Source organism: Methanosarcina sp. UBA289 (assembly GCA_002496565.1).
In the GTDB taxonomy this organism is placed as follows: Archaea; Halobacteriota; Methanosarcinia; order Methanosarcinales; family Methanosarcinaceae; genus Methanosarcina.
Genome location: DAKJ01000017.1, coordinates 194,210 through 251,880 on the forward strand (window position 1 = coordinate 194,210; position 57,671 = coordinate 251,880).

The window sequence follows — 57,671 nt, forward strand, 5'->3', positions numbered from 1 at the left end:
TCTGTGAAACCTTCATCTGTGAAGCCAACCACATCATCAGCACCTTTTGATTCTTCTGTGATTATTTGGTCAAGCCCAGATCCTAGTCATTGGCACTTACCAATAAAAGGAAGAAGAAGTGTGATCAGGCTACCCAGTGCCTCTAAAGGAACAACAAAGGGAAAGAAGGGCTTTAGCAGGATGAAATTCCACAGAAATATACGAAACACCCTTGGAGGTATGTCTTCCATGTTTGAAGACAGAAGTTCTTCTTCGAGTGCAGCTAAGAAAAAACCCGTATCAAAAGTAACTACTAAAGGACTTCCCACAAAAACGAAAATTAAATTGGGAACTCCACAGAGTACGCCAGCGAGAAGAAACTCTTTCAAACCTCCGGTGCCTTCAAACTACTCTCGGAATTCCAGAAAACTTAATCCTCCCCTTTCAAAACCCTCAAACTCAAAAAGGTATGAAAAAGAGGAAATGTTTCCTTCAACCTCGAAAATCAAAGAAGGCACTACTACAGTATCAAAAACGATTAACTCAAAGCCTCCCACTCCTTCAAAGCTAATTCCCCTGGGAGTAATTAACTTTGGAAGTGGGCGAAAGAGTCGTGGCTTGAGTGACGTTTTCAACTTTATTGAGAGCACAAGGCGTACTGAAAATGCGAAGCGAAAAAAGCTCAAAAAAGCCGATAACGGGAAGAAAAAGAACCTGAAGCGTGAAAAGTTTCACAGAAATATCAAAAATACATTAGGGAGTTTGCAGACCTTCTTCTAAGAAGGTCATTTTAAATTTTTCTGTGGTGGAGCAAGAACTATTACTCTCTCTTTTTAAAACATCTTCTTATTTTTTAACAAAAACCTTTATAACCCTGTAGGTCATTTTACTAATAGGAGGCGCGCATAGCGGATGCTATCAAACAGCGAAACTTTTTTATAGAAGCATAACCATATTATAATGTAAGGAGGGTGAAAAAACGTCGAATATGAACGAACTTTTAGGGCTCACGATCGGATTGATGGTGATAACGATCGTAGCTTATTTAGGGCCTGGAATCGGTGAAAAAGTGAGTACTGCTATGCCAATCAACAAGACCGGCGACTTTGCCAGCACCACCACTGGAGCAGATATTTGGAATAGTGGAATGGGAATAATTGGAATCGTTGTCACAGTCATAATGGTAGCGGTTGCAATTAAGGCACTGAAGGGCATCCAGGTCGGAAACAACGATTAAGCGCATTGAGAAAGCGTATTTCTCTCAAAAATGGCTCAATTTCAGAAAACGGGACTAAAAAACGACTTTTTCTGAAAAACAGCATCATATACCACTCTTTTCTTATGGTAGGAAGGCAGAAAGCCCTATCCCTTTAGGGTTGGGATGAATGCCGTCAACTTTTCAAACCATCCCTTTTTTAAATAACTGCCAATTTTGTATATACCATAATCAATATATAGGTTAAACGCATATACTATTATGGTTAAATGGAAATACAGAATAAAAATAAAAAATACAAAAGCAGTAAACATTTGGTATTTAGCTGTCAGTACCATGTTATCTTTTGTCCGAAATACAGAAGAAAAGTCCTGACAGGTAAGATAGCTGAAAGGTTAAAGGAACTTATTCTTGAAAAGCAAGAAGAATTCCAATATGAAATTCTCGATATGGAGGTAATGCCGGATCACGTACACCTATTAATTGATGTAGACCCCAAAATCGGAGTCTATTCAGTGGTATCAAAAATTAAAGGATATACTTCAAAACAATTGAGAGAGGAATTCCCTGGACTGAAAAAGAAACTTCCTACGTTATGGACTCTTTCAAAATTCATATCTTCAGTAGGTTCTGTGACTCTTGATGTTGTAAAGAAGTATATCGAGGAGCAGAAAAACAAATGATTCTAACTTATAAAATTAAACACAATAGAGATTTCTCAGAGGAACTACAAAAAGCAAGAAAGGTAGCGGAGTTTGGCATTAAACACAGAACATTATCATCAAAAGATGTTGCTCATATTGGCTTGAAATCCATGATCTCTAATCAGATTTTAAGAAAATATGCAAGAAATAAAAAGGTTAAGTCTGTCAAGAACATCAAATTAACTATCCCTAATCAGGGAATAAAAATAGATGCTGATAAGCACATAATCAGAATTCCATGTGTTAAGCTGGCTCTTGAATATCAGTTTCCAGAATTTGAAAAGATCAACCAAATCGAATTAGGGAAAACGTTTGCTTATGTTTCTGTAACTATTCCTGAAAATGATATACAAAATCCTACTAATTATGTTGGAGTCGACAGGAATACTACAGGTCATATAGCTACTGTTGCCAATCCCGAAACTGGAAAAGTCTGGAAACTTGGTAAGAAAGGATTGCATATCCACACAAAGTATAAAAATATCAGGAAATCCCTGCAAAAGAAAGGTAAGTACAGAAAAGTAAAGCAAATTAAAGATCGAGAAAGCAGAATTGTAAAAGACCTTAATCATAAGATCAGTAAGAAGATCGTGGAAATTGCAGTACAGAATAACAGTGGAATTAAGCTTGAAGATCTAACCGGAATAAGGCAGACTGCAAAACAGAGAAAATCATTCAGATACTCTTTGAACAGTTGGTCATTCTATCAATTGCAACAATTCATAGAATATAAGGCTAAGCTGCAAGGAGTAGAGGTCGTCTATATTGATCCACATTATACAAGTAAAAGTTGTAGTCGGTGTGGACTTATTGGCAACCGAAACGGAAAACATTTTAAGTGTCCGTCATGCGGTCACGTTGACCACGCCGACATAAATGCTGCATTCAACATAGCAGTAAAAGATGTTAACGTAGATCAATCTATCGAAGAAAGAGATTCGATAGAAGGGAACACTGATATCCCTAAAGAGGCTCTTGGTTCAGCCGATGGTTCAATACTATTGTCTTAACCGAACCTTAGAACCCCCACTGCTTTAGCGTTGGGGAGTATGTCAGGAGAATCAAACTGTTTAGCCTCAACTCTAAACGGTATGTTGTGCTTTGTGCAAATTGCGTACACATGCTGTATATACGAATTTTTTACTATATTAGCTTTTTTACTTTTCTTTTTATTTGATATTTTAAAATATTTTTATACTCTCATTTTATATTATTTAGTTTTTTCGAAAAGCTTAAATACTTTAAAAACGTATATATTGTCAAGGAGTGGTTACTTTTGTTAAAAAAGGTTTTGAAGTTGAATACTGAAGGTAGTCTAGCCGTTGGCATTCCAAAGAAATTTGCCAAAGAACTGCAGTTGACTGAAAACGATGCTTTAAACGTCGTAAAAATAGGGGATACCCTACACATTACAAAAATTGTAATTGATTAAAAGTGAGGTCATAAAATGTTAGACAACAACACTGCATCTGAAAAATTAATTGAAGAGTGCTTAATTGATATGCTTAAAATTGCTGCTGATGCAAAAAAAGAAGCAGCAACAGGAATAATAACAGATGATTGTTTTGCTTGCTTTACAAGTGCATTCACACCTGTTTCCATTCTAATGGATTTAAACCCAAGTGTAATAGAAATTGTAGCACCACAAGAGATTAAAGAAGAAGAAAAGGAAATTGAAGAATTTGAAGAAGGGAAATTTGAAGAAGGGAAAGAAGAAGACAAAATACCTGTCTCTGCTAATACTTTCAAATTCCTAAATATAATGAACAAAAATCCTGAAAACATTTCACAGGAAGACAAAAGAGAAGCGTTCGAACTGTTCCCTGAAGCTTTTCAATTCATTCGAGTAGGTACGATGTGATGCAGCATGGAAGCTTCTGAAACTATTGAAAGTCCTCAAACAGTTTTAATTCAAGAGATCCACATTCAATACTGGATTCTTGCTGACATGGCTGCAAAAATGGAGGCACGAAAATACACAGGGGGAGAGATTAGCCGATTAGTAAAGTTTCGAGAGCCTTTAATTAAACTTGTATCACTAGCATCCTTCAACTTGCGTTTTGCTGAAATCATTAACGGGTTTTATCCCAGGTATCAACAAAAAATGCAAAAAACAAGGATTAACAATGGAAACTATTTAAAATTAACAAATGAAACATTAATGATTTGGCGAAATGTTTCTAGGGCTTTAAGAGATTCAAAAATAATTCAGTTAAAAGGGGAATAAAATAATGTCTGAGAAAAACGTAGGGGGTAACGCCTTTTCTCTTCAAACGCCAGCAGCAGTGCTGGCACCTAAACAGCAGTATCTGAACTTAATGATGAATACGATTTTTAAATTTTCAGAGATCTGTGCAGAAAATGAGATTACAAGGGCACGACAAGAGCGCGTAAGCATGTTGACCCGTATGCTGATTTCATACCTTCCTAATCCTGCAGAGAGAAAACGATTGACAGCCCTAAGAAATGATAAGATTAAGGAAGCCGAAAGAATTAAAGACATTGATTTAAAGCGTGAAGAAGTTTTCAATATTGACTGCATGATTGTTGGGGAAATCATGGAGCTTTTAGATGAAATTCTCGCGATTGTTGAGCGTCAATCAATTTTAAGAACAACTTCTGGACCAAGTGATCTTGAAAGATTTTACTACCCTGATGGGGCGGTGCCAGTTATGGAAGAGACTGAAATAGAGGGGTGGGAAGATGGGGCTTAAAAAAGAGTCACCGGAGGAAAATATCACACTTTCGGAAATAATTGCAAATAAAATATGCGGTGGGCATAATCAGCACTGCATTATATTTTTTGAAGGTAAAACAGGTGCAGGTAAGTCGTATGCAAGCTTAAGGCTTGCATTTGATGTTTCCCTGCAGTTTGCTAAAAGGCTTGGAGGAAGACCTGAAAAATATTTTAATATTGATCATGTAGGGATACTCACGGGCGAAGAAACAATTCGAATTGCTAAAAATATTGAGCAGTATGGAATCTATATTTTAGATGATGCAGGGGCTGAAGGGCTTTCGGCTAGAAACTGGCAGAGTGATCAAAATGAAGTCATGACAAAGCTGCTTCAGACATTCAGAACTAATAATAATCTTTTAATCATGTCTAGCCCAGACAAAAGTTTTGTCGATAAAATTGCGCGTACCTTGCTGCACTACAAGGTAACAATGACGCAAGCATATTACAACCAGGGGATCACGTTAGGAAAGCTTTCCACTGTGAAAAAAATCTCCACAAAAGACAACAACACGAATTTATACCCTTTCCTGCGAGCAAAGGGTGTCATTTTCAACTATGTTCAGTTCACTATGCCTCCTGAATGGATTACAAAAGAGTATGATCTCAGACGAAAGAGAATTGAACGTGAAATGAACTTGAAAGCTATTGAAGAGTTTGAGGGTACAAGAGATAAAGCAAAATTAAAAGAGCAACATAAACTTGAAGCAGGCATAAATAAAGCCTCTGAAGATGAAAAGAGAAAAAATAATGCGCGACTTTATAAATCTTTCATTAAGGAGGGTATGAAAGCTTCTGAAGCTTTAGAAAAGGCATGTGGTGTCACAGGTGCAAAAGTATCTCAAAGAACAGTTGTCAGAGATTATGAAAAGTTTTTTGGTGGCGAAGGCAAAGCCACAATTTAGACATTTTTTGGCGAAAAACACTAGCTCTATTAAGTTATATAGTTAGTGCTTTGCGAGAACCTTGGCGGCGGCGACGAAATTGGTCTATATGTTATTAGAAATTTAACACCAAAAGTTATTTATAGAAGCACAAACATATATAATAATTGAGTGAAAACACCTTTTTTAAACTTTAATATCAAGGGGGCGGGTCACCCCCTATACCACCTCTAAATCAAGCTAAAGGCGGTGTATCTTCCCTCCGCCAACTCAAAAATCACCTCCGCTGCTGGTTTCGTCCGTTCCCTGCAGCGGGTCACATCACAATTTTCACTCTCTTTTTTAAATTCTAAACCATGTGCGGGAGTCCACCTTTTGCAAAAGAAGTCGGGTTTAACTATTTTCTATCATATAGGGGTCTCCCTGAATAAGGATTAGCTAAAGTGAATGTGGATCAGTGCAGGTTCTATCCTGCAGCTGTTCGAAAGTATTAGTGATGAGTTTCGACCAGTAGTAAATCCTGATAAGTAATTAATTCCTACCGGTAGACTTTTGAAAACTTTACTACCAGCCTGCCTATATATTAAACTTCAAATAAGTATTTAACGAACACAATATCCGTATTCGGGAAAGTACATCTTTGCCCATCCTCAAGTAAACGGATCTTCCGCACGTCAATCAATTTATTCAGTAATTGCTGTACTTGATTTAAGCTTTGTTATAATGCAAACCTATCCAAAGAAGTTTGATCACAAGCCTTTTCAAAAAAGGCTTGACCGAAAACCTTGGCAACATTTGATTTGATAATCTAATCCCCAAACCCTATAGGCGTGATCACACCCCTTTTGAAAAAAGGCTTGACCGAAAAATCTTGCTAAATCTAAAACCCCGAACAACAGCGTGATCAACCGGCGCAACGGTTGTGGTTGAGCGAAAAATTTGACAACAACAAGTTAATTTTACAAAATTATAGCTTTCTATGCCTTTTTCCACGTAGTTAGAGATTTGAGTTAAAATAGAGAAAGGTTTGGGTTAGAAACTGGTTTGAACCCAGTAAAGAATCAATAATTTAATTTTGCGGATGAAATGAATTAATAAATCAAAAAGAGTAAGAACAGGTTAATGAGAGAAAAAAGGGAGATTTATTCCCTAATTTGAAAACTTAACTTCCAAGCAACAGGTACAAAAAGAGTCTGGACCTGAGCCTCGATGAAGTAATTTGTTACCTTCTCAGTGTTCTCCACATTGCAGCGATTTTCTCAATATCGATATGTGTATACCCTTCTTCTTTTATAGTCCATTTAAGGCTGAGGACTCCGTCATTACACTCGGCGGCAATTCCTCTGTATGTGGTATTTCCTCCAATATCAATTTCAACTTCTTTGCCCAGATAATACTTTTCAATGAACTCCTGCTTCATCATCTCAACTCCCAGTTCGTACTTTTCCGGATGAATCCCGGATAGACAATTTACAGGATATAGTTAGTTCCATGCAGTATATTAGAGTTAAAAAAACAGGGTTTCTGAACACAGTTTCTATATCGGGGAAAAATAGATACCCGCTGTTAAATTTAGTTTGAAGGTGACTATAGTATTCGAAAATCGGACAGAATAATAGTTCAGAACTCTGAGTTCTTTCCATCTGGAAAAAGCAAGCCAGAGCCCTGAACTTTCCCTTTTTGTTCAGAAAATTAGCTCAGTATCTCAAACTCTTCTCCCAATATCTCAAACACTCCTTTTAGCTCAGAAACTCAGTTCCATATCCTGAAGAAACTCAGTTCAATGTCTGAACTTTCATTCTTTTTATCAGAGATTCGGCTCAGGCTCATCAACTCCGGTTTCAGGCCTCTGCGCAGGAATATCAAAGAAAGGAATTTCTGCATCTTTAAACCAGGCTTCAAGGAAACTTAACAGGTGGTATTTCAGGAAAACGGCAAGTGGCACATTAAGGAAAAACACCGTTCCCAGGATCAAAATCAGTTCAATAACGATAACGGGAATGAGGAGTATCCAGAGAAAGAATTCCGATACCAGGGACGAAAAGAGGAAGTACAGAATCCCATCAAGAATAACGAAAATCAGCCCTAAAGCCAGGGCTGTCAATCCAAAAAGGAATATTGCAAGAATGGCTATTCCTATCCCAAGCACGAACCTGATAAGCCAATAAACCAGAACTTCCTGCCAGCTTTTCTTGAACTTTGTGAAAATAAGTCCAAAAGCAGAAACGATTCCTTTATCCTGGTAGATTGAAAGTGGAATTGCAAGACTTAATAGGGAATTTATTGCAACTGCGAGCAGAATTAGCACAATAATTACACAGGCAATCCAGAAAAATCCTCCAAGCAGGACAGGCCACGCAAAGTCCGCAGGACTTTCGACAATCCTTGGAGCAAAAGGAAGAGCAGCTATTCCGAGGAGCGCTAGAAGTGTCAGCCCGATAGCTAAACGCACCAGCAGGAGATTGAATCCTTTTTTCAGAAACCTTCGCGAATAGGCCCAGAATTTCACTTCATTTCTTATAAGCGATTCTACAAAAACAAATTCCATAACACTGGAAACGTACGAAAAAATCAAGGCCAGGAGAAGAATTAAAACTATTACCACAACTAAAGTTGCCAGTTGTGGTTCCGGATAAATATAACTGAAAGCAGTATCATGTGTGCCAAAAGGAAGATCAGGCATCTGGCCAGGTTCAATAATAGGAAAATTATTTTTAAAGTCTTCTGAACCTACATTGTAGTTGCTCGAACTTCCGAAACTTGAAACTCCGCCTAACAGAAAAATGATAATTGCAATTTTTGCCCATTTCCAGAAATTAAAAGGTTCAAAAAGAGCTTTTTTTGTCCTTGAGAGAGCTCTATCTACTGCATCTATCCCGTACCAGCTCATAGTGTATAATTTTAGTCAGAAGATAAATAATTATCTATACAGTTAGATTTAAAATTTCCCAGACAAACTCCAAGATATCTCAGGAAAACTTGAAATTATTCAGACTTAAGAACCTTTTAATTCAAAAACTATTCTCGAAATTTCACAATCATCTTCCCTTAATTTGTAAGTTTCTTCCCGGGTGAGCTATTAAAAAAAGATTATTTTTAAAAAACTTATTTTTCGGATCCATCATTTTGTCTTGACCATTGCCCGATTTATTTTGCGGATTCATTTTGCTTTTTCACCGGTGAGGGCTGCGAGATCTGGACAGAGATTCAAAGCCAGAGACAACTTCAAACAGTTCCTCATCAATACCACTCTGGCGCACACGGTAATATTCTCCATTGAGATTATCAAGCAATTCATCAATGTTTTTATCGGCTCGCTGCATCGCTGCCAATCGACTAGAGTTTTCACTTGCAAGGGACTCCGCGCATGCCCTAAAAAGCGAAACAAAAAGGTATTCGCTGATGAGTGCTCGTAAGGTCTCTGTGATATCGCCCATTACCTCAGGCAGCAAGTTTTTGGTTGGCCAGGAAAGTTTGGTCAGGTCATCTCGCCAGGTTTCATCAAATGGCAGCAATCGCTGGCTAACTGGCTCGTAGGTAACTCTGGTTTTATGGCGGTTGTAATAGAGATGAAGTTCAGCATCTTCATCCTGACTGCGTAGTTTCTCATTTTCCACAAGAATTTGCGCTATAAGTGGAGTAATGGCCTTAACCGAATTTGGCACATTATAAAGTCCAATAGGCGGCAAGCCCTCATCCAGCAGGCGTGAATAAACGCGCTCTCCGACAGCCCAGACCTGAGCTTTACCTGGCAAAGCTTCCAGTTCCTTGACTGCATAATCGGTTATTATATCATTAAACTGACCCACAAGCCCCTGATCTGAACCGAAAACGACAGCCCCGATAAGGCGTTCATTCTTTTGCCCTTTTCCTTCTTCCGGAGCTGGCGTGAGTGCAATTTTCCGGAAACATAAACCCAAACCCAGTTCCACTGTATGATAATAGTCAGATAACGCACTCACTGATTTTTCGTATTGCCCTATGTTCGAGGCTGCTAAGGCTTTCATCGTGCGGACGACAGACTGAAGATCTTTTGCTCTATCGATCTTTGTGCGCAGACTTTCTGTTGTTTCGGTCATGATTTCTCCTTAGCTTCAGGCTCGGACTTGCCTTTAATTTGAGTCTCTGATTTTTCCACTTTTTCTTCAGTTTTTGCTTCTGGCTTGGGTTTACCCTTAGCTTGGGCTTCTGACTCAGATTTTTCCTCAGTTTTAGCTTCTGGCTTAGATTCTGATTCAGATTTTGGCTGGTAAGGCTCCAGTGCTTTGCGGGAGATATCAAGGATAGTTTCACGATCCTTGTCGCTCAATTTTTTATCGCCTTTGAACCGATCGCGCACATCTGCAGGAATATCTGAAACTACCTTGCGGAGGGAGCTTTCAGCTTCTCCCATTCTGTCAAGTGGCACATTGTCGAAGAGTTTTGCGTTCAATGCAACAAGGATAACAATCTGATCTGGCACGGGTACAGGAGAATTTTGAGGCTGCTTCAGTAGGGCACGGATCCGCCTCCCATGCTCAATGACTTTTCGTGTATTTTCATCTAGCCTTGCGCCGAACCGGGTAAACGCTTCGAGTTCTTCAAATTGTGAATAGGCAAGCTTGAGGTCTCCGGCTACTGCTCTATAGGCAGCAAGCTGTGCTTTACCACCTACACGAGAGACGGATTTGCCAACGTCAACTGCAGGCAGCACACCCAACTCAAAAAGTGAAGGTGAGAGGTAAAGCTGCCCATCAGTGATTGAAATAAGATTAGTTGGAATATAGGCGGAAATATTCTGCGCCTCGGTTTCGATAATGGGAAGGGCAGTAAGTGAGCCGCCACCAAGTTCTTTGAGCAGGTGTGTAGACCTCTCCAGCAGTCGTGAATGAATATAGAATATATCACCTGGGTATGCTTCTCGTCCTGGAGGGCGGCGAAGTAAAAGAGAAAGTTCTCTATATGCACGCGCATGATTGGTTAGATCGTCGTAAACAATCAGCACGTCTCGACCTGCTTCCATAAAATACTCTGCAATGCTGGTCGCAGCATAAGGAGCAATATAGATTAGCCCGGATGGGTCATTACCTTCAGTTACAACAACAATCGTGTAATCCATTGCACCCCTTTCCTGTAAGTTTGCCACTGCTCTGGCAACTGCGGATGCACGCTGACCAATGGCACAATAAACACACAGGACATTAAAATCACGCTGGTTGAGAATAGTATCGATCGCAATTGCAGTTTTGCCAGTCTGGCGGTCTCCTAAAATCAATTCTCTCTGACCGCGTCCTATTGGGATTAACGCATCAATAACTTTGATACCGGTCTGAAGTGGCTCAGTAACAGGAGACCGATCCATAATTGCCGGACTGGGCCGTTCTATAGGCAAACGCTTACTGGAAACTATTGGCCCTTTGTTATCAAGTGGACGACCTAGAGGGTCAATAACTCGTCCAAGCAATTCTTCGCCTACAGCAACATCCATAACCCGTTGAGTGCGTTCAACTTGATCTCCAGCATGCAAATGTGAGTATTCGCCCAGTAGAACGGTACCTATTTCTTTTTCATCAACATTAAACGCGATCCCAAACAAGTCCCCTGGAAACTTTATAAGTTCATCGAAACCTATAGTAGGAAGGCCGGAAACATTTGCAATCCCTGTAGAAACTGTCAAAATTCTGCCCACTTCCTTAGGAGTGAGCGTCGGGGTTACTGATTCTCTGACCTGATGTATTTCGGTGAAAACTTTATCGAAAACATCCTTAAGACTTTTAGGTTCCATATTCACTGGCTCTTTATGTTTGCTCTGTTTTGGAATTTGTCTTCTGCTTGGCCACAGATTCGGACTTAGTTCCAGATTGCTGTTTAGCAGATTCTCGCTCTGCTGCAGGTTTTTGTTCTGCATCAGGTTCCTGTTCAGCCTCTAGCTCTTTTCTCGATTTGGGCTTATTATAGTCAGTTTCAGGTTTGGTTTCGACTTCTGAATCAGTTTTCGATTTGGATTTATTAGTCTCAGCTTCAGGCTTTTGTTCAGTCTCTGGTTCATTTTCCGACCTGGGTTTGTTATTTTTGGTTTGAGGTTCGGTTTTGACTTCACTCATAGACTGCTCTTTCAGAAGATCATCGATACTTTTTTGCAGCGATGTAAGATAATCTGCAATACTCCACGCCACTTTTTGCCCGTCTGCGATTAATTCAATACCACTGACAAGGTCTGGTGCAGTCTCAAACCTGGATTGAGTTTCTATACCAAGAGTTTCTTTAATCGCCTTTTGAATCGAATCACGCTGTGCTTGTGGAAGATCAAACGCAGTACGAATGAGCGCCTGACTTGATGATGCACTAAGCGCTGAGGCTAACTGCTTCTTTTCGTTATCCTTCAGATTGTGCAGATTTTGAGCAAATACGTCAACTGCGCGTTCTTCCAAACTGGTTCCAGCCAGATCGGTTAGTACTTTTTGCGCTATGTTGAAAACTTCCTGCTGGGTTCGGCGACCTATTTCCTGACTTAAAAGCTGTTCTTCGTTCCTTAATGCCTCCTGTTGTTTTGATCTTAAATCGGAGGCTTCATTCCTTACCTGTTCAAAAAGCCGTTGACGTTCAGCTTTCGCGTCTTCCTTTGCCTTATTCAAGAGGTCATTGCGCTGCTGGTCGAATTCCTCGTTCTTATGCTTGAACTCATCTTTCTCTTTTTGTGCTTCTGCTTCTTTTGCATCCGCATTCTTAAGTTCATCTGCTACCTTCTTCTCGCGTGCATCGACTGCATTGAGTATCGGCTTGTAAAGAAAACGCTTCAACAACCACACCAGGATGAGGAAGTTGATCACCTGCGCAATGACAGTGAACCAATCGATCAGCGGCATGCTTATTTTCCTCTCTATTTCAGGTAAGTGCACGGTTCCAGAACGGATTGGCGAAAATGAGAATCATGGAAACCACAAAACAGTAGATTGCCAAAGACTCTATCATAGCCAATCCCACAAATAAAGTCCTGGTTATTGTTGCGGAAGCATCGGGTTGCTGTGCCATTGAACTCAATGCTGTTGCGATTGAACGCCCTTCACCAATTGCAGGCGCGATAACTCCAATAGCTATCGTGATGCCAGAGGTAGCAATTGATGCCACCGCAATTGTAGTCGTATAAGTGTCCAAAGCCATAGTGTTTCCTCCTGTTGCTATTATTGTTGCTTCATTCACCTACTCCCTGATCAGCCTTCTTTTGCTCCTGTTTCGGCCTGTGCTTGTGCTCACGTGTAGCAGCTGCGATGTAAACTGTGGCTAGAACGCTGAAGATATAGGCCTGCACCGTACCAACGAGCAGGCCAAGAACAGTCATGACAATTGGAAAGATGAACGGAGTAATAGTCAGCAGAATGGCGACAATCATCGACCCGCTCATTATATTACCAAACAAACGAATTGCAAGAGCCAGAGTGCGAGATAATTCGCTGATAATATTAAACGGCAGCATAATGATCGTCGGCTCTGTGTACGTCTTAAGGTAGTTACCAACTCCTTGCTCTTCTATGCCGAAAAGTGGCACTGCTACAAACACACATAATGCGAGCGCAGCCGTAGTTGAAAGAGATCCGGTTGGTGGTTCATATCCTGGAATAATAATGCAAAGATTAGCCATGCCAATAAACAGAAAAAGCGTGCCTAAAAAGCCTAGATACTTCTTCGGCTGATCCAGACCAATGTCTTCGATTTGTTCTAATATGCTTGTAACAATAATTTCCAAAATACTTTGCCAGCGAGAACGTTCCAGACCTGTGGAGAGTTTGCTTGTAATTATTTTTGAACCAACAACCATTACCAGCATCAGACCCCATGTGTATACAATCGTGGCATTGAGTTTGATAAAGCCATACTGCCAGAAAACCAGTTCATCAGGACTAAGTCGCATTACTGGCCTCCTTTGTCAGTTGATTCGGATCTTCATCCGGCAGTCTGGTGAGTCTAACTACTACCTGACGCATTACAAAAAACCCAAACATGCATATTAGCAGCCTCTCCCAATGGCCGTCAGAAGCAAAGTAGAATCCAGATATGGCGATGATGGTCCGTATTAATAGGCTGCCAAGGAACCAGAATGCAGGCCTTCTGGATGAAAGTCCCTTCTGAACTGTCCACCAGAGCCCGCCGAAGAAAGCAGCTCCAAGCAGAAAACCAGCTACCAGAGCCAGGAGAAGATTCAATATTTCATTCATTGTAATCCTCCTGTTCTTCTTGCATTTCCCTACGCTCCTTAGTCACCCAATGCCATGCATTCAAGCAGCCGATAAACAGGCCGATGATCAGCATTGTGAGTGTCCAGGAAAAACTTGCTGGATAGTGCTTATCTAACCAGAGCCCAAGTGCAGCACCAACTAGTGTTGGAACTGCTACAGACCAGCCTATGAGCCCCATCATGCCTAGACCAAGCCAGACAGTTCGGTTAACATGACGTTGTGCCCTGAGTTTGCGTTCAGCTTTTGTCCCAACCTGACGGGCCAGAGGAGACTCGTCCTTCAAAGGTTTCTCTGAGGGTCTGTCAGACATTCTGAAACTCCGCTAAGCGACGTATAAGCCCTATTTCCAATTTTGCCATTACTGAGCGAATTTTTTGCTCAGTCTCATCTAAGGTCAAAAACTCTTTTTCTACTGCCTCGTGCAGTTGGCTTAAGTCTGTTCCGAAAATAGCGTCACGTGCCGAGACAAGCACATCCTGACCAATCTTGATAAGTACGCCTTCATCGACTGCCACATAAACCTCGCCCTCTGATTCGGTTTCGTAGGTTAGAATTCCAGGTTCCAAAGCCGCAACGCAATCAAGTCGGTGTGGTAAGAGTCCAAATGAGCCTTCGCGTCCCTCTGCAACTATACGTGATACGCCTTTCTTTTCGGCAAAGACCTGGAAAGGCAGAAGAATTGTAAGATTCATGAGTGCTGAATTCATGATTTGTCCCGGCTTGATTTTTTGGCTATTGCTTCGTCAATCGTTCCAATCATATAGAGGTCGCCTTCTGGGTAGTCTTTGAATTCGTCACGCAAGATACGTTCGCAGCCGTCGAGCGCATCTGAAAGACTTACGGATTTGCCTTTAATGCCTGTGAACTGTTCGGTAGTGAAAAATGGCTGCGTCAGGAAACGTTCGAGGCGGCGGGCGCGGGCAACTACATTGCGATCCTCCGGCGATAATTGCTCTAGGCCAAGCATTGAGATAATATCCTTGAGTTCTGAGTATTGAGCAAGCGTCTGCCGAATTTCCTGGGCAAGGCGATAATGCTTTTCGCCAATAATACCAGGTGTTGCCATTTTCGAGTTTGACTGCAAAGGATCAATGGCCGGATAAAGCCCTTCACTTGCTCTTTTGCGAGAGAGAACAATTGATGCTGAGAGATGTGAGAATGTGTGCACTGCCGAAGGGTCAGTGAAATCGTCAGCAGGCACATACACTGCTTGAATTGACATTATGGCTCCAGCATCGGTAGTAGATATGCGCTCTTCCAGCTCAGATAATTCAGTACCTAATGTCGGCTGATATCCCAGGCGTGAAGGCATCTGCCCCATCAAGCCGGAAACTTCTGAGCCAGCCTGAATAAACCGGAAAATATTATCTATAAGCAGTAGTACATCGCGGCGCTCATCATCCCTGAAGTACTCTGCCATTGTCAGTGCTGTATGACCTACACGAAAACGGGCTCCAGGTGGCTCGTTCATCTGGCCGAACACCATAACCGTATTCGGAAGCACACCCGCATCTTTCATATCACGATAAAGCTCTTCCCCTTCTCGGCAACGCTCGCCTATTCCGCAAAATATGCTCACTCCCTGGTGTTGTTTGACTACGTTGTGAATCATCTCGGTTAGCAACACTGTCTTGCCAACGCCTGCTCCTCCGAATAGACCCGCTTTACCTCCGCGCTCAAGCGGTACCAGTACATCTATAGCTTTGATACCAGTCTCGAATATTTCAGAAGTAGTGGACCGACGAATCAGCGGCGGCGGAGCTTGATGGATTGAACGCCACTGGACATTAGATGGAGGCTTACTGCGGTCTATGGTATCTCCAAACACATCGAACATTCGCGAAAGGATTTCCCTACCAACAGGAGCTTTCAAAGGTCCGCCTGTATCTTCCACTGCCATGCCTCGCGCAAGACCTTCGGTGGGGGTCAGAGCAATTCCACGAACGCGATGTGTGTCAAGCTGGGCCAAAACCTCTATGGCAATTTGACTTTCTTTTCCTGCACGTAGCAGTGTATATACAGCTGGCAAGTGTCTCTCGAACAATACGTCTACGATGCTGCCACGCACCGAGATGACTGTACCGAGATTTAAGGGACTATTTTTATCTTCCATATTGCCTTAACAGCTCCCCCATGCTTGCATCATATTCTGTTTTAGAGTTTCCTTTTGATGAGGCCTGGTTCTTAAGAACTAAGAATGTAGTGAAAAACTCCTATCTACCCACGCCACAAAACCCATATTGACCAGGAAACGCTAAAGAAAAACTACAACGGCATCGAGTTTCAAAGAATAACTTCGTAAAGCAGTTTTTATGTTGGTTTATAAATCTTGTCTTACGAGTGAATCATTCTTCACTTGATTTCCCCTTCCCATAAAGAAATATATCATTTCCATATATTAATATGACTTTAATATATTTCTAATTTTATTACAAAATCTAATCTCAGGTCTTAAATTAGCTCTTAATATTAGGTTTTGAAATCAGAATTTAAAATAGGATTTTATGTTTGATATAATTTTGAAAATTTATTATTAATTCCTGAGATTTTCCAGATTCCGTACGAGAAATCTTTTTTGTAATCATTCGGCCTGTTATCCTTCGGAAAAATCCCCATATGGAAAGTATCCAGTACATTTCTACTCTAAATAGGTACTCTAAAGGAGTAGTCTGGAAAAAATACACTGCTTTCGCAGAACAAAATAGATAGGTAAAAATAGTAAACGGGCCCGCCGCGATTCGAACACGAGTCAATGGGTGTCTTCGTAAGTATCTTACTTCGAAGCCCATTAGGATATCCTGGCTACCCTACGAGCCCTCGGTGCAGCACTATTGATAGAAGCTATCCATATTAAACCTTTCTCTCAAAATTAAGGCAGCAGGAAATACAGGCCGATAGAAATAGGCTAGGAAGAAGATAGAAGGTAAAGAAAAGTAGTTAGAGGAAACAGACGATAAAAGAAAGCAGCATAGAAACCAGAAAATAAAGAAAAGAGCCAGACGAGACTAAAAAAGTTGAAAAGAGGTTAAGAGAGGCAGAAACGAGTAAAAAAAGTAGAGAAGTACAACAAAAGGAAGAAATGAGTAAAAAAGACTAGAATTTGTAGAAAGTAAGCCTGAAAAAATCTGTAATGGCAGAAAAAGCTAAGAAAAGTACAGAAAGTAAAAATTTGAAACTTAATTACGTGACTTCGGAAAAGATCATCTGGAAATTCAGTACAAAAAGTTCAAATTGAATAGGATAACAAAAGAGTGAATAAAAATATATAGTAAGTGGGACAGAATTAGCAGTGCAAACTGGAATAATAAACTATAACAGATAAGCTTTCGTAAAGATTACTGTAAATCTAACGAAATATAATAGACGTTTCTTTAATTATAAACAGCTTCTAAATTTCAGGGTCATTTAGAGACTGTTCTAAGCCTTCAAATTAACATATATAGATTCATAGTGTGGGAATCTATAAGGGGAAAATACCGAAAGAGTGAGGATTTGAAAAAATGGAGAGGGTTTCAACAGGCATAGAGGAGCTGGACAGGAAGCTGAGTGGGGGTTATCCTGTAAATAAAGTTACACTTATTACCGGTATAGCAGGAAGTGGGAAAACAATCTTCGGAATTCATTTCATTCATAAAAACTGTTTTGAAGGCAGGAAATGTATGATTATCGCAACCGAGGAAACTCCTGAAGACATTATCTACCAGGCAAGCCTGCTAGGGCACGACCTTGCACCGTACTATGAGAGCGGACAGCTTATCATAGAAAATATCTTCGAGAGCCGTTCGGAAATAATAGGAAAGACAAGATACGGGTTCAAGCCTGAAAGCCTGGATCTCGAGATTCCAAGTCTTATAGAATTAATACGTGAAGGAACGGAATGCCTTGTTATAGATAATATAGGAACCTTTGTTCTCAGGATTTCCATAAAAAAGCTTAGAGACCAGTTTGACGCACTTAACTACCTAGTAAGGAAAAAAGGATGTACTGCTCTTTTAATCATGGACGAGTCCGCACACAATATGACTTACCAACTTGCTGAATACTCAGTATACGGGTCCATCCGCCTGCTGGTAAGGGAAAATTCATATCTCGGAAAAATGGAGCGCTACCTGAGTATACCCAAAATGCGTAGTACCCCAATTTCTCCTGAAATGTCTGTTTTTGAAATCACATCCAAAGGAATCGTAATTCGTGAATCTGGGGGATGAAGCCTTGCAGATTGAAAAGGGCAAACCTAAAATCCTGATCGTCGATGATATTCCTGAGAATGTAGAGCTTATAGAAGCTTACCTTTCAGTAGAGCCATATGATGTTATTACCGCCAGCAGCGGAAAGGAAGTTATTCAGAAATTAAAGGAAGAAAAGCTTGACCTGATCTTGCTTGATGTCATGATGCCTGAAATAAGCGGTTATGAAGTCTGTAAAATTGTCAAAAGCGACCCTGAAACTCAGTTCATCCCGATTTTGATGCTCACGGCTCTTTCTGAAATTGAAGACAGAATAAAGGGGATTGAAGCCGGGGCTGATGATTTCCTTACAAAACCGATAAACAGGCTTGAGCTAAAGACAAGAGTTAAATCTTTGCTCAGGGTGAAATGTCTGCATGATCGGCTGGTGGCTGACCGTAATAGTCTTGAAATAAAAAATCGGGTACAGAGTATCCTTACTGCAATCATCCCAACTCTACTTCGGTGTGTTTCCAATGAGGAAAAGAAGGTCATAATTAACCAAATGACAAGCATGGTCGAAAAAACGCTGCTTGACATATACCACCTTGAGAATAGAGAATTGGACTTCGCTTATGCAGGCAATGTTTGTGCTGAGATAATGAACCAGCTGGGCGGAAACTTTTCCTCTGAAAAGGGTGAAAAAGAAAATTTTTGGATAATTAGGGGAACAAAATGCCCATGGAAAGGAGAAGAAGCGCGGAAAAACCCTATTTTGTGTACATTGACCCGGAAAATTTTTTCAGATATAATTTTAAAAGTGGATTCTGATTTCAGTGTAGAGGCGCTGAAGACTATAGGGAACAGGAATAATTGCTGTGAATTCCTAATAAAAGCAGAGTAAAATTCCTTTTTTGCCTAAAGGCCTGAAAGAGGTTTCTTCCGCAAATGTTGGGTTCAGGAAATAGCCAGAACCCTAAAGTGGTTTGTTTAACATTTTAGGTAGTTGATTCATACTGCTGTAGATCATTCATGCCTGTAATAATTCTCATTCCTTTAGGAGTAATATCGAACCGGGAATACTTGACCGGAACAGCCTTATCTCGCATTTTCTCGATGTAAAGATATTTTTTTGTCTTTCCGGAGTTGAAATTCTCCTGCGAGGTGAGCCGGATAAGCCCGAAAACCATATAGCCGGTAAGCCTGTGGGTAAGCTCGTAAGAATCCTCATCCATGACAAAAAGGCTTGTGCACCCATTTTTTAAAAGTATAATGCTGATTGAACTGAATTCATCGGCAAACTCTCTTATGTCATGATTTATGGCCATTACTCCTATGTTGTCGATAACTATGACATCAACTTCCGAAGATATGGAACTCAGATACTCAATTATGTCCGTGTCCACAGCGCAGAGCCCTTTCCCGAATTTGGAAGCACTTTTGATTTTGTTCATTTTGTCTTCAAAAATATTCTTAATACTTAGTTTTCCACTCTCCACAAAAGGCTTGAGGTCAAGGTTAAGGCTTCGGGATTGGCTGAGGATATCTTCCGTAAGCTCTCTTGTAAGAATCAATATGCATTTCTTACCTTCCTTGCAGCTCCTGTGCAGAAAGTGAATCCCGAGAATAGTTTTTCCGGCTCCAGGAGGACCCGTAACAAGAATACTTTTTCCTTTAGGGAAGCCGCCATCCATCAGCGTATCCAGCCCTTCGATCCCTGTAGACAAACTCTCCATACAATCACACCTTAAACGCAGATATATTTCGTAATTATTGTAATATGTCTTAAGTGATATACTCTTCATCAGGAAAATAAATAAGTTTCGAAAAAAGTTAACTTGGTTTTAAGCAAAGAGTTGAAGTTTCAGTATTTGCTCCAAAGTTTTTATTTTCGATAGTATTTGAGAGCAATACCTATTTTGTAGAAACTCGTTTGAAATAGGTCAAACATTTATAAAATATTAAAAACTTGTAAAATAAGTTAAAATGATAGTTGATCTCAAAACCAGCTTTATTTTTAATTGTTAAGAGTTTCAGAACTACTTATCACGATCAAAAACTTGGTTGATTATTCTGAAGATGAACCTTGGAAAAAGTAAGGTGGACTGAATTGAGGTGGACTGAATTGAGGTGGACTGTTTACTGCTGTAATTACATGCAACTAAAGAAACGGATTTTCCCGTCTCGAGGCAAAACTCAGGCGAGATGCAACTCGGGGCGGAGAAATCCTCTTATTTCTAGTTATCTTGCTTAAATTTTCGATTTAATTACTACTTAATTACAGTTTAATTACCATTTACCATTTAATTACTCTTTTTAATGGTATTCCTCTGCTGATCTCAGTAAACGCGACTTTCAATTGTGCTTTTCCTGAGGTCGGACTGCAGGGAAGTCAGAAGCATTCTTTTAAGGTTTCAGCTCGATTGTTTTTTCTGAATTCCCGATCTTTACAGTATACTTGCCTGCTGGCAATCCAGAAGTGGGGTAATTGAAATTAAATTTCCCTTTTTGATTAGTTTTCAGGGTCTGAGATGCCGTAACTTTAAGTTTTACGGAAGAGTGTTTACCTGGGGTACTCAGAGCATCACCACTAATAATAATTTTATATTTTAAGGGGGGGACATGTCCTTGAGAAATAGTTGCAGTTCCACCGGATGCGTCAGAAGACAAGTCTATCCAGATTAATTTCTTTACGCTTACGTTTAGGTTCTCTACTCCCTCACCTGTGACAGTAAAGAGGTTATCTTTACCTCTCGGGATCTTTATTTTTTCAAGCGAATACTGGTACCTACCCCCGGTAACAGGTAGATCCTTTACAAAAGAAACTTCGGCTATGAGCTCCTCTCCCGGAGAAGCAGTGCCTTTTACTTTTAGAGTATCTCCCACACTCGGATTAGAAGGAGAAATCTTCCAGTCAGTCTTAGCTGCTGCCGGAGAAATAAAGAGACCAAGCAAAAAAAACGCAGACAGCAACCCGAGAACAAGTTTTGTTCTTTTTGATTTTATATGTTTTGTATTATTTATACAGTTTTTAGTTTTCACAAGAAATTCCTCTTTTTAAACCTAACGGTTTCCAATTAAACTAAAATATTAAGTTTTTAGGAAATTAAATTAATATTAATATTAAACTTAGACAAGAAATTATTATCCTTATCTAAATTTTATATAATATATTCTTTTCATACGGATTAACATTTATTATTAATAATCTTTTTGTTTTTTAGAAACAATTACTTAAATTAAAGAAATTATTTATATTTTTGGTCTGGTTTATAACAATAAAATATTATTAGACTTTAAATATTAAAGTATATAAATATACATTCTTATCCGCCATTTACTTGATTATATAACCAGCTTTCTAGAGATTTACAATATAAATGAAAATTGCAGACGTGAAATAATAAGTAAACGTTGATAAAAATGCAAATGATACCATTGAAAGCAAGAAGTAGTAAAATCCTTAATTCGAAGCCGTAGACACTACAAAGAAAATTTTGAAAACAGATTTGAGAGACTGATTCATTTTCAGAAATTGAGACGTCTTTGAGAAGGAAAAAGGTAAACTTATTCGTCAGAATTGAGTAGTTGAAAATTTCTAAATCCTAAATAGCTCCATATCACTATTTGCAAATAGGACTTATCCCAAAATGAGTTTTAACCTCAAATCAATAAAAATATTAGAATATTTTCCGTGATCAAAAACTTATCAATTATCCAAGTTAGAGCTTCAGAAATATATTTTTATAGACATTTTTTACCTTTAACGAATTTTCGTCAGTTTCGTAAAAATTTCAATTAAATGAGTTTTTAAGTCCATTAAATAAGTTTTAAGCCCTTTAAATAAGTTTTAAATTTCTTAAATAAGCTCTGAGTCATTTAGCCAATATACCTTTCCTTAAACTCTGAAATCTGTTTGCTGCTTCCTACGACTGCAATAGTATCTCCTGCTCTTATTATTGTCTGCCTTTCAATAATGGTTATGACGAGTTTTCCACGTTTAATGCCTACTATGGTACACCCGATTTTTTCTTCGAGATCAAGCTCTTCTATTGACCTATTTTCAAGGAGAGAGCCCCTTTCAACATGGTGTTTTTCGATTTCTATTCCCTCGTAAAGCATTATGTCCTCATCTATACTACAGATTTTTCCCATGCAGTTTGCAGTCATTTTTGCAAGCATCTGGCCAGCCACTATGGAAAGAGAACCTACGTAGTTAGCTCCTGCCTTGTAGATCTTGTCAATGGATTTTACGGAATTTGCCCTTGCCACAATGGTAAGTTCCGGGTTCATATTCCTGGAAATAAGAGTTGAGAAAATAACATTGGTATCATCATTAAGAGCTACAAATTCAATAGAAGCGGTTTTTACTCCGGCTGCAAGCAGTACGTCTTCATCCGTCCCGTTCCCGACCAGGTGCTCGAAATCAACATTCTCAAAAACCTTTTCATTAGAATCCACAACTACAAAGCGAAAAGGGCCTTCAGAGAGTATCTCAATTATGCTCTTTCCGACATCTCCATATCCAAGTACAATAAGATGTCCTTTTGGCTCCATTTTTGATCACAGACCTGTAAATTACACTCGCCAAGTTCAGCTTCGAGTTTTTATATTTAGATCTCGCCTTTTTACCAGTCTATACAGATAAATTTGTTATTATATCAGATAATCTGATAATTTCACCAATTTATTTCATGTTTAAATATTAAATTGGTATGTCAATTTTTTCAGCTTAGAAAGTTCCTCACGGCTTCCTATAGCCAGCAAAACGGAATTCTCCCGAACAATATCCTCTTCTTTGGGATCAAAGGTCAGAGTACCGCTAGTCCAAGTTCCTACAATCTTTGCACCGGTGAGTTGCTGACTGGAAATTTCCTTAAGCGTCTTGCCTATAAGAGGGCTTTTTGTGTAAACAGGAAACTCGACAATATTAATGCCTTCAAAAATTTCAGTCGCCTCCGTAATCCGACTCACAAGCCTGTCCAATGCCTTTTTTCCAATGAACTGCCCGAACATTGATTTGGGAGATACAACCGTATCGGCTCCTGCGTATTTTAGATATCTTGATTTAGATAAGTCCTCAACGATGGCAATGATGTTGATATACTGAAATTCCCTTGCAGTTAAAACGATATTCGCATTTCTTTTATCCGATTTATTTGCAATAAGAAGTTTGGCTCTCTCTATACCTGCGCCCATAAGGGTCTGCTTATCACTCGGAGACCCGAAAATCCAGGAAATGTTTTTATAAACAAGTTCCTTGATGAGCTCATCTTCATCCTCTACTACTACGAAGAGAATATCCTGCTCGGTCAATTCGTCTATCAAGGTTTCAACCAGTTGATTGTATCCGCAGATAATTATGTGGTCTTTCATGCTGGAGGGGACCTTTCTTGGAAGCCTGAACTTGATAAACCTGTCCATCCAGGGAGTAACAACATAGGTTACAAGAAAATCCGAAATCAGTATTATGCCTAAAACTTGCACGATTATAGTAAAAAGCCTTCCTTCCATGGAAGTAAAAACGACATCGCCATAACCCACCGTTGCAACGGTGGTTGTAGTCCAGTAGATAGCAGTAATAAGGTTTGCATTTTTAGGCTGGTTCTCAAAAATCATAAGAAACTCGAAAATCAGAATATATATGACAAACAGAAACACAGCCGCTGTTTTGTATGCAAAATAAGGATGCTTTTGGAGCACCTTCTGAAATCCTGTTCTGAAACCGACTTTCTTTATCCAGAAAGTGAACATTTTTGAAGTCCTGCCTGAATTTTCCTGATTAGATTAAGCTGAAGCGTCTTATAGTTGTTATTAATGAAAAATCTACGGTTATTACTGATAGATCCGTATACTCAGTTTTATAGAAAAGACTATGCAAAAGAATTTTATGAAATATAAATTTTTGAAGAATAGTTTTCGGGATTAAACATGAGAAATGGACTTAAAAGCTAAAAAGAAAAGGTAATTGAACTCTCCATTTGAACAAAAGATAGAAAAATGGAAGTAAACCCTAACCTTTATGATTTTCGCGATGGTCAGGGTTCAGTCTGAAGCTTCGATGTCAATCAAATCCATTGCCCTACAAAAGGCCCGAATATCATGAAGACAAACGAGAACAGAATCAACATCGAAAAGCTTGCTGTAATAGAGTTTGAGACCTTTTCCGAGATCGAATCATTCCTTGTAAGTCTGTATACAAGGGAATAGGTATAGTCCTTAAATACATGCCCTCCGTCAAGGGGCACGGCAGGCAAACAGTTAAACAGTCCGACATAAAAGTTCAGCCAGCCAATCCAGAGCAGGGTATTTGCAATCCAGAAAATCCCTATTCCCAAGGGTTCTGCCCAGCCCACGGGCTGATAAAACTGCATTATAGTACCTGAAAAGCCTCGGAATCCCTCACCTGCAAATCCGTAAATAGGAAGTCCGAAGAGAATGATCCAGCCTGCAGGCATGGTCAATAAGGATGGGATTTGTTTCAGGGCTTCAAGATACAATTTTGCCTGAGGCATCCATACTGAGATTCCAAGCATCGGAAATTCCATAACTCCCCTATTCTCATAAATAACTCCAAGGAAACCACGGTCATTTTCCTGAGAATTAGATGACAGTTGCACATCGAAAACAACAGTTCCTTTTTCAGTAAGGTTTCCTGTGTAGTTTTCAGAAGGGAGCAGTTCTACTTCTACAGTCTGGTTTGCCTTGGTGGTTTCCATGAAGCTAACAAAACTTGAAATGTTTTTCATTTCCGTATTGTTGATCCTTATCATGGTCATTCCGGTTTCGATCCCTGCAGCTTCTGCAGGACTTCCCGAAACAACACCTCCTACGAGCACTCCGCCAATATAATCCTTAGGTGATGAGGTAACCTGTAAATCATGCACGGAGGATGTATCGTTTTTCACGGCGTGAACGCGAATAGTATCTCCGGGCTGGGTTTTTTCAAGGTATGTTTGCATATCTACGGCTGTTGTGATATTCGTATCATTAATCTGAGTTATTATCATACCTTTCTCAAGCCCTGCGTGGTAAGCCGGAGAACTTTCATTTACACTTAAGATCATGGCGTCACTTAAGGGCGCGATTGCCCCGAGTACAGGTCCGAAGAAGAGCAGGAGAGCGATAAAAGCTACACTGAAATTGGCCATAACGCCTGCCGCAAGAATCCGGGCTCTTTGAGTTCTTGTTGCACCTACTACAGGATCGGATTTTGATTCCTCAGGCCTTGCTTCTTCATTTTCTAGCCTTAATTTTTCTTCCTTTTCCCATTCCTCGATTTCCTCGATCGTGGCTGTCAGAGGAAGTTCTCTTTCTGTTTTCTCTTTCGGCCCGAAAAGCTGTTCATCATCAGGTTCCGCAAAACCACCAATTGGAACTAGAGCATACAGGATGCCCATTGATTTGACTCTGATGTTTTCAACTCTGCAAAGAATTGCATGGGAAAATTCATGCACGACAAGCGTGACTATAAGGGCAATAACTCCCCAGGTCAAAGGAATGAATTCGTTTACTCCCGGAATAAGAAAGATATTTCTCAAAGAATTATATTTTCCCGGTTCCGGTACGTTTTTGTTAAGGAATGAAGTATACAGTGCAATGTCCGAGAGGGCTATGACCAGGAACATTGCAATCATGCCTGCAAACATCAATAAGATTCCAAGGTTTGCAAAGTTTCTCCAGTAAAACTTCGGACGGGCAAGTACATCCAGTAATTTAAGACCCTTAGTTGTCCTGATCATAAGGATGGGAAGAGGTCCGAATGTGCTTATGTTATACTTCTCCAGAATGCCTTTCCTGTCAAGAACAGAAACTGCGAACCAGTACAGTAAAAAAATACTTAGTGCAATGCTTGTGCCATTCAAGGGGATTCTCCAAATTATTAAGCTGAACCAATTATAATTAAGCTTAACCAATAATGGGTTAAGTATAACACATTTATGAATTAAGCTGGACCGGCTGTAAATTAACTTAAACCGGTACGAATTAAGCTAAATTAATATGAATCTTGAATTTGACTCTAGAAATCTAGGACTGTTAAGATCATACAGCTCTAAATTAAAACCTGTTGATGTTACAATATGCGTGATTCTGCGCCAATTAATTCATTATGTTGATTTTAAGTGCTTCATATGATATATAAATGTTATATGCACCTTATTACTTTAAATCGAGATATATTGCCATTCCTTTTAAAATAGACTCCTATTGCGAAAACCGTACGTAGTAATACATCAGAATTATATAAAAATATATATGGAAATTTAGATAAAACGCCTATAAAGTTAAATTTTGATTTTCTAAAAACCATTTTATGGCTAAGACCATGAATTCTACATCAAGGGACTATAAATTCTATGGCCAAAAGCGATAGATACTAGTCATAGGAAATAATGTGCTTTCATCAAATACATCGTTCACGATATCAGGTTTCCGTGAGGTGTCTGTTCATGCTTGGAATTGTGTATATAACGGCTGGAAATATGGAGAATGCATCACAGATCGCAAGAGAGCTGGTTTCAAGGAGGCTTGCAGCCTGCGTGAATATGTTTCCAGTATCTTCGGTTTATAGATGGAAAGAAAAGCTTGAAGAAGATAATGAGATTGCCATGTTTGTAAAAACCGATTCTTCACGCTTTGAAGAAATCACAGGGCTCGTAAAGTCATTACACACATATGAAATGCCTGCAATAGAATTCTGGGGAATTGAAGGAGAAAAGGAGTATATTGATTGGATTCATGTTAACAGTTCAGGCGAAGGAGACTGAAAATCAGGCAAGGCTTAAATGCTAAAGTAATAAGAGATTTGCAACAGGAAAAACTGAAGCTAAAAAAATCTGAAGTCAAAAATCTGAAGCCAGAAAAATTGCAGGTTAAAAATCTAGCCACCAAGAGTTAAATCCTGAATAATATCTGGATATCTCCCTAAGTTTAATTCTACAGATAATTTACTTACAGGATTAGCTTTATATGCTAGTTCTATCTTTACCTAATTGGATTCCGTAAAATGCGGGAGTAACCAAGCGGTCAACGGTGGCAGACTCAAGATCTGTTCGTGCAGACGTTCAGGGGTTCGAATCCCTTCTCCCGCACTAAATTTATTAGAGTTTCTTTTTTCATTTGAGCGTTCGTCTTCGTTTAATTTCTAATCCTATTTACACTTCTTTTAAGTTGCAGCGAGAAACCAGGTCATAAGTGCCAGATTCAGAGTATAACGTAGAGGACTAAATGTCATTACAAAATTCAAGAGAAAAGATTTGAATAGGGGAGGAGGAACATATTACAGGAGACTTGACTTATTCTTAACCTCGCTGTTAAGTTTTTTGTAGTACCCAAGGCATTAATTGAATGTGTTTTAAAAGTGCCTTGAATCGACTCTAAATTGTTCAGTACTATTCTTGAAGGCGGAAATTTTAGAATATATTTTGAACCCACAGTTTTGATGTTTTTTCTTCCTTCTTATTAAGTCTCACGTTGTCATACAATGAGTATATAGTAAAAAATTTATGGTAAGCTAAAATCAGTTAATTAAAAAAGAATAACTCGGAAAAACATAATTTAAAACAAAATGGAGCATTGCAATAAATACTGTTAATCAATTCATAAGAAATCAAATCTATGAATTAGGTTAAAAGTTTAAAAAATCAAAAGTTGCCTACAAAGCAGCAACCGTGTAAGTTCTAACTTACTTAATACAGTGTATGGTTTAGTGCTATTGATTTTCCAGTTCAACCCCTTATTAAGTCTTAGTCCTAACAGTTATTATACTGGTTGTTGAGTTAATACCATTTCCATTTATTGCAGTAAGATTTACTGTGTAATTTCCTGCTACAGAATAGTTATGAGCTGGATACCGCTTAGTTGAATTAAATCCATCTCCAAAATCCCATTTCCGATCAGTTGCATTTGTCGAGAGATCTGTAAATTGTACAACAAGAGGAGCATAACCAGTATTGACATTGGTGCTGAAGTTCGCTACAGGATAAACCGGTGTCACATTGGGATCATCAATATGGTTCAGCCCAACGTTCAAGTCATAAACTGGTGGTGGTATGTATACTACAGAACTGTTACTCGGTTCATATCCAGGCGCTTCTACATGCACTCTATAATATCCATTAAGAACATCCCAGTGATACATACCATTTTGGTCAGAGATTAATGGGTTTATATCGGGTTGACAAGCTGGTGGATTTTCGCCTGTTTTAACATTTTCCCATTCTCCTATACCATTAGGACGTTGCAGCCAAACAGACGCATTGGCTATGCGTGCTCCAGTATCAATATCATAAATGTATCCTGCGGGGTCAATGTAAATAACAGTACTTTTGTTTGAGTTGGAACAGTTATTTACTATATAAGTTACTGTTGCTTCTCCGTGGCGCGGAAAGAATGTTATATTAAAGGTCCATTTTGATGGTCCTCCAGTCATATTTCCAATGATATCTGAACCACCATCATCAACATGAATCTTTATGTCAACAGCCGTTGCATTCTGACAGCTATAATAAGTAAACATTGTAGGGGTTCCGAAGAAAATAGAAGGTATGCCTTCTTCTGTAAGATGATATGGCTGAATTTCAATGCCTGGCGGAAAATTACGATCACAAGCAGAAATTATTCCTACGCTTGATATCGCAATTAAAGCTGCAATCACAATCGTTATCATCCATCGCTTAATGTTGTGGATCATATTGCCCACCTCATTTTGTTTAAAGTACGATTCTTATATTTCATTGTGTGACCTCAACCTCATATGGTGATTTATCATTTATTTCAAAAACAATGAAAAATAACTGAAAAGCATATTTTTCGTGGAATTATTTACTGGGTTAAAATTCATTGAATAAATGAGTTTTACTCTCTTTGTGCATTTTCCAAGCTGAACAATCTTTTTCTTTAAATCAAAATAAACTACCAACCTCCTTTAAACTCTGATCTTTTTGAATAAAGTCACAGTATACAGAAAAGTACATGCAACGTATTGTATTATTTTACACAGTAAATCGCCAAAACTAACTGATAAATCTTTTGGTTATATATTTGGATTTCACTATGAGCAGTGTTGCAAATTTGATATTATACATCGAGTACAGTTAGTAATCATATTTTTTGATAACGTAATAATCGATATCATACGACTGATTTCAGGCAGGAATGGTAGTTACAAAAGTTACAATGTAAGTTTAAAGTTACTTTGACCATTATCCAGTTGTAAAAGTTGTTTGAATATTAGACACGTCCTAACAAAAAATTTATTAAGTATAAGTTAGTTAATCACGGACTTATTAAAAATAAGTACAAAGTTTTAGTCATTAAACAGTGAACATGAGTTAAAATTTACGTTAATAGATTGAGAATGTTCTATGTAATTATCAGCTAATCAAATTCGTAATAATATTTAGTATCAGGCATAATATGTTTTCCAGCAAAAACGCTATCGTTTAAACTAATACTAAAAACAGGTTGCCTACAGAAAGCAGGTTTCATTTAGATTCTTCTAGGGTTTAAAACGTCAATAAGTATTATTTTTTACGCTATATATCTGGGAATTATTTTGGATAATCGGTATATATGGCATTCAAACTTGTGTATCAATTCGTTAATCAATGCTAAAAGAAGTAGATTTTCGGAAAATAATTCTGAGTTTTAGGATTTGAAATCTGTTACTGTTTAATGAAGAAGCACCAAACTATAGAAGAGATAATTATGGCCAAGGTTCAAATTCTCAATATAAGTTGTGAACGCCGATCTTTTGAGATTCAACAAATAAAAGAATTTTTTGTGAAGAATGGTTATTCTATCTCAAATAAATACAAAGATATTGACTCAAATGCAGATCTAATATTATTAACAAGTTGTGGGTGTACCAAATATTCAGAAGATCGTACATTTGAAACATATCATTTAATTAAAAAGAAAAAGAAACCAGAAGCGAAAATTATACTTGGTGGTTGTCTCACTGAAATCAATCCTGAAAGGCTGTCTAAAGAGTTTGACGGCCCATCATTTAGTTTTCACTCTTTATCTAAGTTGGATCAAATGATTAATGCAAAATATAAATGTATAGATTGTAAGCGACCAAATACTTTTGTATCTAATCTTCTAAAGGTGTCAACAATTACTTGTTTACAACAGACATCTGATGTTTTTAAACAATTTGATGGCAACTTATCCGGACTGAGAAATATTCTCTATCGAATGAAAAATGGAATTGAGATAAGACAAAATCTTAATCAAAGAACTTATTTTATCCAAGTTGCACAAGGTTGTTCAGAAAGCTGTAGCTACTGTGTAACCCGAAAAGCCATTGGCCGTCTTAGAAGTAAACCGATTAAAGCAATTATTGACGAATTCAAAGAAGGCTTAGAAAATGGATTCGAACACTTCCAATTGTGCGGTGATAATGTCGGAAGCTATGGATTAGATTTAGGAATTAACCTGTCCCATCTTTTGGATAGTATTTCAGAAACTCAAGAGAAATTTGATTTGAATTTAGAGAATATTCCTCCTGTAAATTTTCTACAAAATTTCAATTCTATCAGAAATCTTGCTACTCAAAATAGGTTGTATGGACTTTATATTCCCATCCAATCAGCCAACAAGCGTCTGCTAACTTTAATGAACCGAGATTCTGATATTGACACAGTTAAAAAGATGGTTGTCGAGATTAAAAAAGTGGGATCCTTTAAAATTGGAACCACTTTATTGATTGGTTTTCCATCAGAGACCATTCCTGAACTAAATGAGACTATCAGGTTTTGTAATGAAATTGGATTTGATTGGATTGTATGCCATAGATTCTCTGCGAGGCCTGGTACTCCAGCAGCCTTAATGGAGCAGATACCTGCTGACGAGATTCTTAGGCGTGCTCATTATGTCAAGTCTCAGTTAATAAATAAATCATTTATTTATTTTCCAGAGAAATTACCAAAACGAACATGATCCAATGCAGTCAGATGATCAAGCACAAGCGAGCATGACATACAATATTTTGCTCCCGCCGGATTCCTCGTTTTACACCTTGGATAATCTACTGGCCTTAGACTTTCCTCTCGTCCTTTTTTGTCCTCCACGATAATGCCGTTTTTTTGAAGGATTTTTCTTTAAATTAAACTGTCCATCCAGCTTTCAATCTGTATGTAACAAATAAAGGAGCCTGAATGTTATCTCTGTCTGGATGTTGATTAAGCCACAACTGCAAGTCTGGAACCGAATCAATTATCCTGATTCTTCTCATTCTCGTTTTGCTTGATACGATGAGAGCGGCGCCATATTTGTCAAATGAAACATGGTTTATTTGACCCCAGAATTTCTCCCCTATTCTAGAACCTGAATCCACAATAACATTACAAGGGCCTCACTCCTTTGCGTTTTGCAGAAGAATCTACAAGGAATTTAACATCTTTGGGTAAAATAAGCTCGTCTAAAGGCAAATTATTTTTTGGCTGCTTAGTTTTGATATTCTCTAAAAATTTTCAGGTAAATTATGATTCTTGCGTAGGAGATTGAAAAACTTTTGGATAGCGATAAAATTGTTATGCGTTGTGGTCTGGCTTACTATCTACCTCCTATGAAGGAAATAATCTTCAATTTCATTTTTAGTAATCTTATTGGACGGTTTGTTGTTAAAGAAATCTTTAAGAGGGACAAGCTGTCATATTCATTAGAGTTTATATTCTCTTCTTTTATGTCTTAATTCTGGAATCAGAAAATTTCGAGAACAGTACTCAGGAAAAAAAGAGATAATATGACACTAAATGTGTACAATTCACTAAATAAATATGCATTTTGAAATTGAGTTTCTTAGTTGAGGTTTCCTCAGGAAAAAGTACTTGCCGGGAAGACGAATTGGAGGAAAATGCATTTCACTTACAAATTTAAGAGAAAAATATATTAACTATTAATTTTCAAGTTTTATGGAGATATTGGTATACTTCAGTTTGATACTGGTGTACTTCAGTTTTTAGTGTGGATCTTCCTTTAGTGCTAATCTTATCTAGATTTACGAAACTTAGATATATTTGAAACCTGCAGGCAGTCGATCAAGGTGCATGATATGGAAAACAATCTACTCGATCTAATCCTCCTCTCTGAAAAAAGAAAGAATGTGCTGTTGCTTCTGCTTGAAGGGCCAAAGGATATTGAAACAATAAAAAAAGCCCTTAGTGCAAGTGCAACCGCAGTCCAGCCCCAGGTAAAAAAGCTCAAAGAGCAGCACCTGGTGGTCCAGGAAAAAAACCTCTATAAACTGAGCGAGATAGGCAGAGTCGTGGTTGAGAAAATGAAGCCTCTTGTAGATACGCTTGCCGTCCTCGAAGAAAATTCTGACTACTGGGCAGAACGGGAAGTTAACGAGATTCCGCCTTTTCTCCTGCGAAGAATTAACGAACTTGGTCACTGCACTATAATTGAACCTAAGATGGACTATATGTTTGAGCTGGTCCCGGAATATGTCAAAAATGTTCGGCTGGCAAAAGAGCTGAAGGCTGCAATTTCATATTTCCATCCTCTTTTCCCTTCTTTTTTCCTGGAAATTGCCGAAAAAGGAATCCCTATATCAATCGTTCTCCCTGAACCTATCCTGAAAAGATGGGTTGAAGATTACAGGGAACAGACTGAGCAATATCTTAAAAAGGAAAATGCTAAACTCTTTGTCTGCATGGACTGTGAAAGGATCCCTGCTATTGTAGCAGCGGATAATTTCATGGCAATGGCTCTTTTCCCGAAAAGTACGGTCTTTGACCGAAAGTATGTTATCTGCTTTGAGCCAGACTCGCTAGTCTGGGGAAAAGAACTCTATGACTATTATGAACAGCGCTCCGAGCAGATTAAGGATATAGGCAAGTATTCCTACATGTAATATAGCTAATCATAACTACTCCTGCATGTAATATAGCTAATTATACCAGAGCGCCATCCTGTCAGATAAAATGAGAATTCCAATCCAACCTTTAAGCCACCTATCCCAGGGAACAGCGGTATTCTATTCCTTCCAACTACCTCTTTAGAGATATTCCCCAAAATCTGCTTTCCCCTTTGCATAGGCATCGTGCCAGCCTGAAGGTACAGGCATTTTTTCATAAAGAGTTTTCCTCTGGGCCTCAAGGAGTTTCGGGGTCTTTCCCATAAACTCTGCAGCACAGAGGACTCGGGTTTCAACCTTTTCTGACAGCTCTTTTAACCATCTGTATCCTTCAAAAGACCTGAGAAGATGATGGTCCAGAATCAGAGTATCCACATGCCTGGCTAGAAGGAGAGCATTTTCCAAAGCTTCTTTTCCTGCTTCAGGGACACGGTGTGAAAGATAAAGAGGAGGGCCTGAGGCAAAAACAATTGTGGGTTCCCACGTGAGAACCTTAAGGACAGCTTCCCTGTCCAGAAGCTGAATGTCAGAGCTATGGACAAAAACCTCATCTCCCTCGCAGATTCGGGTCATCATGACAGTTCCAAAGCCCTTTTCCCTGGCCCCGTGAGGGACAGGAAAAGAAAAGTCCATATTGCCAGATTTTTTGCCTTCCGAAACCGGGAGAGGGAAACCCAAGAAATCCGAGAGTTCACGCCTCCTCTTTGCAGAAAGGCCTGAGATATTTTCCGGGCCTTTGCACCAGAAATTTATCCCGTCAAGAGACGGAAGGGCTTCCATTGGCAACTGATATGGATCTTCAGCCCTCATTGGCATATGGTCCCCGTGAAAGTGACTGATAACAACATCAGTAGCCTGTCCAAATGCAGAAAGAACTTTTTCTTTTATCCTGAAAGCAGCAGCAATCTCTATGGGATGGGGGAGCAGGCCTGAACGTAAGCGTGCAAGTGCAACCCCGGGATCGATAAGAATCGTTTTTTCATCTGTCTTTACAACACAGGCAAGAGATCTTGCCCCAAAGGACTCACACCCGAGTATTTCGATCTGCACATTTTTACTCCTTTCAAGAAATATACTCTCTAGAAAACATCTGTACGGTTAGAACAAAGTAGGAGAGCAAAAGAGGGCCTATAACGATTCCTAGCAGCCCAAAAAGAGATACTCCTATAACAACCCCAAGCAGGGATAGAAACGGATGAATTTCTCCAACTTTTTTCTGGATAACGGGCCTGAGGAAGTTATCAATAACACTTATAAAAAGTCCGGCTGCAAGTATACCGATTGCAGCAGTATAGTCCGCCTGGAAAAGCTGGACAATGATTGCAGGAACCCAGACAAGAGGTGATCCGACAACTGGCAAAAAGGATAGAATTCCTGCAATGAAACCCCAAAGGAAAGCTCCCTGGATATGAAAGATAAGAAATACTATGGTCAGGATTCCACCCTGGACAAGCGCGACTGCACCACTGGCGATAAGAGTCGTCCGGACAATTTTTCTGAATTCATCTAGAAGAGTGGCTGTATTTTCTTCATTGAAGGGAACTGCAACAGAAAGCTGGCGCATAAAGTCCGAATCTTCTCCTGTAAAAAGGTAGTAGAGCATAAAGAACATTATTAATATACCAATGGACCTGTGGCTCAGGCTCTGGATCGAGCCCAGAATGAATAGGCTAGTGTAATTAACAGCCTGTGAAGCTAGTTCCATTGCTCTTTCTTCTATTTTTGTCTGGAATATATCAGTAGGAATATTCAGCCGTAATAGAAAATCAGTTAAAAAGTGAGCTCCAGACTCAATAGATGCGATAATGGATGCCTCATTAAGTAAAAGCTGTTCTATTTCACTGACAATCACGCTTAAAAGAAAATACAATGGTATCAGTACAACAAAGATGGACGTTATTATCACTAGTACGGCTGCGAACTGCTTCCGAAGCCTTACTTTTCTTATGAGAAAATGATAAAGAGATCGGAATATGACGAAAAGAATAAGAGCCCCAAAAATGTAATTTAAATAAGGAATCGTGGCATAAACAATGACCACAGTCAAGACTGAAATTATGAGAAGGGCCAGAGCCATCTTTACATTTTTTTTCATTGGATCTAAATTGGATATTCTATTATAAAATATATAAGTATGACAGTTTCAACTGTTGACATGAAAGCTTTTAGCTGCTTGAACACGTCGTTTCTAGGAGTTCTCGATCAAAAGTTTTCTCAAAACGCTTGCAGTTTCGCTCAAGACTTTTTTTAAAAGTCTTGTGTTAAAAATCCGTAATTAGGGATTGTTTTTCGCCCCTTTTTCGGAGTTTCGTAACCCCTATACCTACAAGCCTGAACTTTTGTCTTCCTAGAAATTCAGAAAGAAGTTGTATAGCTGTCCTTTTGATCACAAAAAAGTCTGAAGTCCAGATTGGAATGGTTTTTGAGCGCGTATATGTAGAGAAATCTTCAAAACGCACGGTAAGAATTACGGTTTTGAAAAGAAACCTGTTTTTAAGAAGGGAGCTATGCACACTTTCCGCAAGCATGCTTAGAGACTCGGTGATCTTTACAGGGTCACTGGTATCTTCAGCAAAGGTTCCGTGCCTGCTGATTGATTTTACACTTTCCTTCTCCCGAACCTCCCCGAAATCTAGCCCGTTTGCCAGTTGCTTCATGCGGAGCGCCATTTTGCCGAACTTTTCCGAAAGCAGCTGCACATCACAATTTGCAAGTTCTTCTACCCTGCTTAGTCCCATTGATTTCAGCTTGTCAGCAGTTTTTTCTCCTATTCCTGGGATTTTCGAGACCGGCAGCGGAAAAAGAAATTTCCTTGCATCTTCGGGCCTGACAACGATAAGCCCATCGGGTTTCTGGAATCCAGAAGCAATTTTTGCAATTAACTTGTTCGGTCCGACTCCGATTGAACAGGTAATTCCTTCCTGCTCTTGTACTTCGTCTTTAATCCTGAGAGCATAAAGGGCAGCCTCTTCAAAATTCCTAATCTCGGGACCTGGTACAAGGTAAGCTTCATCCACACTGACCTGCTGGAACCTATCCGCAAATCCTCTCAAAATTTCCATTACTTTTGCCGAAACGCCAGCATACAGTTTCATGTTCACAGGTAAAAAGACTGCATCCGGACAGAGCCGATAAGCTTGTGATATCGGCATTGCGGAATGAATCCCATATTTTCGCGCCTCGTACGAGCAAGTACTCACAACTCCCCTTCCTGGCCCTCCTTTCGGGTCAGAACCCACAACTACAGGAAGCCCTTTCAGTTCCGGCCTCTCTCTTACCTCAACTGACGCAAAGAAACTGTCCATATCCGCGTGGAAGGTAATTCGCCTTTCAAGAGCATTTATTTTCAAACTGGAGGCAGGCATTATCCTCAAATAGGGAAAATATGTAAAAAGGTTTGAGGAAGTAGGGTGAAAGTATTAACCTATTGTTTTTATTTAATCTATTGTTTTTATTTCAGCCCCATCTGGAATATTGAAGACAAACTCTGAGTCCGGAATTCCTGAGTTAACTTTAATGTCGTAGATTTCGGTTCTTACTGTCAGGTTTCCACTACTGTCATATAGCTCGTACTTAAGGGGCATCCAGGTTTCTTTATCTATCCAGATTTTTGTGTCATATTGCGCAGCGTTTTCTTCGGTTTCTTTAGGAACCGCCTTCAACAGGTAAGTTTCTCTGCTGTCAATCTCCTCAAGGCCCAGTAAAGAGACATTCGTATCATTAAGGGTAATCCCTGCGAGAGTCAGATAGTCACTTTTAGTTAGTTCCGGAGTTTTGGAAAGCCTTGTTTTCATTACCGTGTTTGTATCGGGAGCGTACATCCACCTGAATTCTCCATCTGAAAGTACGAGTGTCTCTTCCTCCTTCCCGGGTTCCTGTATAAAGTTCTTAATCATATAAGGTTTCTTGTATATGGTTTTAAATTCGCTTTCTATGGCCTTTTCCCCGACGTAGTAAGCAGTGTGCATTGTATACGAATAATCTTGAATGCTGTCCTGTTTCTCCAGCATCCGGATTGCAATATCTTCTGCACTCAGGTCTTTTTCCGTGCAGCCTGAAGCAAAAAGAGCTAGAGTTATGAAAGTGAACAGAAGCATTGATTTGAGGATTTTCTTTATTCTCACGTTACTCATCCTTTCTTTATTTTTATTTGTTAAACTCGTATTTACAGGGTAACACTTCTGCTACTGGCTGATGTTATCCAGAAACATATCGGATATTTTATATGTTTTAAACAGTAAGGGCAAAAATAATATAAACTTTACTCTATTGTTTGAGAAGATATTTCTATAAAGTTGAGAAATATATAATTTAAAGATCACTTCAGTCCTGCTTTCCAGTTTTAAAGGGGGAAGTTTAAGAATATTTAAAACTGGAAATTTCATGAGAGACTATCTGGTCGGAGAAAGGACAAACTAACCGACCAAATGCGGGTGCTGGAAGTCAGAAAAAACAAATGGTCAACCTTTCCAGAGATTAAATCTGAATCTTTAGTATGAAGGGTATGGCCCATCGTGAAGGGCCCGCCGGAAGGACAGGATATTCGGTCCTCGGGCCGAAAAAATGTATCAGGGCCTAAAGTATCTGATGCAAAAATTAATTCCAAGTAAAATGGTGGGGGAAATGAAGGGGACAAAGATAATATTAGGCTTTTTTGCAGTTATTGTAATCGTTTTCGTAGCTTATGCCGCCATGAGAACCGTGCCGATTAGTGGATGCGGGGAAGGCGAAATAGGGCTTGCCTGCATTAAGCTTCCGCCAGGTTTTTCTATCGATTATTATACTAAGAATGTCGAAGGTGCAAGGTCAATGACTCTTAGCCCTAACGGTACTCTTTTTGTCGGAAGCCGAGATGCAGGAAAGGTCTATGCGGTTCTTAACCGGAACAATGACAGTAAAGCCGACGAAGTGATTGTGATTGCTGAGGGCTTGGATATGCCAAACGGAGTGGCGTTCAGGAACGGCTCACTATACGTTGCTGAGGTTTCCAGAGTAATTCGTTATGATAATATCGAATCAAGGCTGAAAGACTCGCCTGAACCTGTTGTAGTTAACGATAGTTTTCCGTCCGACCGCGCTCACGGCTGGAAATATATCAAGTTCGGGCCTGACGGAAAGCTGTATGTGCCTGTAGGAATGCCTTGCAACATTTGTAATAAGGAAGGAGAGGACGAGCGGTATGGCACAATCATGAGGATGGAACCTGATGGGAACCAGCTTGAGATCTTTGCAAGAGGAATTAGGAATACAGTCGGTTTTGACTGGAATCCTGAAACCAAAGAGCTATGGTTTACTGATAACGGAAGGGACTGGCTTGGAGATGATGTGCCTCCAGATGAACTTAACCGGGCACCTGTAAAAGGAATGCATTTCGGATTTCCTTATTGCCACGGGGGAGATATTCCGGATCCGGAATTTGGGAAAGTCCGGAATTGCTCGGAATTCACGCCTCCCGAAATGAAACTTGGCCCGCATGTTGCTGCCCTTGGAATGACTTTTTACACAGGCACAACGTTTCCTAAAGAATACAGAAACCAGATCTTTATTGCCGAACATGGTTCCTGGAATAGAAAAGTCCCCATCGGGTATCGGGTCTCCCTTGTAAGATTGGAGAATGGAAAGCCCGTAAGTTATGAGCCTTTTGCTGAGGGTTGGCTTTTCAGTGGCTTGCAGCCTGGGGAAGACCTGTAGATGTCCTTGTAATGCCTGACGGAGCCCTGCTCGTTTCCGATGATAAGAATAACGCGATTTACAGGATCAGTTATAGCTTATCCAATTCCCGGATCCAGTAAACGTAATCTGGTAAATGTATTTATTATTATATACGCATATATGTAAACGGGGGACTAAATTGTTATCCAAAATACCCGTAGACATTAAAAGCATATCTGAAGGAGACATTGATAAAGAGATCCTCAGAGCTGCTATCGTTGCTGAGCTTGATGCTGTAAACCTTTATGAGCAGATGGCAAACTTAACAAAAGATGAGAATATAAAAGCTGTGCTTATGGATGTGGCAAAAGAGGAAAAAACGCACATCGGAGAGTTTCAGGCTCTTTTACTTCAGTTTGACCCTCAGCAAAAAAAGGAACTTGAGGCCGGAGCTAAAGAGGCGGAAGAGGTATCATCCAAATAATTCCTCCTCTCCCTCAATCCTTGAATTTCCCAGAGAACTTTCAGGGAAATAAAGTGAATTCGTGCCCTTTTTTTCTGATAGTATTCGATCCTCTGCAGAAGTGAACTTTCACAGTTCTCAACTCTTTTAATGGCAATTTTACTCTATCTTTACAAACCCTTGATTTCAGGTGTTATCAAAGTTAGCCTGATAAGTACTTAAAAAACTACTTTCCCTCTTTCTTGACTCAGCTTCCTTCTTTCCTGTACTTATGAATTTTACTCTTACTTAAATAGTTCTTGCAGTTGATTCAGCCTAAAACCTTCGGTTTAAAGATTCATCCAGAGCACTAAAAGGAGGTGGATTCCTAAAAATGCAGGCACCAGAAATTTGAACATAGGCTTCTGGGTCTTGTGCCTGAATTGCTGCATCCCGAGCAGTGCACCGATCGGCCCAAAGAGAGAAACGATTAATAGGCTATTTTCGGAAATCCTCCATTTATCCTTTCTTGCCTTGAATTTATCTATTCCATACAGGGCATAAGAAACTGCATTAAGAACAGCATAAATAATAGGGAAAAGAAAATAAACAGTCTCTGTCATGAAAATAAATTCTTCCTAATAATAATTAAAGGCTGTGAAATTTATTCTATTACATTAAGCTGAGGAAGATCAATATAAATTACGGTACTAATTAGGTGATTGCCAGAAATATAGCCAGATAAGAATGTTTGGGAGAAGAGAATCTTAAATGAGTATAATTCGGAATGAAAATAAATCAGGACAAAAAAATGAGAATAGTACCCACAGAACTCTGTTATCTCCTCCACCTCTGGTCTTAAAGGTAGGCCGTTACCTTCCAACTCTTATCTTGATGGGGCTGGCTGTTAACCTAATTCTTCCGCAGCTTGCTTCGGTTGAAGCTTCCCTGCATGTCATCAAATCAATGGTTCCATGGGCTGTGATGCTGGCTGCCATTGCCCAGGGTGTCAGTTACTTGGGGGCCGGTTACCTTATAAATTCAGTCGTAGTAAAAGTAAAACAGACTATTCCGATATTAAGAGGAGTTATAATAGCACTCGGGGCTTCAAGTATAGGCATGCTTGCAGGAGGCCCATTCGGGAATGCTGCAGCAACTTATCAATGGGTAAGGAAATATGGCGTCAGCGCCGAGGGTGCAGGGCTTGCGGGCACTCTGCCCACAATTTTTAACAATACGATCTTAACATTACTGGCTGTAGCTGGAATTCTGCATCTCCTGTTAACCCACAGGCTTTCTTCTGTAGAGTTTTTTGCCTTTATTTTAATCCTTATATTACTTGGCCTGGGCTTTGCAGCAATAAAATGGGGAATAGAAAACCAGGCAGGTTTCACACTCATTATTGTCAGGATAGCGGCTTACTTTGCCAAGCTCCTGCATAAAACCTATGCACCTGCTACAACTGAAACCTCAGTAGGCCGGATTTTTGCAGCCCTTGAAGCATTAAGCAATAGAGGCTGGAAGCGTCCGCTTTTGGGATCTGTGATTTATACTGGTTTTGATATGCTGACTCTTTATTTCTTCTTTATAGCTGTAGGGTATCCGGTAGGGCCAGAGATTCTGGTTGTAGGATATGGGCTTCCTCTTCTCCTAGGTAAAATAGCCTTTCTCCTGCCCGGAGGAATCGGTGTTGTGGAGAGCACTATGGCTGCTCTCTATACAGGCCTCGGAGTACCTGGCTCAATTGCAGTCGTTGTCGTACTCAGCTACAGGGTGTTTTCTTTCTGGATTCCAACGCTGATAGGATTTCCAATAGCATTTTATCTGCAGAGAACATGAAGTTAAGATAAAACATGAAGTTAGAAATTCGTAAGATCAATTTTTACTTTTCTCTTTCGTTATCTTTTCAGGCTTCGAAGAATATTGGACGAAATTGCTGTTCCCATGCAGTTATTCAGCGTCACCGAGGACATAAGTCCTATTACCTTTCCTCCCTGCAGGATAGGCGAACCGCTATCCCCAGGTTCAGGCATATTAAGGCGCGGAAAGCTCAGATAAACCAGTGAAGCCCCGGAATTAACGATTCTACACTGGATAACATGAGTCTCATTTATAAGCTCGGCTTGCTCTAGTATAAGCTCGGCTTGCTCTAGTACAGCCGGGACGCCAAATTCAGTTATTTCAACCGGGCTGTCAGGAGGAATCTCTATTAGGGCTAAATCATAGTCTTTCAAAATTCTCGTAACAGCGAATTTTATTCCATCAACTGTTAAATGATCTCCTTCCCCTTGGAATAGATGAGAAACCGTAACCATGTAAGGCAATCCTTTGAGCAAGATAACAGCGCCAATTGTACAGCGTGTTCCATTGCGAAAAAAAGAGCCACCTGATTTTATCATAAGCTTCGTCAACCTGTAAATTCTTTCGGGGCTGATTTATTGGATTTCCGTTTATGTTAAATTGTGCCTCGCTATATTTAGTGTTACATATAGGTGGCACCCTACCAGGCTTTAGAGCTTTTTCTAGTTTTTAAAAATGGTAGCTCCTACAGGCTTTCTTAGTCTCTTATATAGCTTAAACGTACATTAGTAATTGAGGGGAGCTGCTACTGGAAAGCCTACCTATCTGACTATTCGGAAAAGCCCACAACAATACTTTGCTGTATAACTCCGAAAAGGTCATGAGTTCCAATTCAGTAGTCTTGCTCTTCTCTCTTTTCTATACCTGGGTACTCTATACAGATATTTATTTATTTTTTATTCTAATATCTATATTTTGGAATTTATATTACATTTGGATAAATCTGCTCCAAAAAATGATATACTCAAAAAATATATAAATTTATTTATTTATTTATTTATTTATTTATTTATTTATAAAAACTGTATTGTTTATTATTTTTCAAAGAAATAGGTAAATAATTGTGTTTGAATTCTTCTCATTACGCAAGCATTTCATTTCAAAGCAGAGGGGCAAAATATGGATAAACAAACAGTTAAACATGCAATTATAAAGTTTAGTCATTTAATTGAGAGAAATAAAGAACAACTAGCTTATTCAGATTTTAAAGAAGGAATTAATAAAGGTCTAGATATCGCAAAGAATACTTTTGAGGATCATGTAGAAAAATTTGACATATCCAATTCAAAAGAGAATCAAACCATAAAGATACAGAATTTACAGAATGAATACAACTTACTTATAGACACGCTTAAGATAGGAAAGAAACCAAACTGTTCCACAGATTGTTTAGAGGGAATATATGAGGGACTTGAGAAATCTAAGGCATTATTTGGAGAATTTATAGAGGAATTTGTATAATCTTACTACTAGTTGATATCGGACTATGTGCTTATCGGACTATGTGCTGCTTTGAAGTTTTTAACTTAGAACCATTATTTTCTCAAATACTAGTTTTCATATTAACTTTAAAATATTAATCGTATGATAATAACACTTGAGGTAGAGAATTTTACTGGGCACTTCAAACGACAATCTCTCTACTTCTGCTGTAGTCAACCTCCATATAGAGCCATTGACTCCTCTTCAGGCAATCTATTGATAACAATTAGCTGCTGAGGGATGTAGTTGATTCATCGGCTCTAATTTATTCTCTGCCATTTTTTCTTTTCACTGTTATAATCGAAAAGTATTGTAATCGAAAAAAAGAAAAATCACTTTTCAAATAGTTTTATAACTTCTTTTAACATTTCTTTTATTGGCGTCTTTTGTGGGCATTTCTCTTCACATTGCCCGCATTCAGTACAGTTTGAAGCCTTACCTTCAAGGCCACCATACAAAATTTTTTCTTCTTCTACCCTGTCAAACATCTCGGCGTTGTTCAGGTATTTAAAGCTCTCTGGAATGTTTACTCCTGATGGGCAAGGCATGCAGTAGTGGCAGCCAGTACAATAAACTCTTGTTTTTGATCTATAAATCTCTTTTACTCTGGAAATCAGTTTTTTCTCCTCTTCTGTCAAAGAATTAGAAAACCCTTTCTCTGCTAGCTCTATGTTGTTCTTTACCTGCTCTATATCTGACATTCCACTGAGGACAACATTTATTTCCGGATAATCCCAGAGATATTGAAAACCCCATTCCACAGGACTTCTTTTCGTTTCTGCAGAATCCCAGATTTCCTGAATTTCAGGAGGATTTGAGACAAGATAGCCCCCACGTAGAGGCTCCATAATAACAACCCCAAGACCTTTTGAGGCTGCGTACATCAAGCCTTCCTTTCCTGCCTGGAAATTTTCATCCATGAAATTGTACTGGATCTGGCACATGTTCCATGGATAAGAGTTAATAATTTCTTTAAACAGCTCCAGATTATCATGGAAAGAGAAACCTGTATATTTTATTCTTCCATCCTCAACAGCAGAATTAAGGAAATCAAAAACGTTGTGTTTTTTTACAAGAGGCCAGCAGTCTCTGTTTAGCGCATGAAGAAGATAGAAATCTATGTGATCGGTACTGAGCCGATCAAGCTGCTCGTTTAAGTAACGGTCCATATCCTCTCTGCTTGTAACAAGCCAGCTTGGAAGTTTTGTTGCTAGATACACTTTTTCCCTGTAACCGTCCTGAAGAGCCTTCCCAATAATGAATTCACTCATACCTTCATGATAGGGATAAGCAGTGTCAATATAATTGACACCGTGATCTATAGCATAACGGATCATATATGCAGCTTTTTCCTCATCGACTTTTGAGTCGTCACCCCCAAGAGTAGGAAGCCGCATTGTACCAAATCCCAGTATTGAGAACATTTTACCTGTTTGACCAAGTTCCCTATATAACACGTATTTTTACCCCCCGATATAAACAAACATTCTAGTCCACTTTCTTTATTACTGTTTTATAGTACCTGCAATTAATATTTTAAGTAATATTTTACGTGATATGAATAATTTTACGTGATATAAATAAGGATTAGTGATTTAAAATGTGCCAATTAAGGTAATAATGTCGTTTATATAGATATTATTATCTTAGCTTAATCATAAAAATAGACCAGGAAGATATTTTAAAAGCGAATTATTCTAATATTTAGATATTATAAGAAATAAACTATTTATTTATATTTTATAAATTAAGGTTTAAATATATTTACCACAAGAATTCTATTTCCTGACCCTAAATTGAGAAAATGCTGGAGAATTGTTTTCAATAGCTGTTAAGAACATTGTACTAAGTAATAATTTTTTGTAGGCTAATTTGATGTCACTTCTCGTTAGAAGACCTAAAGCCAGATTTTTATCACCAGCCTCCACATTGTGTTTTGCTGTGCACATCTCAACGAATTTCATATATTCCTCTAAATCTTTTATAATCTCAGGTGGTACCCTACCAAGATTTAGAGCCTCTTTTCCCGTTTCCAAAAGAGGATGACCTTTTACAGGTTTTCTTCTGTATGCAGCACTATTGACAACATTTTGATAATATATAGCACATGCCTGGCTACTGTATGCAAACGGATATTTTAGGGCAATTCTACCCCACATATCAATATCTTCTCCCCACCAAAAACCGGTCTGAAAACCTCCAATTTCTGAGAATATTTTTTTAGGAACTGTTACTGAAGACGTATAAAATATATCTTTATGTGATACATCTTTCAGGTTTACTAAAATAATTTAATATTAATCCTTCATCTGGAATAAGCTTCCTTAACTCTTTATCTTTATCCATTTATACATTATCAATAAATTCAGTTTTCAGTGAGGTTGCATATAGACCTGCATCTGGATATTTTTCCCGGAGCCTCAGGATTGTCTCAAGATAATTTGGCATCCATTCGTCATCGGCATCTAAAAAAGCTATAAGTTCGGCTTTAGCTTCATTAATACCTCTATTACGAGCTACTGAGACACCTGCATTTTTTGATTGATCAATCGAATTCTATTATCACTGAAATTCTTCACTATATCTGCACTTTTATCTGTTGATCCGTCATTTACCACCACTATCTCAAAATCCTGAACTTTTTGGCTTATGACAGAATCCAATGCTCTCTTAACATGTGGCTCTTTATTGTAAAGAGGAATAACAACTGAAAATTTAACCAGAATACCGTCTCCCTATAATATTCAGTTTTCCTTATAATATTAAGTTATACGAACCTCTGAAGAAAGGAAAAGGTAATTCACTATTACAATTTAGAAAGCCTGCAGTAGCCATATTTTCTAAAAACTACTACTTGTAATTCCCCCGTTTCTAAGAAGAATTTCTTAGTAAAGGCATATATTATTTACATATGAGAAAATACTCATACTGTATCTGGTACGATACCTTTTATCTAGATATTTTAGACATTTGCAAGGAAAATGCTCGCATTCAAAACAAAATATGAATTCATTTTTTGTTAAAGTTTCGCGTATTTTTATTTTGCATATGACTCGAGTAACAAGTTTGTTAACCCTAATTCTACAGCCGGGACATTTATTCTTCTTACTTAAGTAAGCCATGCAAATGCAACAATTCATTCCGCAGGGGCAATGAGTAGAGTTTCATTCAATAATAGCATACTCCTTATATGCTGCATGTCTGTCCAACAGTAATGTCCATAAAGTTTACATATACACTGACCTTAACATAAGTCCCGTTTCCGCTGTCAAGTCATCTTTTCTATATGTAGTCGGAGAATTGATAAAAAGGCTTAACTTTCACAATTATCTCTTCAGCTTTAGAGTTAAGAGATATTAAACTCTTTGAAATCTTTTTAGGAATTTTACATTTTTTAAACTACTGATTCTACAGTTATCCAAACATAATCACTTCTTATCTTATGAGAATACATAACTTATAATCAATTTACATCTCTCTTAACATCTTTACTCAGAGAAGGCTTGTAGTCCTTTCTTTAATGCCGCAATTTACAGTTATCGCCACTAAAAATACAGCTAAAAAACAGTACTTTTGAACAGAACTCCTCGTATATCTTTGCAAATTCTCCATAGGTTATGCTTTTTTCGCCAATTGATACTGGTTAGTAATGCATAAAGCTGGATGTTAATCAAACTCTTTACCGGTTTCCTTTAACCTGGGAATTATCCTGTGAACCCTCTTTTGGTACTCTCTGTATTCGTCGCCAAACTGTGCCACCAGCCTTGTTTCCCAGTGTAGAGACCCAATAAACAGATATACGGTAGTCAAAAGGTATATGACAAGCAGATTGACGGTCATAATGGGAGTAAGCCAGATCATTACCAGGCCTGAGAGCAGGAAGGGGTCCCTTATCCATCGGTAAATTCCCTTAATGTTCAGGGAACCTGCTTCAGGAGTCTGTGGGGCAGAGAGCTGCGAGCGTATTTTGAATCTGTGCGGAGCATCCCGAAAAGCTTTGGGAGCAATAAGCGCAGCAATTAACTGTCCGCCGACCATCAGCCAGCGCCAGGGAGAAGGTATTCTGTAAAGAGTCCGTCCCGGATTTTTGTAGAGCAGATAAGCGAGAGGTGATATCGTCAGAACTGCAACGAGGCTGTATGCTGGCATATATAACCTATCTGCCCTGGAACCCAAGCCCCTCACGAGGAGGCGTTTGAATGGAAGGCTTGCAGTAAGGCTGTGAATAACTGCAAACGCTGTAAGAGAAAAAACAGGGATAATTTTAGACGAAACCAATTTCAATAGCCCCATAATTTATTCAAATAGCTTATATTTCCACACCAGTATGAAAGGTTTACTTGTAGTACCTGATAAACATTGGAAGTTCAAGCATATAGAGCACATGGCACAGAAGACAAGCTTCAATCACACTTAATGGATAATGCTGAATTTGGCTGTCAAGTCAAGTTTAAGGAAATAAAATTACAAGCAACCAAGCTAGCTCTAAATTATAAAAGCAAACCTGAAAGTCCACATGTTTAAAAAATGCTTTGAGGAGTATTGTTCTAATTGCTAATTTTTATTTAATACACAATAAAAACAATTTTTAGATTCCATAAACCTTTAAAAAACAATGATGTTAATATTCAATAACTGTGCATGAAAATTTGACTTACCTATATTCCCATAATTTGATACTAGAGAAGCCTCCTAAATTTTCGACCTCCCCAACTCAAAAAACACTTCCCCTCAACAATATTTATATCTGTGAAGGATTACAGTACATCTGATTTTTCCGAACGTTTTATATTACTCATAGGATTATTTAATATATCATGACATGTAGAGACATGGCATTCATGCGTTAAACATTATAACCTGAGAACGGTTTCACAAATAAAAAAGAAGGTTCTGTTAATGAAATACTGGCAGCCGAAATACGAAACAATGAATCCCGAAGAAATGAAGAAATTACAGCTAAAACGCCTTCAACACAGCGTAAAGCTGGTCTATGACAATGTTCCTTTTTACAGGCAGAATTTCAAAGCCGCCGGAGTTACTCCCGAGGACATCAAAACCCTCGAAGATGTCCGTAAATTGCCTTTTACGCGGAAAACCGACCTTCGGGACAACTATCCTTTCGGGCTTTTTGCTGCCAAAAAAGAAGACATAGTACGTATCCATGCCTCCTCAGGCACCAGTGGGAAGCCTACAGTCGTCGGGTACACGGCAAAAGACATTGAGACCTGGTCGGATATGACCGCCAGGAACCTCACAATGATAGGGCTTACCCCAAGCGACACGATCCAGAACTCCATGAATTACGGGCTCTTTACAGGCGGCCTGGGCTTCCACTACGGAGTAGAAAGAATGGGCGCAATGGTCGTGCCGGCCGCAACCGGAAATACCGCCCGACAGCTCGAGATGATGATCGACTTCGGCGTAACTGCAGTCCACTGTACCCCCTCTTATGCTTTTTACCTTGCCGAGACGGCTGAAGAACTCGATCTTATAGACAAGCTCTCTTTAAAAGCCGCAATCTTCGGCGGAGAACCCTGGTCGGAAAACACGCGGAAACAGCTTGAAAAGCGGCTCAACCTCAAGGCCTACGACTGCTACGGTCTTTCCGAAATGTTCGGGCCAGGAATCGGTTTCGAGTGCCAGGAGCAGGATGGCCTGCACATCTGGAGCGACAATTTCCTTGTCGAGGTCCTTGACGAAAACGGAGAACAGATCTCTGAAGGTGAAAAAGGCGAACTCGTACTTACTTCCATCAACAAGGAAGGCTTCTGCAACATCCGATACCGCACAGGCGACATGACAAAGCTTCTTGAATCCGAATGCGAGTGCGGCAGAACAACAACAAGAATTTCCCGCCTAATGGGCCGGGCCGACGATATGCTGATCGTTAGAGGCATCAATGTTTTCCCTTCCCAGATCCAGGACGTCATCTCCCGTATTCCACAAGTGGGCGATTACTTCCAGCTCATCCTTGACCGCAACAAACACATGCTCGACGAACTCACAATTGAGGTCGAACTCCAGGATAACGCCTTTACCGGCGACCTGAAAGACCTTAAAGCCCTTCAGGAACACGTCCAGCATGAACTAAAAGCCGTCCTGAATATCCGCACAAATGTCGAGCTCCTTGAAAAAGGCAGCATCGAGAGGACCGGAGGAAAGGCAAAGAGAATAATCGACAGGCGTGCGCAGCTCTGAGCCCTGTACAGCCTTTTAGTAGAATTACTGTTTAGTAACTTAAATGATCAGGGAATTTTTTATTCTCTGATTCTCTTTAACTCTTTTTTACGCCCGCTAAAATGAATTTCAATTTTTTCAACAGCAGTTACGTTGAAGATATTGTTTATTAGAACCCCGGATAGCTCCACACTCGACGAAGGAGAGCAGCCTTCTAAAAAAGAAACAATAAAGCTAAAATTAAAAATTAGGTGGTGCATTAGTATCTGGTTGATATTTTGTCTTTGAGTGTTTTTGCTTAGTTTCATCTGTTTTCTAAGCTTACCTGTGTACAGGAAATTGAGTGCATATAAAGCAAAAAATGAGAGCGGAATGTTAATGTGTGAATACTCTGGAAAATACCAACTGATTGTTGGTGGACCACCAAAAATAGCTAAAACCTGAAAAAAATGAAGGAATGTGTTTGTAGGTAACACATTCAGCCAGAGCTTGAATTTGCCTTAATATCCCGTTACTTTTTTACCTTAACTCTTTGGATCGAACTTTATAGCCCTATCGTATACGATCTCTGAGTAGGATGGCCCGGTTTTTGTAGAGTTTTCCATGTAGGCCCTCCAGCCAATGAAAAGCGGTTGATCCAACTCTATACCATGAGGTCCCATACCATAAGGAACCTCATAGCAGTATGGTTCACCTTCGCTGCAATTCCTGGCAAGCTTGTAGACATAAAGGTATTTCGCATTAGGATTGTCAGGGAGGTATTCCTCAGCAGATCCATTGAAATCTGCATCTGTGATAGCTCTAACACCGTTCCACACATCTGCTCCGTATATTGCGAAGTTCGAGTACGTCGCTTTTCCTGTGGCTACATGGTTGACACCATAGACAATTATGAATTCATTTGTATTGTTGCCCAGAGTAATTGCCGGGTCTCGCAAGAAAGGATAGTACTGCGAGGTGTTAAAGAACGGAGGTGTCGGCGAAGAGGCAGTCTGGTTTGCTGTCCATAGATAGCATGCATCGTTGTTGGGACCTACGCCATTGATTCCTCTCTGAATAGCATCACTCCCTATCGGGACACTTTGACTGGTCGGGAGCTCTGTGGCATTCGATTCATTATACTTATTGAGAATTGCAGTCCTTAGCTCTTCGAGATCATCCGTAAGCTCGAACTCTGTTTTTCCAGTTCCGCGAACTCTTAGATCCGGATAATCATAAGGATCCAGCTCCGTTGTGTTGTTGGGAGTAATCCGGAAAACAGTTGCAGGTGTATTGTTGATGTAATCTTCACCAGCCTGCGTGTCATTGAATAAGGCTGGGCGGATAAATGCGGCAAACGTGTCGGAGTTATTCTCCAGGCCCATGTTTAGTATGGTTGAGGGAAGCACCTGGGTGTTAATTATATTTTCCGAATATCCCGCTGATTGGGCAGCATCCCGGATGCGTTGATCAATGCCTTTGTCGGCCGTAATGATTATTACCGTGGTTTGATTGAAAGGACTTCCAGACGAACCATTTTGAGTCCCTTCGGTTTTGATAACCAAGTTGTTCACTGTATCTGCTATGTTGGAAAAGAGCCATCTCCACTCGTTCCCATATGTCCTGTGCATTATGTAATGATCATAGCTGAAGTACCTGCATTCCGGCGGTGTTCTTCCTACAAAAACAACGGCTTCATCAGGACGAAGGTTCCAGAATGGAGTTGTATTCCCGCTCATGCCGAGCGTACTTGTTAATTTAGAAATCCGTTCATCTATCTCATGACCAGTTGCCGCTGGAACAAAATATGCTATATATTTTGTGGTGGGATTGTTTCCATATGCAGAAGGCAATACTCCTTTCTCTAACAGCCCGATTAAATCAAAGTAACCCAGCTCACCTTCCTTTACGGTGAATCCATCCTGCTCTAAAGCCTGTCGAAAAGCCTCCGCATCGTATGTTTTCACATTTTCTGCGAGGGCAGTTCCTGTTAACGATATGAATAAAACACCAAATATTATAACTAGTATATAATTTTTCATATATAACCCCCAAGTTAATTTATTATTTAATATATTAGAAACCTCGTTAGGACATTAACTAAATTTGGACAGTCGATCAGCTAACAGTTCGTATCATTCCTTACTCTCACCATGTTTTGACTTATCTCTATTTAGTGAAAATAATGCCGCAGAAACACTTAAAAAATATAGCAAATTTGTAAAGTTTATTTTTCATGTTATACTTTAATAACCGGTTGTGAGTACTGCTTTTCAGAACCCTGGCAACTTCACGCTCGACGCAGGAGAGCGACCTTTTCCCTGAAGTCTGCAAAAAAGCTGAAATTTTCGAATATTATCAAACGAAGCCCTGGAATAAGTTAAAACCTGTGAAATTTTTATTCTAGCCGTTATAAATAACAAAATTTATTTTACCTGCCTCCAATATCAAAAAGAATTCGGAGGAGCTCATGGATCCAGCCACTCTTGTCCAGCTCGCCCAGCAAACAACAAATATTCTTGTTCCTGCCTTTTCTGCCCTGTGCATTGCAGGAAAACCTGCAGTTGACAAAGGCAAAGAAGTTCTTGTGGATATGATTTATGAAAAAGCCTTTGAGAAACTCGGTTCTGAAAGTGGGAGAAGAGCACAAGCTCTGCTGGAGAAAATAAGCCCTAGAATGAGTGAATCCCTTGAAAAAGCACTTACAAAAGTTCTCAGAAACTCCCATGATCCAAAAGCAAAGGAAGAACTTCAGCAGGAAATATTGAAATTATTGAAAGAAAATCCAGGTTTAGTAAAGGAAATTGAATCTATTGTAATAAATTTCAATGTTGAAAACGTTGACCAGCTTGCATTAGGAAATTACAATAATTTCTTCAATTTTAAAACGCCTTCTGGAGACGAACTAATCAAAATCATTGAGTATCTGGATAAGAAAAGGAAAGAAGCCGCAAACCAGGAAATACTGAACCGTTACAACCCTTCAACCCTTCCATATTATCCAGAAAAACTAAAGCTATTCGTTACCGAAAACCGTTCAGAAGAGTTAAGGAAAGCACTTACATACCTCGAAAATCACCGAATTTTACTTATCAGCGGAGTAGGTGGAGTGGGAAAATCCACTCTTGCTAGGGCTCTTATAGACCTTAGACCTGTAAACGTACCTGAACCTTTCTGGTTTGACTTTAATCAAAATCAGAGCTCAAAACTGGGAGATATCCTTGAAAAGCTGGCCTCCTATCTGAAAGCACCAGAAATTGCATCTTTTAAAGAAGAAAGGAGAGAGCCTGGAAAACTTGACGTTGATAAACTCACAGGCGAATTTCAAAGAAGAAGCGAAGTCTGGATTATTTTTGATGACTTGAGTACCATTCTTGAAGATCAACATTTTGCAGACAACGGAATCGAACTTCTCTTTTCTTCCCTGCGACACAACACTCATAATGCAAAAGTTATCGTAACAAGCAGAACTCTTCCTATCTTCGAAAATGGGGAAAAACTGATTGATGTAGTAGAAAATGAGGATAAGCAGGATCTCAAAGGTTTGAAACCCAATTTTGCGGTTAATTATCTTGAAAAAAATGAGCTCGCCAACATTGGGTCTAAGAAGCTGGAAGAACTGGCTACAGGCGTGGATGGTCACCCTCTCGCCCTGAAGATCCTCGTGGAACTTATAAAAGAATTTGGAGCTTCTGACATTATTGAAGACTTAAGCATTTATCGAAAAGACAAAGAGGATACAATAATAAAAGCAAGAAAATTGTTTGATAAACTTGCAGGGAGTGAAAAAGAACTTCTTGAACGTATCTCGGTTTATCGTGAGCCCGTAAGTATCAAAGGTCTCAATGAGATGTTTACTGGAAATACCCCTGTGGATGCCATAAGGAAGCTTATTGATAAATCCCTTCTGGAAACGGATCACAACGGGATTTATTGGATCCATCCTCTAGTTCAAGAATTTTCCTATGAAGACCTGAAAAACAAAAAAGAAGCTCATATACGTGCAGTAAGATATTATCTTTATCTCCCACTACCGGAAAACCCAACCAAAAAAGAAGACCTTCAGCCAGCAATTGAAGCCCATTATCACGCCTGTGGAGCTGGAGAGTGTGATCTAGCAGCGTCTATAATATGGGAATGCAATCTTCATAATCTTCTGGATCTCTGGGGGAATTCTAGAACATTAATCGAAATTTATGAAAAATTATTGCCAAAAGTCCGTTTCAAAGATGAAACAATTCTTAAAGATAAACAGGTTCATGGTACTGTTCTTGGGAATCTGGGGTTAGCATACAGTGATCTGGGTGAGCCCAGAAAAGCGATTGAATATCACGAGAAAGCACTTAAAATCGCAATAGAGATAAGGGACAGATGTGGAGAAGGAAATAACCTTGGGAATCTGGGGTTAGCATACCGTAATCTGGGCTCACCCAGAAAAGCGATTAAATTTTATGAACAGGCACTTAAAATCGCAATAGAGATAGGGGACAGACGCGGAGAAGGAAATCGCCTTGGAAATATAGGGTTGGCGTACTATGATTTGGGCGAACCCAGAAAAGCGATTAAATTTTATGAACAGGCACTTAAAATCGCAAAAGAAATAGGGGATAGGCGCGGAGAAGGAAATCGCCTTGGAAATCTGGGGAACGCATACCGTAACCTAGGCGAACCTAAAAAAGCAATTGAATATCACGAGAAGGCACTTGAGATATCTAAAGAGATAGGAGACAGGCGTGGAGAAAGTGCAGACCTTGGAAATCTGGGGTTAGCATATAGTGATCTGGGAGAAACAAGAAAAGCAATTGAATATCACGAGGAAGCGCTTAAAATCGCAAAAGAAATAGGGGACAGACGCGGAGAAGGTGCAGACCTTGGAAATTTGGGGAACATACACTGTAATCTGGGAGAAACAAGAAAAGCAATTGAATATCACGAGAAGGCACTTGAGATATCTAAAGAGATAGGGGACAGGCGTGGAGAAAGTGAAGACTTTGGAAATCTAGGGTTAGCATACAGTGATCTGGGAGAAACAAGAAAAGCGATTGAATATCACGAGAAAGCACTTGAAATATCCAAAGAGATAGGGGACAGGCACGGAGAACGAAATCACCTTGGAAATCTGGAGAATGCATACCGTAACCTGGGTGAGCCCAGAAAAGCGATTGAATATCATGAGAAAGCACCTAAAATCGCAAAAGAAATAGGGGATAGGCGCGGCGAAGGAAATCACCTTGGAAGTCGGGGATTAGCATACAGTGATCTAGGAGAAACAAGAAAAGTGATTGAGTTTTTGAAGAAATTCCTAGCTATAGGAGAAACTATTGAAGATCCGAGGACAATTAGCTTTTGTGAGAATAAATTGAAGGAACTTGAAGAGTCTGAAGACGATAAAACTTCAAAAAATCCGCCAGTTTCAAGATGTTTCCTTAAGGCTATCGTCAGCAAGCTGAAATCCAAAAAGTAATCTTTCAAAACGCAAACTTCACTTTTCTAGCTCAACAAATTAAAAACTTGTAAAATTTTGATTCGAATCAATAAAAACATCTATTTCAAGCCATAGCTAGAATCAAAAATCCCTAAACCAAAAGCTATTATATAAATAGCCACAAACTTTACCTTTAATTTTTACATAATTTTAGTTTCTTAACAATTATATTTTTACTCAACCAGTAAAGGTGAAACTATGCCTCATATAATGGAATTGCTTGGAAAAACAAGAGTAGTCGTAAAAGACGGAAAGGTTATCGAAGTCGGAGAGCCTGAAGTCAAATGGTGCCCCCTCTTTGCCAAGATACGTGGGATCCAGAAGATCACCACTGAAGAAGTCAAGAAGAATATGGAATTCAGGATCAGCGATTTCGGGATGTTTACCGATAAGCGCCGGCTGGAACTCGAGGACTTTGTAGGGTTTGGAGCATCCGAAGTTATGATGACCGGCCTGAGCCGGGGTTTACTTGACACAACCGTGACCGCCTGTGAAGGCGCAGGAACAGTTATTTCCAATAACCCCACTCTCGTTCAGGGCATGGGTGGCAGGATGTCCGGCCTGGTCGAAACCGAGCCAATCAATGCCATCATAAACGGGATTCAGGAACGTGGTGGAATCGTGCTCGACCCTTCAACTGCAAAAATGGACCCTGTTGCAGGAGTTAAAAGGGCAGCAGAACTCGGGCACAAAAAGATTGCAGTAACTGCGGCCTTCGCTGAAACCGCAAAAGAATTACGGAAGCTTGAAGTCGAACTCGGGCTTGATTTAATAGTAATTGGAGTCCATGTTACAGGTTTAAACAGGGAAGAAGCCCAGAGCCTGGTGGAAAATTCAGACATTGTGACCAGTTGTGCTTCAAAGCCTGTCAGAGACCTCGTAAAGCCTCTTGCTCAGGTAGGAACCGCAGTTCCGCTTTTTGCCCTTACTCAGAAAGGAAAAGAACTTGTGATTGAGAGAGCAAAGGATATCAAAAGCCCCATTCTTATCAATACCATGCCCCTGCCTGTGCTGCCTGAAAACAAGCAGCCAAGAGAACTGAAGTAAAATTAGGATTGAAATATAACGAATGAAAATGGCATAGAAACCGTTATTATTTTACTCCGTTATTTTTTTACTTAGTCTTTTTATTGGATGAATGAAGCTTTCTATTTTCTACAATAGATAAGCTGATAGATAAACTACCTCTTTTAGGGAAAAATTCTGGCAGTTTTAGGATAATAGGGCATCCGTTTTTGGGAGGAGGAATGGAGATAGATTGGAGGGTATTTATAAGAAAAGTTCACAGATGCCCCATTTCACTATAATATTTACAAATATATAAAATTTGGTTTATACTGCTATCATATAGGATTTTCTGGAAGTATTTCAATTATTTTCTGTAAAAAACTTCCTTCACTTGAACTTCTATGGAGTATGAGATCGGATTTTCATCTACATTAAAAAACTCGTAAGCTATGGTCCCTTCTTCCGGACCTTTTCCTTTTAAAAGAAAACCATTCTTTTCCAGGACTCGAATTGAGGCTTTCATGTGAGGGTATGTATAAGCTACAATTCTGTCTCTTTTGAGGCTGGAAGAAGCCCATTGTACCATCGATTGAACAGCTTCGGTTGCATATCCCTTACCGTGATATTTGGCAAGCAAAGAATATCCTATTTCAAATGTCCCATTCTTATGAGCAAGAAATCCTCCATTTCCTATCAAAATAGATTGTTCAGGATCTTTCTGGCGGAGAATCCAATAAAAACTCCAGATTTTTCGTTCTCTGGCCTGAATTCGCCCGATAAAATCTTCGATCACTTCAGGTGTTATCTGGTCAGGTGGCCATTCTTCAGGAACATGAGCATTAAGAACTGAAGCAAAAGCCGGGAGGTCGTGTAACTCCAGAAGATACAGTTTCAACGTGGCAGGGAGCAGGCATAAACGCTTGGTATTGATAGGAGATAAGAGTAAAGGCATGTATCGGAATTAGATATACTTTTATATAATCTTTTTGATGATATAATTTTAAGAGAACTTCTAGTCTATGGTTTTAAGAGGAAAATAATAGATTTATACATGAAATAAGGAACTTAGTCAATATATATTTGATAAAATAATTACAAAACAAGAAAAAGATTAGAAAGATAGAAAGATAGAAATATATCAAAAAATTGGATTGATTTTAATTAACAAAATTGAAGGGAGTAAGGCATCTGATATTGGGAGGTGGTTTGGGATTTAGGGGGTATAAAACTAGTTGGGTATATAAGAAAAGCGCTTATCAGATGCCTATATTATAATATTAATTGATAATATATAAAATTATTGATATAATACAATTTTGTTGAATTCTATTCTATAATCTCAAAAAAAGCCAATTATATTAATTAATTTCATAGATTTTTGCAAAATCAAGGATTAAATATAGGATTAAATATCAGTCTACAGCTTAAATCTTGAATACCAAATTAGGCCATAAAATTCCAAAGTAATAAAAATAATATAAAGATGAATTCTGCCTGTATTTATTTCATTTATTGTAAAGATTGCTTCTTAGCAGAAAACTAGAGGATATTATGTTTTGTAATCCTGTTGACGTTGAGAGCCCCTTGCCTTTGAGTTATTTTTGAGATGTAATAAATTTCTAAAATTACTGCAGAACTTTCAATTAATTGCTATACCCAAATGCCTATTCTCCAGATAATGGGACTTATAGGGTGAATATTTAACAGTTTTTCAATTCTGCGAGCTGTGGAAAACCTAATGTACCTGGCTTTTACTTCAGTATGATGCGAATAAAAAATCAAGCATATTAAAACGAAACTTTATTCAAAATGTCACGATTTTACTAATTTCTAATTTGACCAGGCAGGAATCTCCTGCATTTAACTTCAAGGAATCGACAAATTGTGCAGGTACTTCTGCGGTCAGGGTTTTATGATGTCTAGCAAGGTTGACTGTAATCTTTTTCTTTGGTCCTTTATTGATAATACTGACGACATGTGCCATATAAATGTTCTTATCCTGATCTTCATGGCCTGGAGGGAGAAAAGTTATGTTCTCAGGATGGACTCCCCAAGAGACCATATCTCCGGGATTAAGTTTCAGAGAAGGTACCCTAATCTTCATGTCTCCACTCATTAATATTGTACTTCTGGAGATTTCATCATGTCCCACAACCCTAGCATCGTCAAAAAGATTTGACAGGCCGATTAGCTTAGCTACATGCAGGTTTTTTGGGTGATAGAATATTTCATCCAGAGTACCAAACTGCTGTACTTTTCCCCCATGCAAAACAAGAACCCTGTCAGCCAGCATGAAGACCTCTTCAAGGTTGTGAGTAATGAACAACAATGGGATTTTGAGCTCGTGTTGTAAATTCTTTATTTTTTCAATAAGCTCGGTTTTTATTTCTTTATCAAGTGCAGAAAAAGGTTCATCCAGCAGTAAGAGTTCTGGTTCTGGAGCCAGGGCCCTTGCCAGAGCTACTCTCTGCTTCTGCCCACCTGAAAGCTGAGATGGATGACGTTTTTCTAGCTCCTCTATATGAAGAAGGCTCAGCATTTCCATTAATCTTTTTTCCCGACTTTCTTTATTCCAATTCTTGAGACCGCATTCTATATTTTTTCTTACGTCCATATGGGGGAATAGGGTAGAACTTTGGAAAACATAGCCCAGATTGCGCTTCTGGATTGGCAGATTAGTTTTTATTTTTTTATCGTAATACACTTTACTATCCACGGTTATATTTCCATCATCAGGCTCCGTGATTCCCGATATGCATTTGAACAGTGTCGTTTTTCCAGACCCTGATGGCCCAAAAAGTACGATAAGTTCGTTTTC

The 57,671-nt window shown here is 39.2% G+C and carries 52 protein-coding genes, 2 tRNA genes and 1 pseudogene (1 of these 55 cut by a window edge); 23 read left to right on the forward strand and 32 right to left on the reverse strand.

What is annotated here, in order from left to right; translation table 11 throughout:
* From BP549_RS07000 to BP549_RS07040, 9 genes are all read left to right on the forward strand, one after another.
* Positions 1 to 759, forward strand: a 759-nt coding sequence (locus BP549_RS07000) for a hypothetical protein (RefSeq protein ID WP_292379360.1), incomplete at its 5' end; no start/stop codon positions are given.
* 289 nt (positions 760 to 1,048) lie between these two features.
* Positions 1,049 to 1,216, forward strand: coding sequence for a hypothetical protein (locus tag BP549_RS07005; RefSeq protein ID WP_292379363.1), 168 nt, complete (start codon positions 1,049 to 1,051; stop codon positions 1,214 to 1,216).
* Positions 1,217 to 1,464: 248 nt separating this feature from the next.
* On the forward strand, positions 1,465 to 1,878 hold the full coding sequence (tnpA, locus tag BP549_RS07010; protein WP_292379364.1) for an IS200/IS605 family transposase: 414 nt from the start codon (positions 1,465 to 1,467) through the stop codon (positions 1,876 to 1,878).
* Positions 1,875 to 2,909: an RNA-guided endonuclease InsQ/TnpB family protein gene (locus BP549_RS07015; protein ID WP_292379367.1), complete on the forward strand. Its 1,035-nt coding sequence runs from the start codon at positions 1,875 to 1,877 to the stop codon at positions 2,907 to 2,909. Before tnpA ends, BP549_RS07015 begins: the two co-directional genes overlap by 4 nt.
* 266 nt (positions 2,910 to 3,175) lie before the next feature.
* Positions 3,176 to 3,331: an AbrB/MazE/SpoVT family DNA-binding domain-containing protein gene (locus BP549_RS07020; RefSeq protein ID WP_292379369.1), complete on the forward strand. Its 156-nt coding sequence runs from the start codon at positions 3,176 to 3,178 to the stop codon at positions 3,329 to 3,331.
* Between the two features lie 15 nt (positions 3,332 to 3,346).
* Positions 3,347 to 3,760 carry a hypothetical protein gene (locus tag BP549_RS07025; RefSeq protein ID WP_292379372.1) on the forward strand — a complete coding sequence of 138 codons (414 nt, stop codon included), beginning with the start codon at positions 3,347 to 3,349 and terminating at the stop codon, positions 3,758 to 3,760.
* Between the two features lie 6 nt (positions 3,761 to 3,766).
* On the forward strand, positions 3,767 to 4,126 hold the full coding sequence (locus tag BP549_RS07030) for a hypothetical protein (RefSeq protein ID WP_292379373.1): 360 nt from the start codon (positions 3,767 to 3,769) through the stop codon (positions 4,124 to 4,126).
* A 4-nt stretch (positions 4,127 to 4,130) separates the two neighbouring features.
* Positions 4,131 to 4,613, forward strand: coding sequence for a hypothetical protein (locus BP549_RS07035; RefSeq protein WP_292379375.1), 483 nt, complete (start codon positions 4,131 to 4,133; stop codon positions 4,611 to 4,613).
* The gene (locus BP549_RS07040; RefSeq protein WP_292379377.1) at positions 4,603 to 5,541 is read left to right on the forward strand and encodes a hypothetical protein; all 939 of its coding nucleotides are present in this window, start codon (positions 4,603 to 4,605) and stop codon (positions 5,539 to 5,541) included. Before BP549_RS07035 ends, BP549_RS07040 begins: the two co-directional genes overlap by 11 nt.
* A gap of 1,201 nt (positions 5,542 to 6,742) precedes the next feature.
* Here the strand turns inward: BP549_RS07040 and BP549_RS07045 are convergent.
* The 12 genes from BP549_RS07045 to BP549_RS07100 all read right to left on the reverse strand — a co-directional run bounded on the left by BP549_RS07045 (position 6,743) and on the right by BP549_RS07100 (position 16,550).
* Positions 6,743 to 6,940, reverse strand: coding sequence for an MM0924 family protein (locus BP549_RS07045; RefSeq protein ID WP_292373621.1), 198 nt, complete (start codon positions 6,938 to 6,940; stop codon positions 6,743 to 6,745).
* Between the two features lie 387 nt (positions 6,941 to 7,327).
* Positions 7,328 to 8,410, reverse strand: coding sequence for a DUF7544 domain-containing protein (locus BP549_RS07050; protein WP_292379380.1), 1,083 nt, complete (start codon positions 8,408 to 8,410; stop codon positions 7,328 to 7,330).
* A 283-nt stretch (positions 8,411 to 8,693) separates the two neighbouring features.
* On the reverse strand, positions 8,694 to 9,599 hold the full coding sequence (locus BP549_RS07055; RefSeq protein WP_292379383.1) for a F0F1 ATP synthase subunit gamma: 906 nt from the start codon (positions 9,597 to 9,599) through the stop codon (positions 8,694 to 8,696).
* Positions 9,596 to 11,284 carry an alternate F1F0 ATPase, F1 subunit alpha gene (locus tag BP549_RS07060; RefSeq protein ID WP_292379386.1) on the reverse strand — a complete coding sequence of 563 codons (1,689 nt, stop codon included), beginning with the start codon at positions 11,282 to 11,284 and terminating at the stop codon, positions 9,596 to 9,598. The genes BP549_RS07055 and BP549_RS07060 overlap by 4 nt, the downstream gene beginning before the upstream one ends.
* A gap of 13 nt (positions 11,285 to 11,297) precedes the next feature.
* On the reverse strand, positions 11,298 to 12,365 hold the full coding sequence (locus BP549_RS07065) for a F0F1 ATP synthase subunit B (RefSeq protein WP_292373570.1): 1,068 nt from the start codon (positions 12,363 to 12,365) through the stop codon (positions 11,298 to 11,300).
* 19 nt (positions 12,366 to 12,384) lie between these two features.
* Positions 12,385 to 12,660: a F0F1 ATP synthase subunit C gene (locus BP549_RS07070; protein WP_292373568.1), complete on the reverse strand. Its 276-nt coding sequence runs from the start codon at positions 12,658 to 12,660 to the stop codon at positions 12,385 to 12,387.
* 31 nt (positions 12,661 to 12,691) lie between these two features.
* Positions 12,692 to 13,408: a F0F1 ATP synthase subunit A gene (locus tag BP549_RS07075; RefSeq protein ID WP_292373566.1), complete on the reverse strand. Its 717-nt coding sequence runs from the start codon at positions 13,406 to 13,408 to the stop codon at positions 12,692 to 12,694.
* Entirely contained in the window at positions 13,398 to 13,712 is a 315-nt protein-coding gene (locus BP549_RS07080) for an ATP synthase subunit I (protein WP_292379388.1), read from the reverse strand. Before BP549_RS07080 ends, BP549_RS07075 begins: the two co-directional genes overlap by 11 nt.
* Entirely contained in the window at positions 13,705 to 14,043 is a 339-nt protein-coding gene (locus BP549_RS07085; protein ID WP_292373562.1) for an AtpZ/AtpI family protein, read from the reverse strand. The genes BP549_RS07080 and BP549_RS07085 overlap by 8 nt, the downstream gene beginning before the upstream one ends.
* A complete protein-coding gene (locus tag BP549_RS07090; RefSeq protein ID WP_292373561.1) occupies positions 14,036 to 14,440 on the reverse strand; it encodes a F0F1 ATP synthase subunit epsilon in 405 nt (134 codons plus the stop codon). Before BP549_RS07090 ends, BP549_RS07085 begins: the two co-directional genes overlap by 8 nt.
* Positions 14,437 to 15,846 (reverse strand): F0F1 ATP synthase subunit beta, encoded by a 1,410-nt coding sequence (gene atpD / locus BP549_RS07095; protein WP_292373560.1) that lies wholly within the window; start codon positions 15,844 to 15,846, stop codon positions 14,437 to 14,439. The genes BP549_RS07090 and atpD overlap by 4 nt, the downstream gene beginning before the upstream one ends.
* A 610-nt stretch (positions 15,847 to 16,456) precedes the next feature.
* Positions 16,457 to 16,550: transfer RNA gene (locus BP549_RS07100), tRNA-Arg, on the reverse strand.
* 683 nt (positions 16,551 to 17,233) lie between these two features.
* On the opposite strand from BP549_RS07100, the gene BP549_RS07105 reads away from it, so the two are divergent.
* Complete coding sequence (locus tag BP549_RS07105; RefSeq protein WP_292379391.1) at positions 17,234 to 17,941, forward strand: ATPase domain-containing protein; 708 nt, start codon at positions 17,234 to 17,236, stop codon at positions 17,939 to 17,941.
* 4 nt (positions 17,942 to 17,945) lie between these two features.
* Positions 17,946 to 18,803 carry a methanogen output domain 1-containing protein gene (locus tag BP549_RS07110; protein WP_292379393.1) on the forward strand — a complete coding sequence of 286 codons (858 nt, stop codon included), beginning with the start codon at positions 17,946 to 17,948 and terminating at the stop codon, positions 18,801 to 18,803.
* Between the two features lie 94 nt (positions 18,804 to 18,897).
* Here BP549_RS07110 and BP549_RS07115 read toward each other — a convergent pair whose 3' ends face one another.
* From BP549_RS07115 to BP549_RS07135, 5 genes are all read right to left on the reverse strand, one after another.
* On the reverse strand, positions 18,898 to 19,635 hold the full coding sequence (locus tag BP549_RS07115; RefSeq protein ID WP_292373557.1) for an RAD55 family ATPase: 738 nt from the start codon (positions 19,633 to 19,635) through the stop codon (positions 18,898 to 18,900).
* Positions 19,636 to 20,305: 670 nt separating this feature from the next.
* Positions 20,306 to 20,941, reverse strand: coding sequence for a hypothetical protein (locus BP549_RS07120; protein WP_292379396.1), 636 nt, complete (start codon positions 20,939 to 20,941; stop codon positions 20,306 to 20,308).
* An 837-nt stretch (positions 20,942 to 21,778) separates the two neighbouring features.
* Entirely contained in the window at positions 21,779 to 22,456 is a 678-nt protein-coding gene (locus BP549_RS07125) for a potassium channel family protein (protein WP_292379399.1), read from the reverse strand.
* Between the two features lie 141 nt (positions 22,457 to 22,597).
* Positions 22,598 to 23,653, reverse strand: a complete 1,056-nt coding sequence (locus BP549_RS07130; RefSeq protein WP_292373549.1) for a potassium channel family protein — start codon at positions 23,651 to 23,653, stop codon at positions 22,598 to 22,600.
* 314 nt (positions 23,654 to 23,967) lie between these two features.
* Positions 23,968 to 25,764 carry a site-2 protease family protein gene (locus BP549_RS07135; protein ID WP_292379400.1) on the reverse strand — a complete coding sequence of 599 codons (1,797 nt, stop codon included), beginning with the start codon at positions 25,762 to 25,764 and terminating at the stop codon, positions 23,968 to 23,970.
* 585 nt (positions 25,765 to 26,349) lie between these two features.
* Between BP549_RS07135 and cutA the strand changes: the two genes are divergently transcribed.
* Both cutA and BP549_RS07145 read left to right on the forward strand, forming a co-directional pair.
* Positions 26,350 to 26,667, forward strand: a complete 318-nt coding sequence (gene cutA / locus BP549_RS07140; protein WP_292379403.1) for a divalent-cation tolerance protein CutA — start codon at positions 26,350 to 26,352, stop codon at positions 26,665 to 26,667.
* Between the two features lie 241 nt (positions 26,668 to 26,908).
* Positions 26,909 to 26,991, forward strand: a tRNA-Leu gene (locus tag BP549_RS07145).
* 647 nt (positions 26,992 to 27,638) lie between these two features.
* Here BP549_RS07145 and BP549_RS07150 read toward each other — a convergent pair.
* A complete protein-coding gene (locus BP549_RS07150; RefSeq protein WP_292379406.1) occupies positions 27,639 to 28,592 on the reverse strand; it encodes a PKD domain-containing protein in 954 nt (317 codons plus the stop codon).
* A gap of 1,016 nt (positions 28,593 to 29,608) precedes the next feature.
* Here BP549_RS07150 and BP549_RS07155 point away from each other — a divergent pair.
* Together BP549_RS07155 and BP549_RS07160 are read left to right on the forward strand one after the other, a co-directional pair.
* Positions 29,609 to 30,844 carry a radical SAM protein gene (locus BP549_RS07155; protein ID WP_292379407.1) on the forward strand — a complete coding sequence of 412 codons (1,236 nt, stop codon included), beginning with the start codon at positions 29,609 to 29,611 and terminating at the stop codon, positions 30,842 to 30,844.
* 1,114 nt (positions 30,845 to 31,958) lie between these two features.
* Complete coding sequence (locus tag BP549_RS07160; protein WP_292379410.1) at positions 31,959 to 32,762, forward strand: helix-turn-helix transcriptional regulator; 804 nt, start codon at positions 31,959 to 31,961, stop codon at positions 32,760 to 32,762.
* A gap of 144 nt (positions 32,763 to 32,906) precedes the next feature.
* Here the strand turns inward: BP549_RS07160 and BP549_RS07165 are convergent, their stop codons facing one another.
* From BP549_RS07165 to BP549_RS07180, 4 genes are all read right to left on the reverse strand, one after another.
* Positions 32,907 to 33,815, reverse strand: coding sequence for an MBL fold metallo-hydrolase (locus BP549_RS07165; protein WP_292379412.1), 909 nt, complete (start codon positions 33,813 to 33,815; stop codon positions 32,907 to 32,909).
* A 13-nt stretch (positions 33,816 to 33,828) separates the two neighbouring features.
* The gene (locus BP549_RS07170) at positions 33,829 to 34,860 is read right to left on the reverse strand and encodes an AI-2E family transporter (protein WP_292373540.1); all 1,032 of its coding nucleotides are present in this window, start codon (positions 34,858 to 34,860) and stop codon (positions 33,829 to 33,831) included.
* A 166-nt stretch (positions 34,861 to 35,026) separates the two neighbouring features.
* Positions 35,027 to 36,130: a DNA polymerase IV gene (dinB, locus tag BP549_RS07175; RefSeq protein WP_292373539.1), complete on the reverse strand. Its 1,104-nt coding sequence runs from the start codon at positions 36,128 to 36,130 to the stop codon at positions 35,027 to 35,029.
* Between the two features lie 72 nt (positions 36,131 to 36,202).
* Complete coding sequence (locus tag BP549_RS07180) at positions 36,203 to 36,898, reverse strand: LolA family protein (protein ID WP_292379413.1); 696 nt, start codon at positions 36,896 to 36,898, stop codon at positions 36,203 to 36,205.
* Positions 36,899 to 37,388: 490 nt separating this feature from the next.
* Between BP549_RS07180 and BP549_RS07185 the strand changes: the two genes are divergently transcribed.
* From BP549_RS07185 to BP549_RS07195, 3 genes are read left to right on the forward strand one after another with little or no spacing between them, the layout of a single operon-like run.
* Positions 37,389 to 38,456 (forward strand): PQQ-dependent sugar dehydrogenase, encoded by a 1,068-nt coding sequence (locus BP549_RS07185; RefSeq protein WP_292379416.1) that lies wholly within the window; start codon positions 37,389 to 37,391, stop codon positions 38,454 to 38,456.
* Positions 38,417 to 38,557, forward strand: a complete 141-nt coding sequence (locus BP549_RS07190) for a hypothetical protein (RefSeq protein WP_292379418.1) — start codon at positions 38,417 to 38,419, stop codon at positions 38,555 to 38,557. The genes BP549_RS07185 and BP549_RS07190 overlap by 40 nt, the downstream gene beginning before the upstream one ends.
* Before the next feature lie 59 nt (positions 38,558 to 38,616).
* Positions 38,617 to 38,901: a ferritin family protein gene (locus BP549_RS07195; RefSeq protein WP_292379422.1), complete on the forward strand. Its 285-nt coding sequence runs from the start codon at positions 38,617 to 38,619 to the stop codon at positions 38,899 to 38,901.
* Between the two features lie 308 nt (positions 38,902 to 39,209).
* On the opposite strand, the gene BP549_RS07200 is transcribed toward BP549_RS07195, so the two are convergent.
* Complete coding sequence (locus BP549_RS07200) at positions 39,210 to 39,482, reverse strand: DUF1294 domain-containing protein (RefSeq protein WP_292379424.1); 273 nt, start codon at positions 39,480 to 39,482, stop codon at positions 39,210 to 39,212.
* Positions 39,483 to 39,630: 148 nt separating this feature from the next.
* Between BP549_RS07200 and BP549_RS07205 the strand changes: the two genes are divergently transcribed.
* Entirely contained in the window at positions 39,631 to 40,698 is a 1,068-nt protein-coding gene (locus BP549_RS07205) for a lysylphosphatidylglycerol synthase transmembrane domain-containing protein (protein ID WP_292379425.1), read from the forward strand.
* Between the two features lie 59 nt (positions 40,699 to 40,757).
* Here the strand turns inward: BP549_RS07205 and BP549_RS07210 are convergent, their stop codons facing one another.
* Positions 40,758 to 41,258 carry a serine protease gene (locus tag BP549_RS07210; RefSeq protein WP_292379428.1) on the reverse strand — a complete coding sequence of 167 codons (501 nt, stop codon included), beginning with the start codon at positions 41,256 to 41,258 and terminating at the stop codon, positions 40,758 to 40,760.
* Between the two features lie 580 nt (positions 41,259 to 41,838).
* On the opposite strand from BP549_RS07210, the gene BP549_RS07215 reads away from it, so the two are divergent.
* Positions 41,839 to 42,180, forward strand: coding sequence for a hypothetical protein (locus tag BP549_RS07215; RefSeq protein WP_292373531.1), 342 nt, complete (start codon positions 41,839 to 41,841; stop codon positions 42,178 to 42,180).
* Between the two features lie 353 nt (positions 42,181 to 42,533).
* Here the strand turns inward: BP549_RS07215 and BP549_RS07220 are convergent, their stop codons facing one another.
* From BP549_RS07220 to BP549_RS07240, 4 genes and pseudogenes are all read right to left on the reverse strand, one after another.
* Positions 42,534 to 43,658: an aldo/keto reductase gene (locus BP549_RS07220; protein WP_292373529.1), complete on the reverse strand. Its 1,125-nt coding sequence runs from the start codon at positions 43,656 to 43,658 to the stop codon at positions 42,534 to 42,536.
* 321 nt (positions 43,659 to 43,979) lie between these two features.
* A complete protein-coding gene (locus tag BP549_RS07225; RefSeq protein ID WP_292379430.1) occupies positions 43,980 to 44,360 on the reverse strand; it encodes a hypothetical protein in 381 nt (126 codons plus the stop codon).
* A 264-nt stretch (positions 44,361 to 44,624) separates the two neighbouring features.
* A pseudogene (locus BP549_RS15875) lies at positions 44,625 to 44,927 on the reverse strand (glycosyltransferase family 2 protein); the annotation flags it as partial.
* A 940-nt stretch (positions 44,928 to 45,867) separates the two neighbouring features.
* Positions 45,868 to 46,479: a methyltransferase family protein gene (locus BP549_RS07240; RefSeq protein ID WP_292373527.1), complete on the reverse strand. Its 612-nt coding sequence runs from the start codon at positions 46,477 to 46,479 to the stop codon at positions 45,868 to 45,870.
* Between the two features lie 621 nt (positions 46,480 to 47,100).
* On the opposite strand from BP549_RS07240, the gene BP549_RS07245 reads away from it, so the two are divergent.
* Positions 47,101 to 48,402 (forward strand): phenylacetate--CoA ligase family protein, encoded by a 1,302-nt coding sequence (locus tag BP549_RS07245; protein WP_292373526.1) that lies wholly within the window; start codon positions 47,101 to 47,103, stop codon positions 48,400 to 48,402.
* Between the two features lie 59 nt (positions 48,403 to 48,461).
* On the opposite strand, the gene BP549_RS07250 is transcribed toward BP549_RS07245, so the two are convergent.
* Together BP549_RS07250 and BP549_RS07255 are read right to left on the reverse strand one after the other, a co-directional pair.
* Positions 48,462 to 48,857 carry a hypothetical protein gene (locus tag BP549_RS07250; RefSeq protein WP_292379433.1) on the reverse strand — a complete coding sequence of 132 codons (396 nt, stop codon included), beginning with the start codon at positions 48,855 to 48,857 and terminating at the stop codon, positions 48,462 to 48,464.
* Between the two features lie 48 nt (positions 48,858 to 48,905).
* A complete protein-coding gene (locus BP549_RS07255; protein WP_292379434.1) occupies positions 48,906 to 50,099 on the reverse strand; it encodes a hypothetical protein in 1,194 nt (397 codons plus the stop codon).
* Between the two features lie 731 nt (positions 50,100 to 50,830).
* Between BP549_RS07255 and BP549_RS07260 the strand changes: the two genes are divergently transcribed.
* Positions 50,831 to 53,824, forward strand: coding sequence for a tetratricopeptide repeat protein (locus tag BP549_RS07260; protein WP_292379438.1), 2,994 nt, complete (start codon positions 50,831 to 50,833; stop codon positions 53,822 to 53,824).
* A 219-nt stretch (positions 53,825 to 54,043) separates the two neighbouring features.
* Positions 54,044 to 54,892 carry a methanogenesis marker 8 protein gene (locus BP549_RS07265; RefSeq protein ID WP_292379440.1) on the forward strand — a complete coding sequence of 283 codons (849 nt, stop codon included), beginning with the start codon at positions 54,044 to 54,046 and terminating at the stop codon, positions 54,890 to 54,892.
* Positions 54,893 to 55,217: 325 nt separating this feature from the next.
* On the opposite strand, the gene BP549_RS07270 is transcribed toward BP549_RS07265, so the two are convergent.
* Positions 55,218 to 55,805 carry a GNAT family N-acetyltransferase gene (locus BP549_RS07270; protein ID WP_292379441.1) on the reverse strand — a complete coding sequence of 196 codons (588 nt, stop codon included), beginning with the start codon at positions 55,803 to 55,805 and terminating at the stop codon, positions 55,218 to 55,220.
* Between the two features lie 852 nt (positions 55,806 to 56,657).
* Positions 56,658 to 57,671, reverse strand: partial view of an ABC transporter ATP-binding protein gene (locus BP549_RS07275; RefSeq protein ID WP_292379443.1) — the 3' portion only. 102 nt of this gene lie beyond the right edge of the window; the window shows 1,014 of its 1,116 coding nt (coding positions 103-1,116); its start codon lies off the right edge, out of view; the stop codon is at positions 56,658 to 56,660.

Coding starts and splice junctions, on each gene's coding strand:
- BP549_RS07215 (WP_292373531.1), top strand. CDS start 41,839: ATGGATAAACAAACAGTTAAACATGCAATTATAAAGTTTAGTCATTTA.
- BP549_RS07205 (WP_292379425.1), top strand. CDS start 39,631: ATGAGTATAATTCGGAATGAAAATAAATCAGGACAAAAAAATGAGAAT.
- BP549_RS07060 (WP_292379386.1), bottom strand. CDS start 11,284: ATGGAACCTAAAAGTCTTAAGGATGTTTTCGATAAAGTTTTCACCGAA.
- BP549_RS07040 (WP_292379377.1), top strand. CDS start 4,603: ATGGGGCTTAAAAAAGAGTCACCGGAGGAAAATATCACACTTTCGGAA.
- dinB (WP_292373539.1), bottom strand. CDS start 36,130: ATGCCTGCCTCCAGTTTGAAAATAAATGCTCTTGAAAGGCGAATTACC.
- BP549_RS07260 (WP_292379438.1), top strand. CDS start 50,831: ATGGATCCAGCCACTCTTGTCCAGCTCGCCCAGCAAACAACAAATATT.
- BP549_RS07245 (WP_292373526.1), top strand. CDS start 47,101: ATGAAATACTGGCAGCCGAAATACGAAACAATGAATCCCGAAGAAATG.
- BP549_RS07130 (WP_292373549.1), bottom strand. CDS start 23,653: ATGTTCACTTTCTGGATAAAGAAAGTCGGTTTCAGAACAGGATTTCAG.
- BP549_RS07180 (WP_292379413.1), bottom strand. CDS start 36,898: ATGAGTAACGTGAGAATAAAGAAAATCCTCAAATCAATGCTTCTGTTC.
- BP549_RS07070 (WP_292373568.1), bottom strand. CDS start 12,660: ATGGCTTTGGACACTTATACGACTACAATTGCGGTGGCATCAATTGCT.
- BP549_RS07200 (WP_292379424.1), bottom strand. CDS start 39,482: ATGACAGAGACTGTTTATTTTCTTTTCCCTATTATTTATGCTGTTCTT.
- BP549_RS07090 (WP_292373561.1), bottom strand. CDS start 14,440: ATGAATTCAGCACTCATGAATCTTACAATTCTTCTGCCTTTCCAGGTC.
- cutA (WP_292379403.1), top strand. CDS start 26,350: ATGCTTGGAATTGTGTATATAACGGCTGGAAATATGGAGAATGCATCA.
- tnpA (WP_292379364.1), top strand. CDS start 1,465: ATGGAAATACAGAATAAAAATAAAAAATACAAAAGCAGTAAACATTTG.
- BP549_RS07210 (WP_292379428.1), bottom strand. CDS start 41,258: ATGATAAAATCAGGTGGCTCTTTTTTTCGCAATGGAACACGCTGTACA.
- atpD (WP_292373560.1), bottom strand. CDS start 15,846: ATGGAAGATAAAAATAGTCCCTTAAATCTCGGTACAGTCATCTCGGTG.
- BP549_RS07225 (WP_292379430.1), bottom strand. CDS start 44,360: ATGTGGGGTAGAATTGCCCTAAAATATCCGTTTGCATACAGTAGCCAG.
- BP549_RS07265 (WP_292379440.1), top strand. CDS start 54,044: ATGCCTCATATAATGGAATTGCTTGGAAAAACAAGAGTAGTCGTAAAA.
- BP549_RS07045 (WP_292373621.1), bottom strand. CDS start 6,940: ATGAAGCAGGAGTTCATTGAAAAGTATTATCTGGGCAAAGAAGTTGAA.
- BP549_RS07035 (WP_292379375.1), top strand. CDS start 4,131: ATGTCTGAGAAAAACGTAGGGGGTAACGCCTTTTCTCTTCAAACGCCA.
- BP549_RS07105 (WP_292379391.1), top strand. CDS start 17,234: ATGGAGAGGGTTTCAACAGGCATAGAGGAGCTGGACAGGAAGCTGAGT.
- BP549_RS07185 (WP_292379416.1), top strand. CDS start 37,389: ATGAAGGGGACAAAGATAATATTAGGCTTTTTTGCAGTTATTGTAATC.
- BP549_RS07115 (WP_292373557.1), bottom strand. CDS start 19,635: ATGGAGAGTTTGTCTACAGGGATCGAAGGGCTGGATACGCTGATGGAT.
- BP549_RS07125 (WP_292379399.1), bottom strand. CDS start 22,456: ATGGAGCCAAAAGGACATCTTATTGTACTTGGATATGGAGATGTCGGA.
- BP549_RS07160 (WP_292379410.1), top strand. CDS start 31,959: ATGGAAAACAATCTACTCGATCTAATCCTCCTCTCTGAAAAAAGAAAG.
- BP549_RS07065 (WP_292373570.1), bottom strand. CDS start 12,365: ATGCCGCTGATCGATTGGTTCACTGTCATTGCGCAGGTGATCAACTTC.
- BP549_RS07055 (WP_292379383.1), bottom strand. CDS start 9,599: ATGACCGAAACAACAGAAAGTCTGCGCACAAAGATCGATAGAGCAAAA.
- BP549_RS07085 (WP_292373562.1), bottom strand. CDS start 14,043: ATGTCTGACAGACCCTCAGAGAAACCTTTGAAGGACGAGTCTCCTCTG.
- BP549_RS07170 (WP_292373540.1), bottom strand. CDS start 34,860: ATGAAAAAAAATGTAAAGATGGCTCTGGCCCTTCTCATAATTTCAGTC.
- BP549_RS07025 (WP_292379372.1), top strand. CDS start 3,347: ATGTTAGACAACAACACTGCATCTGAAAAATTAATTGAAGAGTGCTTA.
- BP549_RS07015 (WP_292379367.1), top strand. CDS start 1,875: ATGATTCTAACTTATAAAATTAAACACAATAGAGATTTCTCAGAGGAA.
- BP549_RS07075 (WP_292373566.1), bottom strand. CDS start 13,408: ATGCGACTTAGTCCTGATGAACTGGTTTTCTGGCAGTATGGCTTTATC.
- BP549_RS07150 (WP_292379406.1), bottom strand. CDS start 28,592: ATGATCCACAACATTAAGCGATGGATGATAACGATTGTGATTGCAGCT.
- BP549_RS07155 (WP_292379407.1), top strand. CDS start 29,609: ATGGCCAAGGTTCAAATTCTCAATATAAGTTGTGAACGCCGATCTTTT.
- BP549_RS07050 (WP_292379380.1), bottom strand. CDS start 8,410: ATGAGCTGGTACGGGATAGATGCAGTAGATAGAGCTCTCTCAAGGACA.
- BP549_RS07270 (WP_292379441.1), bottom strand. CDS start 55,805: ATGCCTTTACTCTTATCTCCTATCAATACCAAGCGTTTATGCCTGCTC.
- BP549_RS07080 (WP_292379388.1), bottom strand. CDS start 13,712: ATGAATGAAATATTGAATCTTCTCCTGGCTCTGGTAGCTGGTTTTCTG.
- BP549_RS07030 (WP_292379373.1), top strand. CDS start 3,767: ATGGAAGCTTCTGAAACTATTGAAAGTCCTCAAACAGTTTTAATTCAA.
- BP549_RS07255 (WP_292379434.1), bottom strand. CDS start 50,099: ATGAGCGGGAATACAACTCCATTCTGGAACCTTCGTCCTGATGAAGCC.